57 protein-coding genes (2 of these 57 running past the window's edge) are annotated in these 53,257 nt (G+C 64.2%); 29 read left to right on the forward strand and 28 right to left on the reverse strand.

Annotation, left to right across the window (positions count from 1 at the left end; all coding sequences use genetic code 11):
- On the reverse strand, nucleotides 1–372 hold the start of the coding sequence (locus JWV26_RS10640) for a LysR family transcriptional regulator (RefSeq protein WP_206419029.1). 522 nt of this gene lie to the left of the window's left edge; the window shows 372 of its 894 coding nt (coding positions 1–372); it begins with the start codon at nucleotides 370–372; its stop codon lies off the left edge, out of view.
- Between the two features lie 207 nt (nucleotides 373–579).
- Between JWV26_RS10640 and dkgB the strand changes: the two genes are divergently transcribed.
- Nucleotides 580–1,383 (forward strand): 2,5-didehydrogluconate reductase DkgB, encoded by an 804-nt coding sequence (gene dkgB / locus JWV26_RS10645; protein WP_072425104.1) that lies wholly within the window; start codon nucleotides 580–582, stop codon nucleotides 1,381–1,383.
- Nucleotides 1,384–1,444: 61 nt separating this feature from the next.
- On the opposite strand, the gene JWV26_RS10650 is transcribed toward dkgB, so the two are convergent.
- The gene (locus tag JWV26_RS10650; protein WP_206419030.1) at nucleotides 1,445–2,188 is read right to left on the reverse strand and encodes an SDR family oxidoreductase; all 744 of its coding nucleotides are present in this window, start codon (nucleotides 2,186–2,188) and stop codon (nucleotides 1,445–1,447) included.
- A gap of 196 nt (nucleotides 2,189–2,384) precedes the next feature.
- On the opposite strand from JWV26_RS10650, the gene JWV26_RS10655 reads away from it, so the two are divergent.
- On the forward strand, nucleotides 2,385–3,821 hold the full coding sequence (locus tag JWV26_RS10655; protein ID WP_206419031.1) for a SulP family inorganic anion transporter: 1,437 nt from the start codon (nucleotides 2,385–2,387) through the stop codon (nucleotides 3,819–3,821).
- Nucleotides 3,822–3,894: 73 nt separating this feature from the next.
- Here JWV26_RS10655 and trpA read toward each other — a convergent pair whose 3' ends face one another.
- Both trpA and trpB read right to left on the reverse strand, forming a co-directional pair.
- Nucleotides 3,895–4,704, reverse strand: a complete 810-nt coding sequence (gene trpA / locus JWV26_RS10660) for a tryptophan synthase subunit alpha (RefSeq protein ID WP_072425101.1) — start codon at nucleotides 4,702–4,704, stop codon at nucleotides 3,895–3,897.
- A complete protein-coding gene (gene trpB, locus JWV26_RS10665; protein WP_072425100.1) occupies nucleotides 4,701–5,915 on the reverse strand; it encodes a tryptophan synthase subunit beta in 1,215 nt (404 codons plus the stop codon). The genes trpA and trpB overlap by 4 nt, the downstream gene beginning before the upstream one ends.
- Before the next feature lie 131 nt (nucleotides 5,916–6,046).
- Here trpB and JWV26_RS10670 point away from each other — a divergent pair, with 131 nt between their 5' ends.
- Both JWV26_RS10670 and JWV26_RS10675 read left to right on the forward strand, forming a co-directional pair.
- A complete protein-coding gene (locus tag JWV26_RS10670) occupies nucleotides 6,047–6,934 on the forward strand; it encodes a LysR family transcriptional regulator (RefSeq protein ID WP_072425099.1) in 888 nt (295 codons plus the stop codon).
- 65 nt (nucleotides 6,935–6,999) lie between these two features.
- Nucleotides 7,000–7,215, forward strand: coding sequence for a dodecin (locus tag JWV26_RS10675; protein ID WP_017676334.1), 216 nt, complete (start codon nucleotides 7,000–7,002; stop codon nucleotides 7,213–7,215).
- Here the strand turns inward: JWV26_RS10675 and JWV26_RS10680 are convergent.
- On the reverse strand, nucleotides 7,184–8,161 hold the full coding sequence (locus tag JWV26_RS10680; RefSeq protein ID WP_206419032.1) for an SDR family oxidoreductase: 978 nt from the start codon (nucleotides 8,159–8,161) through the stop codon (nucleotides 7,184–7,186). The two genes, JWV26_RS10675 and JWV26_RS10680, sit on opposite strands and share 32 nt — an antisense overlap.
- Before the next feature lie 288 nt (nucleotides 8,162–8,449).
- Between JWV26_RS10680 and JWV26_RS10685 the strand changes: the two genes are divergently transcribed.
- On the forward strand, nucleotides 8,450–9,034 hold the full coding sequence (locus JWV26_RS10685; RefSeq protein ID WP_072425097.1) for a hypothetical protein: 585 nt from the start codon (nucleotides 8,450–8,452) through the stop codon (nucleotides 9,032–9,034).
- 21 nt (nucleotides 9,035–9,055) lie between these two features.
- Here JWV26_RS10685 and JWV26_RS10690 read toward each other — a convergent pair whose 3' ends face one another.
- The 4 genes from JWV26_RS10690 to JWV26_RS10705 all read right to left on the reverse strand — a co-directional run bounded on the left by JWV26_RS10690 (nucleotide 9,056) and on the right by JWV26_RS10705 (nucleotide 11,297).
- Entirely contained in the window at nucleotides 9,056–10,285 is a 1,230-nt protein-coding gene (locus JWV26_RS10690; RefSeq protein WP_072425096.1) for a nucleoside recognition domain-containing protein, read from the reverse strand.
- Between the two features lie 158 nt (nucleotides 10,286–10,443).
- Nucleotides 10,444–10,905 carry an inhibitor of vertebrate lysozyme family protein gene (locus tag JWV26_RS10695; RefSeq protein ID WP_072425095.1) on the reverse strand — a complete coding sequence of 154 codons (462 nt, stop codon included), beginning with the start codon at nucleotides 10,903–10,905 and terminating at the stop codon, nucleotides 10,444–10,446.
- 10 nt (nucleotides 10,906–10,915) lie between these two features.
- Nucleotides 10,916–11,080: a DUF1328 domain-containing protein gene (locus tag JWV26_RS10700; RefSeq protein WP_017676339.1), complete on the reverse strand. Its 165-nt coding sequence runs from the start codon at nucleotides 11,078–11,080 to the stop codon at nucleotides 10,916–10,918.
- A gap of 19 nt (nucleotides 11,081–11,099) precedes the next feature.
- Complete coding sequence (locus JWV26_RS10705) at nucleotides 11,100–11,297, reverse strand: hypothetical protein (protein ID WP_072425094.1); 198 nt, start codon at nucleotides 11,295–11,297, stop codon at nucleotides 11,100–11,102.
- Between the two features lie 373 nt (nucleotides 11,298–11,670).
- Here JWV26_RS10705 and JWV26_RS10710 point away from each other — a divergent pair, with 373 nt between their 5' ends.
- Nucleotides 11,671–12,072 carry an acyl-CoA thioesterase gene (locus JWV26_RS10710; RefSeq protein WP_064493685.1) on the forward strand — a complete coding sequence of 134 codons (402 nt, stop codon included), beginning with the start codon at nucleotides 11,671–11,673 and terminating at the stop codon, nucleotides 12,070–12,072.
- Between the two features lie 125 nt (nucleotides 12,073–12,197).
- Here the strand turns inward: JWV26_RS10710 and JWV26_RS10715 are convergent, their stop codons facing one another.
- From JWV26_RS10715 to JWV26_RS10725, 3 genes are all read right to left on the reverse strand, one after another.
- A complete protein-coding gene (locus JWV26_RS10715) occupies nucleotides 12,198–12,827 on the reverse strand; it encodes a response regulator (RefSeq protein WP_072425093.1) in 630 nt (209 codons plus the stop codon).
- 42 nt (nucleotides 12,828–12,869) lie between these two features.
- The gene (locus JWV26_RS10720) at nucleotides 12,870–14,219 is read right to left on the reverse strand and encodes a cache domain-containing protein (RefSeq protein WP_206419033.1); all 1,350 of its coding nucleotides are present in this window, start codon (nucleotides 14,217–14,219) and stop codon (nucleotides 12,870–12,872) included.
- Between the two features lie 571 nt (nucleotides 14,220–14,790).
- Nucleotides 14,791–15,891, reverse strand: a complete 1,101-nt coding sequence (locus JWV26_RS10725) for a TRAP transporter substrate-binding protein (protein ID WP_072425091.1) — start codon at nucleotides 15,889–15,891, stop codon at nucleotides 14,791–14,793.
- 187 nt (nucleotides 15,892–16,078) lie between these two features.
- On the opposite strand from JWV26_RS10725, the gene JWV26_RS10730 reads away from it, so the two are divergent.
- The 3 genes from JWV26_RS10730 to JWV26_RS10740 all read left to right on the forward strand — a co-directional run bounded on the left by JWV26_RS10730 (nucleotide 16,079) and on the right by JWV26_RS10740 (nucleotide 18,990).
- Nucleotides 16,079–16,621, forward strand: coding sequence for a TRAP transporter small permease subunit (locus JWV26_RS10730; protein ID WP_072425090.1), 543 nt, complete (start codon nucleotides 16,079–16,081; stop codon nucleotides 16,619–16,621).
- Nucleotides 16,614–17,990 carry a TRAP transporter large permease gene (locus JWV26_RS10735; protein ID WP_072425089.1) on the forward strand — a complete coding sequence of 459 codons (1,377 nt, stop codon included), beginning with the start codon at nucleotides 16,614–16,616 and terminating at the stop codon, nucleotides 17,988–17,990. Before JWV26_RS10730 ends, JWV26_RS10735 begins: the two co-directional genes overlap by 8 nt.
- A 100-nt stretch (nucleotides 17,991–18,090) precedes the next feature.
- On the forward strand, nucleotides 18,091–18,990 hold the full coding sequence (locus tag JWV26_RS10740) for a D-hexose-6-phosphate mutarotase (protein ID WP_206419034.1): 900 nt from the start codon (nucleotides 18,091–18,093) through the stop codon (nucleotides 18,988–18,990).
- A 101-nt stretch (nucleotides 18,991–19,091) separates the two neighbouring features.
- On the opposite strand, the gene JWV26_RS10745 is transcribed toward JWV26_RS10740, so the two are convergent.
- From JWV26_RS10745 to purE, 7 genes are all read right to left on the reverse strand, one after another.
- A complete protein-coding gene (locus tag JWV26_RS10745) occupies nucleotides 19,092–19,571 on the reverse strand; it encodes an FAD/FMN-containing dehydrogenase (RefSeq protein WP_206419035.1) in 480 nt (159 codons plus the stop codon).
- Between the two features lie 18 nt (nucleotides 19,572–19,589).
- Nucleotides 19,590–20,126, reverse strand: a complete 537-nt coding sequence (locus tag JWV26_RS10750; RefSeq protein ID WP_206419205.1) for a DUF3299 domain-containing protein — start codon at nucleotides 20,124–20,126, stop codon at nucleotides 19,590–19,592.
- Between the two features lie 64 nt (nucleotides 20,127–20,190).
- Complete coding sequence (locus tag JWV26_RS10755; protein WP_017676370.1) at nucleotides 20,191–20,436, reverse strand: GlsB/YeaQ/YmgE family stress response membrane protein; 246 nt, start codon at nucleotides 20,434–20,436, stop codon at nucleotides 20,191–20,193.
- 63 nt (nucleotides 20,437–20,499) lie between these two features.
- A complete protein-coding gene (locus JWV26_RS24595) occupies nucleotides 20,500–20,826 on the reverse strand; it encodes a hypothetical protein (protein WP_338138742.1) in 327 nt (108 codons plus the stop codon).
- 1 nt (nucleotide 20,827) lies between these two features.
- Nucleotides 20,828–21,274 (reverse strand): transporter substrate-binding domain-containing protein, encoded by a 447-nt coding sequence (locus JWV26_RS24600; protein WP_338138743.1) that lies wholly within the window; start codon nucleotides 21,272–21,274, stop codon nucleotides 20,828–20,830.
- A 54-nt stretch (nucleotides 21,275–21,328) separates the two neighbouring features.
- Nucleotides 21,329–22,414, reverse strand: coding sequence for a 5-(carboxyamino)imidazole ribonucleotide synthase (locus JWV26_RS10765; protein WP_072423714.1), 1,086 nt, complete (start codon nucleotides 22,412–22,414; stop codon nucleotides 21,329–21,331).
- Nucleotides 22,414–22,905, reverse strand: coding sequence for a 5-(carboxyamino)imidazole ribonucleotide mutase (purE, locus tag JWV26_RS10770; protein ID WP_072423713.1), 492 nt, complete (start codon nucleotides 22,903–22,905; stop codon nucleotides 22,414–22,416). The genes JWV26_RS10765 and purE overlap by 1 nt, the downstream gene beginning before the upstream one ends.
- Before the next feature lie 276 nt (nucleotides 22,906–23,181).
- Here purE and adhP point away from each other — a divergent pair, with 276 nt between their 5' ends.
- The 3 genes from adhP to JWV26_RS10785 all read left to right on the forward strand — a co-directional run bounded on the left by adhP (nucleotide 23,182) and on the right by JWV26_RS10785 (nucleotide 26,191).
- A complete protein-coding gene (gene adhP, locus JWV26_RS10775; protein WP_206419036.1) occupies nucleotides 23,182–24,204 on the forward strand; it encodes an alcohol dehydrogenase AdhP in 1,023 nt (340 codons plus the stop codon).
- Nucleotides 24,205–24,322: 118 nt separating this feature from the next.
- Nucleotides 24,323–25,117 (forward strand): hypothetical protein, encoded by a 795-nt coding sequence (locus JWV26_RS10780; protein ID WP_072423711.1) that lies wholly within the window; start codon nucleotides 24,323–24,325, stop codon nucleotides 25,115–25,117.
- An 81-nt stretch (nucleotides 25,118–25,198) separates the two neighbouring features.
- A complete protein-coding gene (locus JWV26_RS10785; protein WP_017676377.1) occupies nucleotides 25,199–26,191 on the forward strand; it encodes an AraC family transcriptional regulator in 993 nt (330 codons plus the stop codon).
- Nucleotides 26,192–26,241: 50 nt separating this feature from the next.
- Here the strand turns inward: JWV26_RS10785 and JWV26_RS10790 are convergent, their stop codons facing one another.
- Genes JWV26_RS10790 through JWV26_RS10805 form a run of 4 tightly spaced genes read right to left on the reverse strand, consistent with a single transcriptional unit; the run spans nucleotide 26,242 to nucleotide 30,460 of the window.
- Nucleotides 26,242–28,278 carry an LTA synthase family protein gene (locus JWV26_RS10790; protein WP_206419037.1) on the reverse strand — a complete coding sequence of 679 codons (2,037 nt, stop codon included), beginning with the start codon at nucleotides 28,276–28,278 and terminating at the stop codon, nucleotides 26,242–26,244.
- Nucleotides 28,275–28,865 carry a hypothetical protein gene (locus JWV26_RS10795; protein WP_206419038.1) on the reverse strand — a complete coding sequence of 197 codons (591 nt, stop codon included), beginning with the start codon at nucleotides 28,863–28,865 and terminating at the stop codon, nucleotides 28,275–28,277. Before JWV26_RS10795 ends, JWV26_RS10790 begins: the two co-directional genes overlap by 4 nt.
- A complete protein-coding gene (locus JWV26_RS10800) occupies nucleotides 28,858–30,135 on the reverse strand; it encodes a sialidase family protein (protein ID WP_206419039.1) in 1,278 nt (425 codons plus the stop codon). Before JWV26_RS10800 ends, JWV26_RS10795 begins: the two co-directional genes overlap by 8 nt.
- Before the next feature lie 10 nt (nucleotides 30,136–30,145).
- The gene (locus tag JWV26_RS10805; protein WP_074915464.1) at nucleotides 30,146–30,460 is read right to left on the reverse strand and encodes a PepSY domain-containing protein; all 315 of its coding nucleotides are present in this window, start codon (nucleotides 30,458–30,460) and stop codon (nucleotides 30,146–30,148) included.
- A 308-nt stretch (nucleotides 30,461–30,768) separates the two neighbouring features.
- On the opposite strand from JWV26_RS10805, the gene JWV26_RS10810 reads away from it, so the two are divergent.
- Together JWV26_RS10810 and JWV26_RS10815 are read left to right on the forward strand one after the other, a co-directional pair.
- Nucleotides 30,769–31,797, forward strand: coding sequence for a histone deacetylase family protein (locus tag JWV26_RS10810; RefSeq protein ID WP_072423705.1), 1,029 nt, complete (start codon nucleotides 30,769–30,771; stop codon nucleotides 31,795–31,797).
- A 49-nt stretch (nucleotides 31,798–31,846) separates the two neighbouring features.
- On the forward strand, nucleotides 31,847–32,941 hold the full coding sequence (locus JWV26_RS10815; RefSeq protein ID WP_072423704.1) for a polyamine ABC transporter substrate-binding protein: 1,095 nt from the start codon (nucleotides 31,847–31,849) through the stop codon (nucleotides 32,939–32,941).
- A 31-nt stretch (nucleotides 32,942–32,972) separates the two neighbouring features.
- Here the strand turns inward: JWV26_RS10815 and JWV26_RS10820 are convergent, their stop codons facing one another.
- Nucleotides 32,973–33,950, reverse strand: a complete 978-nt coding sequence (locus JWV26_RS10820) for a GlxA family transcriptional regulator (RefSeq protein WP_072423703.1) — start codon at nucleotides 33,948–33,950, stop codon at nucleotides 32,973–32,975.
- Between the two features lie 190 nt (nucleotides 33,951–34,140).
- Here JWV26_RS10820 and JWV26_RS10825 point away from each other — a divergent pair, with 190 nt between their 5' ends.
- Nucleotides 34,141–34,932, forward strand: a complete 792-nt coding sequence (locus tag JWV26_RS10825) for an alpha/beta hydrolase family protein (protein ID WP_239692298.1) — start codon at nucleotides 34,141–34,143, stop codon at nucleotides 34,930–34,932.
- A 141-nt stretch (nucleotides 34,933–35,073) separates the two neighbouring features.
- On the opposite strand, the gene JWV26_RS10830 is transcribed toward JWV26_RS10825, so the two are convergent.
- Nucleotides 35,074–35,976 (reverse strand): LysR substrate-binding domain-containing protein, encoded by a 903-nt coding sequence (locus JWV26_RS10830; protein WP_072423701.1) that lies wholly within the window; start codon nucleotides 35,974–35,976, stop codon nucleotides 35,074–35,076.
- A 334-nt stretch (nucleotides 35,977–36,310) separates the two neighbouring features.
- Between JWV26_RS10830 and aspA the strand changes: the two genes are divergently transcribed.
- Nucleotides 36,311–37,735 carry an aspartate ammonia-lyase gene (gene aspA / locus JWV26_RS10835; protein ID WP_206419040.1) on the forward strand — a complete coding sequence of 475 codons (1,425 nt, stop codon included), beginning with the start codon at nucleotides 36,311–36,313 and terminating at the stop codon, nucleotides 37,733–37,735.
- A gap of 130 nt (nucleotides 37,736–37,865) precedes the next feature.
- Nucleotides 37,866–39,119, forward strand: a complete 1,254-nt coding sequence (locus tag JWV26_RS10840; protein WP_079785354.1) for a dicarboxylate/amino acid:cation symporter — start codon at nucleotides 37,866–37,868, stop codon at nucleotides 39,117–39,119.
- Between the two features lie 194 nt (nucleotides 39,120–39,313).
- Here JWV26_RS10840 and pdxR read toward each other — a convergent pair whose 3' ends face one another.
- A complete protein-coding gene (gene pdxR / locus JWV26_RS10845; RefSeq protein WP_206419041.1) occupies nucleotides 39,314–40,780 on the reverse strand; it encodes a MocR-like pyridoxine biosynthesis transcription factor PdxR in 1,467 nt (488 codons plus the stop codon).
- Between the two features lie 97 nt (nucleotides 40,781–40,877).
- On the opposite strand from pdxR, the gene JWV26_RS10850 reads away from it, so the two are divergent.
- From JWV26_RS10850 to JWV26_RS10860, 3 genes are read left to right on the forward strand one after another with little or no spacing between them, the layout of a single operon-like run.
- Nucleotides 40,878–41,510: an FMN-binding negative transcriptional regulator gene (locus tag JWV26_RS10850; RefSeq protein ID WP_074915449.1), complete on the forward strand. Its 633-nt coding sequence runs from the start codon at nucleotides 40,878–40,880 to the stop codon at nucleotides 41,508–41,510.
- A 19-nt stretch (nucleotides 41,511–41,529) separates the two neighbouring features.
- Complete coding sequence (locus tag JWV26_RS10855; protein ID WP_206419042.1) at nucleotides 41,530–41,970, forward strand: GNAT family N-acetyltransferase; 441 nt, start codon at nucleotides 41,530–41,532, stop codon at nucleotides 41,968–41,970.
- On the forward strand, nucleotides 41,970–42,641 hold the full coding sequence (locus JWV26_RS10860) for a GNAT family N-acetyltransferase (RefSeq protein WP_206419043.1): 672 nt from the start codon (nucleotides 41,970–41,972) through the stop codon (nucleotides 42,639–42,641). Before JWV26_RS10855 ends, JWV26_RS10860 begins: the two co-directional genes overlap by 1 nt.
- 4 nt (nucleotides 42,642–42,645) lie before the next feature.
- On the opposite strand, the gene JWV26_RS10865 is transcribed toward JWV26_RS10860, so the two are convergent.
- Nucleotides 42,646–43,464 (reverse strand): helix-turn-helix domain-containing protein, encoded by an 819-nt coding sequence (locus JWV26_RS10865; RefSeq protein ID WP_072423695.1) that lies wholly within the window; start codon nucleotides 43,462–43,464, stop codon nucleotides 42,646–42,648.
- Nucleotides 43,465–43,623: 159 nt separating this feature from the next.
- Between JWV26_RS10865 and JWV26_RS10870 the strand changes: the two genes are divergently transcribed.
- The 9 genes from JWV26_RS10870 to JWV26_RS10910 all read left to right on the forward strand — a co-directional run bounded on the left by JWV26_RS10870 (nucleotide 43,624) and on the right by JWV26_RS10910 (nucleotide 52,956).
- Entirely contained in the window at nucleotides 43,624–45,063 is a 1,440-nt protein-coding gene (locus JWV26_RS10870) for an alanine/glycine:cation symporter family protein (protein ID WP_072423694.1), read from the forward strand.
- Between the two features lie 128 nt (nucleotides 45,064–45,191).
- Nucleotides 45,192–46,181, forward strand: a complete 990-nt coding sequence (locus JWV26_RS10875; protein ID WP_206419044.1) for an asparaginase — start codon at nucleotides 45,192–45,194, stop codon at nucleotides 46,179–46,181.
- A 27-nt stretch (nucleotides 46,182–46,208) separates the two neighbouring features.
- Nucleotides 46,209–46,652 (forward strand): GNAT family N-acetyltransferase, encoded by a 444-nt coding sequence (locus JWV26_RS10880; protein ID WP_074915440.1) that lies wholly within the window; start codon nucleotides 46,209–46,211, stop codon nucleotides 46,650–46,652.
- A gap of 71 nt (nucleotides 46,653–46,723) precedes the next feature.
- Nucleotides 46,724–47,170, forward strand: a complete 447-nt coding sequence (locus tag JWV26_RS10885) for an Lrp/AsnC family transcriptional regulator (RefSeq protein ID WP_017676395.1) — start codon at nucleotides 46,724–46,726, stop codon at nucleotides 47,168–47,170.
- A gap of 392 nt (nucleotides 47,171–47,562) precedes the next feature.
- Complete coding sequence (locus JWV26_RS10890; RefSeq protein WP_206419045.1) at nucleotides 47,563–48,657, forward strand: TRAP transporter substrate-binding protein; 1,095 nt, start codon at nucleotides 47,563–47,565, stop codon at nucleotides 48,655–48,657.
- Nucleotides 48,658–48,661: 4 nt separating this feature from the next.
- Nucleotides 48,662–49,183, forward strand: a complete 522-nt coding sequence (locus JWV26_RS10895) for a TRAP transporter small permease subunit (protein ID WP_072423690.1) — start codon at nucleotides 48,662–48,664, stop codon at nucleotides 49,181–49,183.
- Nucleotides 49,180–50,505 carry a TRAP transporter large permease gene (locus JWV26_RS10900; RefSeq protein WP_072423689.1) on the forward strand — a complete coding sequence of 442 codons (1,326 nt, stop codon included), beginning with the start codon at nucleotides 49,180–49,182 and terminating at the stop codon, nucleotides 50,503–50,505. The genes JWV26_RS10895 and JWV26_RS10900 overlap by 4 nt, the downstream gene beginning before the upstream one ends.
- A 21-nt stretch (nucleotides 50,506–50,526) precedes the next feature.
- Entirely contained in the window at nucleotides 50,527–51,363 is an 837-nt protein-coding gene (locus tag JWV26_RS10905) for a sulfite exporter TauE/SafE family protein (protein ID WP_206419046.1), read from the forward strand.
- 9 nt (nucleotides 51,364–51,372) lie between these two features.
- Nucleotides 51,373–52,956, forward strand: coding sequence for a gamma-glutamyltransferase family protein (locus JWV26_RS10910; RefSeq protein ID WP_206419047.1), 1,584 nt, complete (start codon nucleotides 51,373–51,375; stop codon nucleotides 52,954–52,956).
- A 2-nt stretch (nucleotides 52,957–52,958) separates the two neighbouring features.
- Here the strand turns inward: JWV26_RS10910 and JWV26_RS10915 are convergent, their stop codons facing one another.
- Nucleotides 52,959–53,257, reverse strand: the 3' portion of a protein-coding gene (locus JWV26_RS10915; protein ID WP_072423686.1) for a RidA family protein. The gene runs 97 nt beyond the window's last position; 299 of the gene's 396 nt are visible here — the last part of the coding sequence; its start codon lies beyond the right edge, outside the window; its stop codon occupies nucleotides 52,959–52,961.

Here is a 53,257-nt window from a genome sequence, read left to right on the forward strand (position 1 = left end):
CAGCTCGATCTGCGGGTAAAGCGCGCGAAACTCGCCGATCAGCGGCACGATCACATGCAGCATGAAGGGCGAGGCGGTGTTGATGCGCAAACGCCCGGCCGGTGCTTGGCGGCGCAGGGTCATCTGCTCCTCGGCGTCCTCGACGCTGGCGAGGATGCGCCGCGCCTGGGCCAGGAACACCTCGCCCTCCTCGGTCAATTCCAGACGCCGCGTGGTGCGGCGTAGCAAGGTAACGGCGAGTTTTTCCTCTAGCCGGCTGAGGGCACGGCTGACGCCGGACGCGGTTTGCTCCAGCTGCTCGGCGGCGGCGCTGATCGAGCCGCAGTCGACCACGCTGACGAAGGCGAGCATTTCTTCCAGGCTGGTTTTCATTGTTGATCTTCAGTCAAAGGTGTTTGCTGGCTTGTCAGGTTTTTTCGCATGAGTCTGGCGCGGATACTGCTCCCCAGCAAGCCTGCCTGCGGCCCGCCCTTTGCCTTCGGCCTGCAACTTTTATCCGCTGAGTCAGGCCGAACCATTCAGTTCCAGCGTCGGTCTGCTGATCGGCCATCCATTCACGACCTGATGAGGACATCCGTCATGAAATTCATTCCCCCCTTCGGTCTCGGCACCTTCCGCCTCAAGGATCAGGTCGCCATCGACTCGGTGCGTACCGGTCTGGAGCTGGGTTACCGGCATATCGACACGGCGCAGATCTACGGCAACGAGGCCGCGGTCGGCCAGGCCATCGCCGCCAGCAACGTGGCGCGCGACGAGTTGTTCGTCACCACCAAGATCTGGACCGAGAACCTCGGCAGCGGCCGGGTGATCGCCAGCTTGCAGGAAAGCCTGCAGCGTCTGGGCCTGGAGCGGGTCGATCTGACGCTGATCCACTGGCCGTCGCCGAACGATGAGATTCCCGTGGCGCAGTATCTGGGCGAGTTGCTGGAAGCCAAGCGTCAGGGTCTGACCGCAGCCATCGGTGTGTCCAACTTCACCATCGCTCATTTGCGTCAGGCCATCGAAGCCGTGGGAGTGGACGAAATCGCCACCAATCAGGTGGAAATCCATCCGCTGTTGCAGAATCGCAAATTGGTGGAATTCGCCCGTCAGCAGGGCATCCATCTGACTGCGTACATGCCGCTGGCCTACGGCAAGGTGCTGGCCGAGCCAGTGATCCAGCGCATCGCCGCTGCCCATGGCGTCAGCCCGGCGCAGGTGGCCCTGGCCTGGTCGCTACAGCAGGGTTACGCGGTGATTCCGTCCTCGACCAAGCGCGACAATCTGGCCGCCAACCTGGTCGCCGCCGAGCTGCGTTTGAGCACCGAAGACATGGCTGCAATCGAGGCTCTGGAGCGTGGCGAGCGCGTCGCCAACCCGGGCTTTGCGCCGCGCTGGGATTGAGCACCCGGAAATTCGTCTGGATTGCTGGCGGTGCGCATAGCGCACCGGGCTCGGTATCGCCTCAACGCCCGCCGGCGATATCGATCAGCGCGCCAGTGGTGTAGCTGGCCTTGTCATCGAGCAGCCAGACGATGGCCTCGGCGACTTCCTCGGCACGCCCGGCGCGGCCTAATGGTGTCGCCTTGCCCAGGCGCTCGGCACGGTCCGGCTGGCCACCACTGGCGTGAATCTCGGTGTCGATCAGGCCCGGGCGCACGGCGTTGACCCTTACCCCTTCGCCGCCCAGCTCCTTGGCCAGGCCGCGAGTCAGCACGTCCATCGCACCTTTGGCGCCGGCGTAGTCGACGTACTCGAACGGCGCGCCGAGACTGGCGGCGACCGACGACACCAGCACCATCGAACCACCCTCGCCGCCGCGGCTGCGGGCCATGCGCCGGGCGCCTTCGCGAGCAGTCAGGTAGCTGCCCAGCACATTGACGTCGAACATTCGTTGCAAGCGCTCGCCGCTCATCTCCAGCAGCGGCATGGGCGAGGCGACGATACCGGCATTGACCACCAGACCGTGCAGCGGGCCGAACTTGTCCATGGCCGCGAACAGGCGTTGCACATCCTCCTCATTGGCGACATCGCCAGGCAGGGCGATGGCCTGGCCCCCCATGGCCTCGATCTGCGCCACCACCTCGTCGGCGGCAGCGCGGTCGCTGCGGTAGTTAACTCCGACCGTCCAGCCGCCGGCGGCGGCCAGCAGAGCGGTAGCGCGACCGATGCCGCGGCTGGCACCAGTGATCAGCAGGTTCTTGTTCATGACTGGGTTCCTTTTCTGGGGGCTGGTTGCCGAATTTATCCCACAGCCGCCATGAGTGTGCCCTATAGAAGATGCTGGTGTTTTCAACTGCGGCGAATCTGACCTCAGGCATGACGAACAGGTGCTCAGGCGCTACCATGCGCGCCCCTTTTCGTTCCGCTGCCATCGCCCGGCCCCGCCGGCTTGCCGAGACGCCATGAAACCCGCACGCCTTCGCGCCGACCTGCTGGCCGGCCTGACCTCATCCTTCGCCCTGGTGCCCGAGTGCATCGCCTTCGCCCTGGTGGCTCAGGTCAATCCACTGATGGGCCTGTATGGCGCCTTCATCATCTGTACCCTCACCGCGCTGTTCGGCGGCCGACCGGGGATGATCTCCGGCGCAGCCGGCTCGATGGCGGTGGTGATCGTCGCCCTGGTGGTGCAGCACGGTGTGCAGTACCTGCTGGCCACGGTGCTGCTCGGCGGCCTGATCATGCTGGCGTTCGGCCTGTTGCGCCTGGGCAAGCTGATCCGCATGGTGCCGCATCCGGTGATGCTGGGCTTCGTCAACGGCCTGGCGATCATCATCGCCCTGGCTCAGCTCGAGCACTTTCAGCACGACGGCCACTGGCTGCAGGGCAAGGCGCTGTACCTGATGCTCGGCTTGGTAGCGCTGACCATGGTCATCGTCTACCTGCTGCCGCGCCTGACCCGCGCGGTGCCGCCTGCCCTGGTGGCGATTCTCGGTATTGGCGCGCTGGTCTACCTGCTGGAGCTGCCGACCCACACCCTCGGCGACATGGCGCATATCGCCGGCGGCCTGCCGAGCCTGGAGCTGCCGGACATCCCCTGGAACCTGGAAACCCTCGCCATCATCGCCCCCTACGCCGTGCTGATGGCCCTGGTCGGCCTGCTCGAAACCCTGCTGACACTGAACCTGACCGACGAGATCACCGCCACCCGCGGCCACCCGGATCGTGAGTGTGTAGCCCTTGGCGTGGCCAACATGACCTCCGGCCTGTTCGGCGGCATGGGCGGTTGCGCGATGATCGGCCAGACCGTGATCAACCTCGGCTCCGGCGGGCGCGGGCGACTGTCCGGGGTGGTCGCCGGGGTGATGATCCTGCTCTTCGTGCTGTTCCTCTCGCCACTGATCGAACGTATCCCGCTGGCGGCACTGGTGGGTGTGATGTTCGTGGTGGCGCAGCAGACCTTCGCCTGGGGTTCGCTGCGCGTCGCCGGCAAGGTGCCGGCCAACGATGTGCTGGTGATCATCGCGGTGACCGCCATCACCGTCGCCACCGACCTGGCCACGGCGGTGCTCTGCGGCATCGTCATCGCCGCGCTCAACTTCGCCTGGCAGCACGCCCGCGAACTCTATGCCGACAGCGATATGCAGGCCGACGGCAGCAAGCTGTACCGCGCGCACGGCACCCTGTTCTTTGCCTCCTGCACCACCTTCCTCGCGCAATTCGAGCCGGCCGACGACCCGCAGCAGGTGACCCTGGACTGCCGCCACCTGAGCTTCGTCGACTACTCGGCCATTGCCGCGCTGAAGACCCTGCGCGAACGCTACGAACGCGCCGGCAAGCACCTGCGCGTGGTACACCTATCCGAGCGTTGCAAGCAGTTGCTCAAGCGCGCGGGCGAGTAGACGGCTGGCGCCGTAACGAAAAAACCGCTGCCCTGTCGCCAGGTGCAGCGGTTTTTCTTTGCATCGAGGACGATCAGCGCCGCGCGCCACGCACTCCTTCGGCCAGTTCGCGGCACAGGCCGAGTACGCCGTCGATGGCCTGCTGCGGGCTTTGCGCTGCGGCGATCTTGTCGATCAGCGCCGAGCCAACCACCGCGCCCTCGGCGCGCTTGGCCACTTCGGCGGCGTGCTCCGGGGTGCGGATGCCGAAGCCGATGCATACGGGCAGGTCGGTGTGGCGACGCAGGCGCGCCACTGCCTCTTCGACGTGATCCATGGTCGCCGCTCCGGCGCCGGTGACACCCGCCACCGACACGTAGTAGACGAAGCCGGAGCTGCCAGCCAGCACCGTGGGCAGGCGGTCGTCGTCGGTGGTCGGGGTGGTCAGGCGGATGAAGTCCATGCCTGCGCTCTGCGCCGGTTCGCACAGCTCGTCGTTATGCTCCGGCGGCAGGTCGACCACGATCAGCCCGTCGACTCCAGCGGCCTTGGCGTCAGCGATGAAACGCTCCACGCCGTAGACGAAGATCGGGTTGTAGTAGCCCATCAGCACCAGCGGCGTGCTCTGGTTGCCTTCACGGAATTCACGAACCATCTGCAGCGTCTGCTGCATGCCCTGCTTGCCGGCCAGCGCGCGAATGTTGGCGAGCTGGATAGCCGGGCCATCGGCCATCGGGTCGGTGAAGGGCATGCCCAGCTCGATGACGTCGGCGCCGGCGTCCGGCAGGCCCTTGAGGATACTCAGCGAGGTGGCGTAGTCGGGGTCACCGGCGGTGATGAAGGTCACCAGCGCGGCGCGGTTTTCCGCTTTCAGTTCGGCAAAACGGCTTTGCAGGCGGCTCATGCGTGCTTCTCCTGGTTGTCCTGCATGTGGTGCATCACGGTCTGCATGTCCTTGTCGCCACGACCGGACAGGTTGATCACCATCAGGTGATCCTTGGGCAGTTTGGGTGCACGTTTGAAGGCTTCGGCCAGCGCGTGGGCGCTTTCCAGGGCCGGGATGATGCCTTCCAGGCGGCAGCACTGGTGGAAGGCTGCGAGGGCTTCGTCATCGCTGATCGGCACGTATTCGACGCGCTTGATCTCGTGCAACCAGGCGTGTTCCGGGCCGACACCGGGGTAGTCGAGGCCGGCGGAAATCGAGTGGGCATCGGTGATCTGGCCGTCGTCATCCTGCAGCAGGAAGGTGCGATTGCCGTGCAGCACGCCCGGCGCGCCGCCAGCCATGCTCGCCGCATGCTTGCCGGTGTCGATGCCGTGGCCGGCGGCCTCGACGCCGACGATCTGCACGCCTTGGTCATCGAGGAAGGGGTGGAACAGGCCGATGGCGTTGGAGCCGCCGCCGATGCAGGCCACCAGCGAATCGGGCAGGCGCCCTTCCTTCTCGAGGATCTGCTCGCGCACTTCGTTGCCGATCACCGACTGGAAGTCGCGCACCATGGCCGGGTACGGATGCGGGCCGGCGGCAGTGCCGATCAGGTAGAAGGTGTTGTGGACGTTGGTCACCCAGTCGCGCAGGGCCTCGTTCATGGCGTCCTTGAGGGTGCCGGTGCCGGCGGTTACCGGGATCACCTCGGCGCCGAGCAGCTTCATGCGGAAGACGTTGGCCTGCTGGCGGTCGATGTCGGTGGTGCCCATGTACACCACGCACTGCATGCCGAAGCGCGCGGCCACGGTGGCGGTAGCCACGCCGTGCATGCCGGCGCCGGTCTCGGCGATGATGCGCTGCTTGCCCATGCGCTTGGCCAGGAGGATCTGGCCGATGCAGTTGTTGATCTTGTGCGCGCCGGTGTGATTGAGGTCTTCGCGCTTGAGGTAGATCTTCGCCCCGCCGAAGTGCTGGCTCAGGCGCTCGGCGTAGTACAGCGGGCTGGCGCGGCCGATGTAGTCGCGCTGGAAGTAGGCCAGTTCGTCGAGGAAGGCCGGATCGTTCTTGGCCTTCTCGTATTCGGCGGCCAGCGAGTTGATCAGCGGCATCAGGGTTTCGGCGACGAATTGACCGCCGAAGCGGCCGAACAGGCCGCGAGCGTCGGGGCCGGTGCGAAATGAGGTCATGATCGAGCTCCTGTCTGGGCTCCTCTGTCCACAAGCGGACAGGAGGATTGGCAATGGCGCCATTCTACCCCTGGCGGACAGGCTGAAAAGCGATTAGATTGCCCTGACATGTTAGTAAAAGTCACAAGTCAATGAGCCGAGAACTGCCCCCGCTGAACGCCCTGCGCGCTTTTGAAGCCGCCGCACGCCTCCAGAGTGTCAGCCGTGCGGGCGAGGAGCTGCATGTTACCCACGGCGCGATCAGTCGGCAGATTCGTGCGTTGGAGGAACAGCTTGGGGTCAGCCTGTTCGACAAGGATGGTCGCGGCGTGAAACTCACCGATGCCGGCATGCGCCTGCGTGATGCGGCAAGCGATGCCTTCGAGCGCCTGCGCGGCGTCTGTGCCGAGCTGCGCCAGCGCCAGGACGATGCACCCTTCGTCCTCGGTTGCCCCGGCAGCCTGCTGGCACGCTGGTTTATCCCACGTCTGGATCGACTCAATCGCGAGTTACCGGAACTGCGCCTGCAGTTATCCGCCAGCGAGGGCGAACTGGACCCGCGTCGCCCTGGAGTGGATGCCACCCTGTGCTTCGCCAGCCCGCCCTGGCCGGTGGACATGCAGGTATACGAGCTGGGTGTAGAGCGCATCGGCCCGGTGCTGAGCCCACGCTACGCCAGTTATGAGCAGCTCGGTTCGGCGCCCGCGGCCGCTTTGCTGGATGAGCCGCTGCTGCATACCGCGTCGCGCCCCCAGGCCTGGCCGCAATGGGCCCTTGCGCAAGGGCTCGACTCGCACAAGCTGCAGCATGGGCAGGGCTTCGAACATCTCTACTATCTGCTGGAGGCCGCCGCGGCGGGCCTCGGTGTGGCTATCGCCCCGCAGATGCTGGTAGCCGACGACCTGGCCGCTGGTCGCCTGGTCGCGCCTTGGGGCTTCGTCGAAACTCCGGCGCGCCTGGCGTTGTGGGTGCCTGGTCGCGCGCGGGACGGCCGCGCTCAGCAACTGGCGCGCTGGCTGGAGCGCGAGCTACGGGGTTAGGTCATTTCGGCGCGTGCTCTGGCTGCTGGTCTAGGCTGGTAGTAAAGCCACCGTGGAGCAATGACATGTCCAACCACCACACCTACAAGAAGATCGAGATCGTCGGCTCGTCCCGCACCAGCATCGAGGAGGCCATCGAGAACGCCTTGGCCGAATGCGCCAAGAGCGTGCGCAACATGGACTGGTTCGAGGTCGTCGACACCCGTGGCCATATCGAGAATGGCAAGGTGGGTCACTACCAGGTCACGCTCAAGATTGGCTTTCGCTTGAGTGGTAGCTGATGCCTTGTGCGGCGAGGAAGGCGTAGAAGGCTTCGCGGCTTGAATAGCGCGGTTGGTAGCCGAACTCCTCCTTCAGCCGCTGATTGGCCAGCACCGGTCGGTAGCGCAGAAAATCCAGTTGCTCCGGGCCGTACTGGCTCAGCCCCAGTGGCTTGAGTAGGCGCAGCGCGCCACTGAGCAGCGGCGCCGGTAGCGGCCGGTAGGGTTTGCCGAGGATCTCGGCGATTTCCTTGAGGCTCAACGCGCCATCGCCGGCCAGGTTGTAGATGCCTTCGCGGTTCTCTTCCAGGCCCTGGCGGATGATGCCGACCACGTCCTGCTCCCAGATGAACACGAAACGGCTGCTGTGGCCGAGCACGCCCAGAACCGTGCGTTTCTTGAACAAGTCGCTGATCGGGTTATTCAGGCGTTTGCCAAGGATGGTGCCGGGGCGCAGCACCAGTTGACGCAGTTGCGGGTGCTGCTCGCGGCAGCGCGCCAACAGTTGTTCGATTTCCAGTTTGTGCTTGGCGTAGGCGAAATGCGGGTGGCCACGTAGCGGCTGGTCTTCGTCGATCCATTCGGCATTGTCCGCGGCATAGCCATAGGCTGCGCCGGAGCTGGTGAGCACCAGTTGGCGCACACCGTTGGCGAGTGCGCTATCGACCAGGCATTGGGTACCACCGACCTCTATGGCGTGCAGGTGGGCTTCGGTCATATCGCGTGGTGGGCGGATCACCGTGGCCAGATGGACGATGGCATCCGGTTTCCAGCCACTGACGCAGGCACGCACCTGCGCCGGGCGGCCCATGTCCAGTAGCACCGGCTCGACGTTGGCTTTCAGCCCTTGGCTGGCGAGGGGGCGGATGTCTGCGGCGATCAGTGTCCATTCGGGGTGCTGGATGGCCAGTTCGTCGAGCAGCTGATGGCCGATGAAGCCGGCAGCACCGGTGATCAGAACGCGCATGATTGCCTCCCGGCGGATACTGATATCCGCCCTGGTCCGTTCAAATACCGGAAGAGCGCCGGTACGACGGACGTGGCCCTTTGAGAAGCGGGCCTTGTGATTATGGTTTTTACCGACGCCAGGCTAGGCAGACGACCGCCAGCTGACAATGGCAGAAGTCGCCAGCGGCCGTGGCGATTTACGCCAGGCGCACGGAGGCTGTGGTACTGCGCACAGCCACGAGGGTTGCGGCTGGCCACAGAGGCGAGGATCAGGCAAGCTGGCCGCGCTTATTCAGGGAGGATAGTCATGTTCAGGATGCTGCTGGTGTTGTTCGTCGCGCTGTCGCTCGGCGGCTGCATCGACAACGAACCGCCACTTGCCGAGGAACGCCGCCTGCTGCTCAGCGGTGAGGATTTCGCCGTTTACGAGGCGCCGGACGAAGGGCACTACGAGAAGCTGGTGACCTACGCTGCGCGCAGCATCGACCTCAGTTTCGAGAGCGAGGGCAGCGACTGGTTCTATCTCTACAGCGGTGTCTCTCTCTATCCGCGCGCCGCTGATGCGCTGATGACCAGTTACGCCGAGACGTTCGGCGCCTCGTTCGGCCTGCGTGACAGCGGGCTGGTGCAGCAGGATCTACCGCTGGAAACCAAGCTGGCCAGTCGCGCCAGCCTCAAGCTGCTGACCCAGGACGGTGAGCCGGTAGGCAACCTGTTCTATGCCACGGTCGGCAACAAGTCGATGTTCACCATCTTCACCGGGGTGTATTTCGAGCAGCCCGAGGACTTCGAAGCGTTCATCGCGCCCAAGCTGCTGGCGTTGCGTGAATACCAGCACACCGATCCGTTGCTGAGCTGGGCGGGTGACAAGCTGGGGTTGGGCGCCGATTGAGCCGCCCCAGCGCGAAGACGATCAGCCGAAGAACCAGTAGCACACACCGATGGCGGCGATGATTCCGGCCGCATCGGCGATCAGGGCGCAGCCCACGGCATGGCGGGCGCGCTGCAGGCCGACCGCGCCAAAGTACACCGCCAGCACGTAGAAGGTAGTCTCGGTACTGCCCTGCACCGTGGCCGCAACCAGCGCCGGAAAGCTGTCGACGCCGAAGTTCTCCATGGTTTCGATCAGCATGGCGCGTGCGGCACCACCGGAGAAAGGTTTCATCAGCGCAGTGGGCAGGGCGTCGACGAAACGGGTATCCCAGCCCAGCGCTTCGATCAGCCAGCGAATGCCGTCGAGGCCGAAATCCAGCGCGCCGGATGCGCGCAGCACGCCGATGGCGCAGAGCATGGCGACCAGATAGGGCAGCAGACTCTTGGCCACATCGAACCCTTCCTTGGCGCCTTCGATGAAGCTCTCGTACACCGCCACCTTGCGCAGTGCGCCGACCACCAGGAACAGCAGGATCAGGCCGAACAGGGTGAGGTTACCGAGCAGCGATGACAGCGCCGCCAGGGCCGTGGCGCTCATGCCGGCGAGCAAGGCCATGAAGCCGCCCAGCAGCAGCGCGGATGGAATCAGGTAGGCCAGCACTACCGGGTCCCACAGGCGCAGGCGCTGCATCACTGACACTGCCAGCAGGCCGGCCAGGGTCGAGGCGCTGGTCGCGAGGAGGATGGGCAGAAACACCAGGGTGGGATCTTCGGCGCCTTGCTGCACGCGGTACATGAAGATCGATACCGGCAGCAGGGTCAGCGATGAGGTGTTGAGTACCAGGAAGAGGATCTGCGCGTTGCTCGCCGTGGTGGCGCTGGGGTTGAGATCCTGCAGGGCGCGCATGGCCTTGAGGCCGATGGGTGTGGCGGCATTGTCCAGGCCCAGGCCATTGGCGGCGAAGTTCATGCTGATCAGTCCGAGCGCCGGATGGCCCCGTGGCACTTCCGGCATCAGGCGGGCGAACAAGGGGCCCAGAAGGCGTGCGAGCAGATCGACCAGTCCAGCCTTCTCGGCGATGCGCAGCAACCCCAACCACAGCGTCAGAGTGCCGAACAGCACCACCATCAGCTCCACCGAGAGCTTGGCCATGGCGAACAGGCTTTCGACCATGGCGCCGAACACCGTGGCGTCGCCGCCGATCAGCCAGCGTGCCAGAGCTGCAGCGGCTCCCAGCAGAAAAAAGCTCAGCCACAGGCCATTGAGCATTGCAATCCCCCTAGATTGGCCGGCGACGCCTTTCCTTGGTGTCCTTCTCCCTGCGGGAAAGGTGGCGCGAAGCGCCGGATGAAGGAGGGCATGCCGTTATGGCGGGGGATGATAACGTGCCGGCAGTATCTATGGGACAGCCGGTAAACTGTCGTCACTCAATACCAGTTTGGATCGCTGCGCAGCTGTTCCATCAGCATCTGCTGGACCTCCTCGTCCGGGTCGCCCAACCAGCGCAGGCTGGCGTGTTCACTGGGCGCGCGATCCTCGGGCAGACCATCGGGCACCTGCACGTACAGGGCATAGGCTTCGTCGTCTTCCCATTCGAAGGCGACATAGGCGCGCTGTCCGAAACATCTGTGCGCTTCGCAGATCTGGCCGACCAGATAGCGATCACTGTCGGCTTCCACTGCCTGCATGGGGGTAGAAAGGCCGCTGAGATTGATCAGCCAGTCCGGCAGGCGCTCTTCATCCTTTACCAGGTCCTGCCAGGCTTGGCGGTACTCGTCGTTGCTGGTCAGCAACTCGCCTGGATGGAAACTGGTGTCGCGGTCGGCGGCCTGAGCCGCCAGGGCGCCGCCCATCAGCAGGGCGGCAGCAATGGCGTGAATCGACTGCATCTATCTCTCCCTAAAGACGCGGGCGGCGGCCCATGACGAACGAGACGATGAACAGCACCAGGAACACCACGAATAGGATCTTGGCGATACCTGCAGCAGTGCCGGCGATACCACCGAAGCCCAATACTGCAGCGATGATGGCGATGATCAGGAAAGTGACTGCCCAACTAAGCATGATGTTTCTCCTCGATGGATCAGTGGGTAATGGCCCAGGCAGGCCAGGGGTCTTGCGCGTTGCTCGGGTCCTGAGGCTGGGGCGCAGCGCCCGTGGGCAGCTCCAGCTCGGCGGTATTGCGGCTCGCGCACAGGGTCTGGCCAATCAGTACAACGCTGGCGAGCGTCAGGCTGAGCAGAAGCAGCAAGGTGGCGAGCACCAGAGCAACTATCCACATGGCGATTCTCCTGTTGCGTTGGAGGCGAATAGCTCGGGTTCGTGGCATATCCGTCTCTTCCTTGTTCTGCATTGCAACCGGTGCATGACCGGTCACCCACTGGGAACGTTGCAGCACCCGTGCCAGACTTTTTGTTTTTATAAAAACCTTGTAAATCATTGATTTACGTTTTTTTTAAGGCCTTGGGAGGCAGGCATACTGCCCGAACGAGGTTTGCCCGGTCGTGCGTTTTGCCCGACCCGGCATGGGCTGTGACGTTTTACGCCTCGCCAGAGTGGTCGCTCGTCGACTGCACAGTCGGTATACTCGCTGCGCCCGTGTGCCATGCGGGTTCCGCGCCCAGAACAACAACCGCGCCGCGAGTCTCGAACCGATGAACGACTACGAACAGGAAGACCCGATTCCCCAGGGTGACCTCGCCCTGCAGATCACTGCGTTGCCGCGCGAGACCAATGGTTTCGGTGATATCTACGGTGGCTGGCTGGTATCGCAGATGGATCTCGCCGGCACCGCGATGGCGAGCAAGGTTGCAGGTGGCCGCGTGGCGACCGTCGCCATCGATCGCATGGCCTTTCTGGTACCGGTATCGGTAGGTGCTCAGCTCTCGTTCTACACCCAGGCACTGGAGATCGGCCGCAGTTCGATTCAGATGATGGTCGAGGTGTGGAGCGACGATCCGCTGTCCAACGAATGGCGCAAGGTCACCGAAGCGGTATTCGTGTTCGTCGCCATCGATGGTAGTGGCCGCACTCGTCCGGTCCCGCCGCGACGCTGAGACCGCAACGAATGCCTTGGCCTGAGCTGACAAGGGCATGAGCCACCCGCCGTCAATTGCTGCTTCTCAGCGATCAGACGCTCCAGGGCTGTATCCACGCTATTTCCCGGGGTTGTGACGGCCCGCTAGTCGTAGGGCACCCAACCATGGGCCAGGGCGTGCTTGAGCAGGTCCACCGGCTTGTCGATAGCCAGTTTGCGCCTGATGCTCAGGCGATGGGTTTCGACGGTGCGTACGCTGATATGCAGGGTGCGGGCCATGACCTTGTTGTTAAGGCCTTGGGCGAGCATCAGCAGCACCTCGCGTTCGCGCGGCGTCAGCTCCTCTTCGCTCGGAGCCGGCTTGACCAGCTTGCGTGCGATATCGCCGCTGTAGAAGCTGCCACCGGCGGCAATGGCTTCGATAGCCGCGACGATTTCGCGGGAAGGCGCTTCCTTCAGAACGTAGCCACTGGCGCCAACCGCCAGCGAGCTGCTCACATACTCCTGATTGTCATACATGCTCAGCATTAGCACCTTTATGGCCGGGTAACGCTCGCGCAACTGTCGGGTCAGCTCCAGCCCATTGATATCGCGCAAGCCAACATCCATTAGCAGGATGTCGACTTGGGTGCTCTGTATCAGGTCGAATGCCTCGGCACCGCTGCCCGCCTCCCCGACGACCTCGAAATGAGGCACCACCTCGAGCAGTGCTCGAATACCTTCGCGCACCAGGGCATGGTCATCTATCAGGGCAATTCGTATGGCAGCGGTCATTCGTGCGTGCTCTTGTTGTTTTGGTTGCTTCGGTCGAGAGGGCTAGGTTGTTGACAACGGCAGCGTCACTATCAGCTCCGTGTGGCCGGGTTGTGATGTAAGGGCGAAGCGCCCGCCAAAATGTTCGACACGCTGGCGGATGTTGCGTAGGCCGATACCTCCAGTGAGGGTGTCGAAATGCCGGGAGCTGAAACCGACGCCGTCGTCACGAACCCGCAAGCGTACCCGTCGTGCCCTGCCGTCGAGGCTAATGGCAACGGTGTTCGCCTGCGCATGGCGCTCGATGTTGGTCAGCGCTTCTTGCAGAATCCTGAACAGCGCAACCGCCATCCCATCGGTGAGTAATATATCGCCCAGGTCATTCCTGTAGTCGATCAGCAGGCCGCTGCGTTGCTCGAACTCGGCAACCAGCTGACCAATCGCTGCGGGCAGGCCAAGGGTGTCGAGCAGCGAGGGGTGCAGGTCGTGAGAAATCCGCCGTACTTCGCCAATAGCACCTGCTAGCCGCTCGGTGCCTTTGTATAGCGTTTCCAGGCCCTGATCATTGCCTGATGCAAGTTCAAGGCTGGCCAATTCGAACTGGAACTTGATCGAGGCAAGCAGCTGGCTGATGCCATCGTGGAGTTCACGCGAAACCCGCGAGCGTTCCTCTTCCTGCAGGTTGACGATGCGTTGGGTGAGCAACTGCAGCTTGCGATCAGCCAGGCGATGCTCGCTGAGGTTCAGCGCCAGGCCGCCGACGAATACCAGTAACACCGCGACCAGGGCCAGACCGGCAATCGCCAGCATGGTGGCGTGGATGCCATTGGAGGCCTCGTCATGCACCTGGGCAATCGCCTGGTCGACGTCCTCCAGGTAAATCCCTGTGCCAAGCATCCAGCCCCAGCGCTCGAGCATAACCACATAGGCCAGCTTGTCGGTCACCTCGCCGGTCGATGGTTTCTGCCAGGCGTAAAGCTGGAAGCCGTCGCCGTTGTGCGCGCTTTGCATCAGGGCTTGAATGACCAGTAGGCCGCGAGGGTCGGTCATGTTCCATAGATCCTGACCGACCAGCTCACCCTGACGCGGGTGCATCAGGTTGCGCCCGTTGCTTTCATAAACGAAGAAGTAACCATCGCTGCCGAAGCTGATTCTGGCCAGCACCCCCAGCACCTGTTGTTTGATCTCGGCATCGTCGCGGCCGCTTTCGTACAACGGCGAAATGATGCTCAGGGCCATCTCGACATAGTGTTTGAGCTCGACGCGCTTGCTCGTCAGGATGCTGTCTTCGATCAGGCGCGCCTGTTGTTCGCCCAGGCGCTGGTTCTGGAAGAACACCAGAACGCAGACCACCGCCACGGCCAGCAGCAACGGCAGCACGCTGAGTGCGACTATCTTGTGTTTGAGCTGCATGGGTCAGGTCATTCCAGAAAGAACACAGCCAACTGAATGCGAAATTGGCGTAGCAGAGTACCTGGGTCATCGTCGAGTCTGGCGGGTCCGAGAGGCGTTGGCCTGACTCGCCTGCCCAGTGGCATGAAACGGCGCATCGCATCCATGTGTCTTCGGGGCGTGTCTGCAGGCAGTCGATCATACCCGGATTTTCAGCGTGCTTTGTGGCGTGCGGCTGGCCGAGACGCGCACTTCGTCGGCGATCAGGGCAGATCCGCGACGGCTCTCACTTGACGCGTTGAGTGCTGGAGACATCCATGAGCTGGTGAAGGCGAGGTGTCATCTGACTGAATGGGCGCAATCGCTTCTACTGCGTAGTCTGTTGGCCAAGTGGGACTGGCCGCGCATGAAGCGGCTGGGTTGGCATACAGCGAATCGAGTTGAGAACCGCTCGATTTGCTGCGAGCGGTACGGACACCGGTCACCTGCCTTGGGTCAAACCGAAGACCCGGTGATTTCACCGGGTCTTCGATATTCACCAGGCTAGGCGAACGGCTCGCAGTGCGATGCCGACATTTTCGTGGCTCGGGAATCAGCCACGGATGTTGTAGATGTCCTTCTCGTTGCTTTCCGCGTATTCGTACAGGCGCTTGAGGTAGGCCTTCTGGTGTTCCCACACCTTGGTTGCTGCCGGGTCGGCCGCTGCGCTGGCATCGACCACCTCGGCCGCCACTTCCTTCAGGCGCGCCAGGACTTCATCCGGCAAGCGGCGAACTTCCACGCCGTCGGCCTTGAGTTGCTCCATGGCTTCCATGTTCTTGGCGTTGTAGTCGTCGAGCATGTCGCCGTTGACGTCACGGGCGGCTGCGCGAACGATGGCCTGCAGGTCTGGCGGCAGGGTTTCCCAGGCCTTGATGTTGACGTCCAGTTCGAACAGCACGCTCGGCTCCTGCCAGCCCGGGGTGTAGTAGTACTTGGCTGCTTTGTGCAGGCCGAGGGCCAGGTCATTGTATGGGCCGATCCACTCGGTGGCGTCGATGGCGCCAGTCTGCATTGCAGTGAAGATTTCACCGGCCGGCATGTTGACCACGGTGCCGCCCATCTTGGTCAGCACTTCGCCGCCCAGGCCTGGGGTGCGCATCTTCAGACCTTTGAAGTCGTCGACCGAGTTCATTTCCTTGTTGAACCAGCCGGCGGTCTGCACGCCGGTGTTGCCACAAGCCATCGGCAGCACGCCGAATGGTTTGTAGACCTCTTCCCACAGCTGCTGACCACCACCGCGGTGCAGCCAGGCGTTCATTTCCTGGGCGTTGGGGCCGAATGGCGAGGCGCAGAAGAACTGCGCAGCCGGGACTTTGCCTTTCCAGTAATACGGTGCGCCGTGACCCATCTCGGCGGTACCGCGGGAGACCGCATCGAACACTTCCAGTGCCGGTACCAGTTCACCTGCTGCGTACACCTTGACCTTCAGGCGGCCGTTACTCATTTCGTCGACCAGCTTGGCGAAGCGCTCGGCCCCGACGCCGACGCCCGGGAAGTTCTTTGGCCAGGAGGTGACCATTTTCCAGTTGAAGGTCTGAGCACTCGAACCCTCTTGGGGTGCTGCGGCGCTCTTGGAATCTTCTTTACAGCCAGCCAGTGCGGTTGCTGCAAGGCCTACGCCCGCTGCGGCGAGTATGTCGCGACGTTTCATGCAATGCTCCTTGTTGTTGTACTAATTACCCGAACACCAGGATCGCCAGTATTCGGAGCGTTCTGACTATCATAGGCAGTAGCATCACTCAAGCGCAGCGACTACGTACGTAGTATTGCGGGTTGCGACGCTCTTGAGCGGCCCCCTAGAATCCCGAGCCCCTTGGCTATAAAAATAAGGTCCTGCCATGCCCAATCTCCCCCCTTTACTCGGGTTGGCACGCTTCATCGATGCGTGCAACGCCCTATTCGGCAAGGCCTGCGCCTGGCTGACGGTATTTTTGGTGATCGGTACCGCCATCGTCGTGGTACTGCGTTACGGTTTCGGTATCGGTGCGACAGCCCTGCAGGAAGCGGTGCTTTACGCTCACGCACTGGTGTTCATGGGCGCAGCGGCCTGGGTGCTGCAACGCAACGGACACGTGCGCGTGGATATCTTCTACCAGAAGTTCAGCGGCCGCCGTCAGGCGCTGGTGGAGATTTTCGGTAACCTGCTGTTCCTGCTGCCGGTCGCGCTGTTCCTCGGCTGGGCCAGCTGGGACTACGTCAGCAATGCCTGGTCAACGCTCGAAGCCTCCAGCGAGTCCGGCGGCCTCAAGTTCGTCTATCTGCAGAAAAGCATCATCCTGGTGCTGGTCATCAGCCTGGTACTGCAAGGTATTTCCAATCTGATCAAGGCGCTCTACGTCTTCAGCGGTCGCCTGCCGGCTCCGGAGGTGAAACATGGCTGAGTTGATGGCGATTCTGCTGTTCGTCAGTATTTGCGTGGCCTTGATGGCCGGCTTCCCGGTGGCGTTCACCCTGGCCGGCGTTTCCCTGCTGTTCGCCGCTATCGGTGTTGTCACGGGCACCTTCGACCCCGGTTACCTCAGCGCCCTGCCGAACCGCCTGTTCGGCATCATGAACAACCAGACCATGCTTGCCGTGCCGTTGTTCGTGTTCATGGGCGTGATGCTGGAACGTTCACGGGTGGCCGAGGACTTGCTCGAGTCCATGTCGCGCCTGTTCGGCACCCTGCGTGGCGGCCTGGCGATTTCCGTGTGCGTGGTCGGCGCTCTGCTGGCTGCTTCTACCGGTATCGTCGGTGCCACCGTGGTGACCATGGGCCTGCTGGCGCTGCCGACCATGCTGCGTCGCGGTTACGATCCGGCCATTTCCACCGGGACTCTGGCTGCTACCGGCACCCTGGGGCAGATCATTCCACCTTCGATCGTGCTGGTGTTGCTGGGTGATGTGATGTCCAGCGCCTATCAGCAGGCGCAGTTGAAGATGGGCATCTTCTCGCCGAAGACCGTATCGGTCGGCGACCTGTTCGTCGGTGCGCTGATTCCCGGGCTGCTGCTGGTTGGCCTGTACATCGTCTACATCATCGCCGTTGCCATCTTCCAGCCGAAGAAACTGCCGGCGTTGCCGCAGGAGGAACTGGGTCCGATCGAGTGGGGCAAACTGGGCAAGGCGCTGATTCCGCCGCTGATCCTGATTGGCGCGGTGCTGGGCTCGATCCTCGCCGGTTATGCCACGCCTACCGAGGCTGCTGCATTGGGTGCCGTGGGCGCCATGTTGCTGGCCTTCAGCAAGGGCAAGCTGAACTTCGGCCAGCTCAAGGAAGTGGCCTACGGCACCACCGAAATCAGTGCCATGGTCTTCATGATCCTGATCGGTGCTTCGCTGTTCTCCCTGGTGTTCCGCGGCTTCGGTGGCGAGGCATTGATCGAGGACGTGTTCGCCCAGCTGCCAGGCGGCGTGCTGGGTGCGTTCTTCCTGGTGATGGTGGTGATCTTCCTGCTCGGCTTCATTCTCGACTTCATCGAGATCACCTTCGTGGTGGTACCGATCGTCGGGCCGGTGCTGCTGGCCATGGGCCTCGATCCGATCTGGCTCGGCGTGATGATCGCACTGAACCTGCAGACGTCCTTCCTCACTCCGCCATTCGGCTTCGCCCTGTTCTACCTGCGTGGCGTGACGCCGGCGAGCATTCCCACCAGCACCATCTACAAGGGTGTCGTGCCGTTCATCCTGATCCAGATTCTGCTGCTGGTAATCGCCTACATGTTCCCCGGGCTGATTACCTGGCTGCCGGAGCAGGTCTACGGCAAGTAAGCATCGCTGGCCTGGTTTGGCAAAACGCCCGTCCTTGTGATGGGCGTTTTGCTTTTTGCGTTGTCACACTATCTGTCATCTATCTCAGCGAGAGGTCGTCATGAGCACCGCCCAAGTCGAACGCGTGGAACTGGATCAATTGGTCTGCTGGCGCATCCGTGCCGCTGACAGCGAATTGCTGGTGGCCCAGCAGGGTGCGCAGGTTCTCAGTTACCAGCAGGGCGAGCAGCCGCCGCTGATCTGGCTAAGCCCGGATGCGGCCTACCAGCGCGGTCAAAGTGTGCGTGGTGGTGTGCCGGTCTGCTGGCCCTGGTTCGGTGACCTGCGGCGCAATCCGCAGGCCGTACAGGCGCACTATCATCAGGAGCAGGCGCCGGCCCACGGCCTGGTGCGAGCGCTGGACTGGGAGCTGCTGGGCATCGACGAGGAGGACGATACCGTCACTCTGCGCTTTGTCTATGACACGCGTACTCAGCCGCTGGAGGGCTGGCCCAGGGACGTCGGCCTGACTTTCGTCGTGCGTCTGGCGCAGGATCTCAGCATGAGCCTGGAAACCCACAATCGCGGTGACACGCCCCTGACCCTGAGCCAGGCGCTGCACAGCTACTTCGCCGTCAGCGACGTGCGCCAGGTCAGCGTCGAGGGGCTGCAGGCCTGTCGCTACATCGACACCCTGATGGACTGGCAGGAGCTTCGTCAGCAGGACGAACTGGGATTCAGCGCCGAGACGGATCGCATCTACCTCGATACCCCCGCGCGGCTAAGTATCGTCGACCCCGGCTGGGGCCGGCGCATTCATCTGGATGCCCGTGGTTCACGTTCGGCCGTGCTGTGGAATCCGTGGGTCGACAAGGCCAAGCGCCTCTCGCAATTTCCCGACGACGCCTGGCAGAACATGCTCTGCATCGAGACGGCCAATGTGCTGGAGGATGTCGTGCAGCTGAAAGCCGACGAGCGGCATCGTCTGGAGCTGCGCCTTTCGAGCGAGTTGATCGGCTAACAGTCAGTACCGATACAGTGAACCTGTAGGAGCGGCGCACCTGAGAAGCTTCGCCCCGTAGCGGGGCTCCTACGAAAGGCAGTTAGCGGCCTGCCAGTTCTTCATGAACCGTCAGTGATTGCCTGCGCCTCCAAGGCTTGTCGCAGATCGTCAGTATGAGTGAAAACCTGCTGCGAGACGATCTGCAGACCATCGAGCTGTAGCCACAGCACCTCACCCTCGCCAGCCGGATAACGCGGGGCGATGCGTGCATCGCGGTCGAGGAGGATGCGGTAGTTGTAGTCGCGCATCTTCGGCAGGGCAAACAGGGTAGCGATGATGCGGGGCATGCGGCTGATATCGGCGAGGAAGACCGCTTGGCGCTCGTCCAGGTAGCCCTTGGGTTTGCCTTCCAGTGCAGCGTTGACCAGCTTGGCGCCGTCCATGTCGCGGGCGACCAGCAGGATGCGGGTCTCGTCATTCAGGGTGTAGGGCACGTCATGCTGATCCAGCAGCGTCCAGGGTGCCAGGCGTTCGCCGGGCTCCAGAGCCAGTACGGCGCTAGACAGCAGGCACAGCAACAACAGGGCGGCAGCTTTCATGCACAGACTCCAGAGCGATCAGTAGAGGTCTTCGTCGGTCACCAGGCGCACTTCGCCCGCTTCCATGGCATAGGCGGCGTCGGCCAGATCGTTGCTAACCCGCTCCACCTTCAGCTCGCCACTGACCCACAGTGGGGCGTAGATGTCCTCGAGCGGGATGCCCTTGGGATAACGCACCAGCACCAGCTGATTGGGCGGCGGTGGTGGGACGTGAATGCAGGCGCCCGGATAGGGCACCAGGAAGAACAGGGTGCTGTTGCCTTTTTCGTCGTTTTCCAGCGGTACCGGGTAGCCGCCCAGGCGAATGGCCTTGCCGTCGAGTTCGGGCACGGTCTTGGTGGAGTACATCACTGCCGGCAGATCCTGATCCTGCTGGCGCAGGCCGCCCTCGCTGTAGAAGGTGCTGTCGCCTTCAGGACTGTCGTGGCTGATCTCGGGCATTTCCTCGAGGGCCTTGCGGTCTTCGGGTGGCATCAGGTCGAGCCAGTCGGTTTCCGGCAGTTCGGCGTGGGCCAGGCCGGTACAAAAGAGCAGGGCGAGCAGCAGGTGGCGCATGGGGTATGGCATCTCGTGGCGGCGTTGACGAGGAGCCGACAAGTCGGCTCCTGAGCGGGGCTTGTCAGCCCTTCTTGATCGCGCCGTAGATTACCAGCAGAACGATGGCGCCGATCACTGCGCCGATAAAACCAGCGGCCTGTCCGGCCTGGTAGATGCCTAGCGCCTGGCCGCCATAGGTAGCGGCGATGGAGCCGCCGATGCCGAGCAGGATGGTCATGATCCAGCCCATGCTGTCATCGCCGGGTTTGAGAAAACGTGCGATCAACCCGACGATCAGGCCGATGAAGATGGTGCCGATAATGCCCATTGGCGTGTCTCCTTGATGAGTGCCGCTCGTGCGGCAGGCCCGTCATGGGACAAGTCAATGGGGCTATCGGTTCGCCTCGTCTGGCGGCAGAACGCCATAGCGGTGGTAGATCAGGGCAACTTCGCCCTCTTCACGCATGCGTTGCAGCTCAGCGCCAAGGCGGTCGTAGAGTTCGCGTCGGTCGCTCTGGTAGCGCTTCAGCGATGCGCCGAAGTGGTTGCCCAGTACCTGCTGGTGGGCGTAGTGCGCGTAGCTGTAGGCGCGAAAGTTCATGGCCTGAAATTGCGCCTCCATCGGTACGGCGTCGAGCACTGCGATGGTGTCCAGGCGCCCAGCCCGGAACATCGCGGCCAGTTGCGCATCGTCGCTGGCATAGGCGCGACCGAGCATGTCATCGCTGTCGAAAGGTTCGAAATAGGCCGTACCGCGTTTGACACCCAGAGACAGGTCGTACAGATCCTCGTAGCGGCTCAGTCTGGCCTCTTCCCCCGGGCGCACGACGAAGCGAACGTTCAGTTGCTGATTGCTGATTGCCGATGCTGGGCAGGAAATGGATGTACTCGCGGCGCTGTTGAGTGAGTAGCACGCGCGGCACCAGGTCGACTCGTCCGGAGCGCAGGTCGTCAAGACTGCGCAGGAAGGGCGCTTCACGCCACTGCAGCTCTACCCCGACACGGTGTGCGGCCGTTTCCAGTACGCTGATCAGTGGGCCGCTGGGCAGGCCGTCGACAGCACGCATCTCCGGTGGCCGTTCGCGAAAGTCGACGCGCAGCACCTCTTGCGCGCCAACGCAGGTCAGCGTGAACAGTAGAGGCAGTAAGGAAAGAAGACGCTTCATGGGGGGCTCTTGAACGACCACCGTCGTTCAAGAGTCTAGCTGCGAATCGATCTGTCAGTCTGCGGCGATCAACGCCTGAACGTCGGCGATACGCGCATCCAGGCTGGCGCGGTCGGCGCAACGCAGGGTGGCATGACCGACCTTGCGTCCGGCCTTGAAGGCCTTGCCGTAGTGGTGCAGATGGCAGTCGGCAACGCTGATCACCTTGTCCACCGGCGGCACCGAGCCGATGAAGTTGAGCATGGCGCTCTCACCCAACTTGGCGGTGGAACCCAACGGCAGGCCTGCGACGGCGCGCAGATGGTTCTCGAACTGGCTGCACTCGGCGCCTTCGATGGTCCAGTGCCCGGAGTTGTGCACGCGCGGGGCGATCTCGTTGGCCTTGAGGCCGCCGTCCACCTCGAAGAACTCGAAGGCCAGCACGCCGACGTAGTCGAGCTTGTCCAGCACGCGGCCGACGTAGTCCTCGGCCAGCGCCTGCAGAGGATGATCGGTGCTGGCAACGGACAGGGCGAGGATGCCGCTGTCGTGGGTGTTGTGCACCAGCGGGTAGAAGCGCGTTTCACCGTCACGGGCGCGCACGGCGATCAGCGACACCTCGCCGGTGAAGGGCACGAAGCCTTCGAGGATGCACGGCACGCTGCCCAGTTCGGCGAAGGCGCCAGTGACGTCTTCGGGCTTGCGCAGGACTTTCTGGCCCTTGCCGTCATAACCCAGGGTGCGGGTCTTCATCACCGCCGGCAGGCCGATGCTGGCCACCGCGGCGTCCAGATCAGCCTGCGACTGGATGTCGGCGAACTCGGGGGTGGGGATGCCCAGCTCGCGGAACATGGACTTCTCGAACCAGCGATCGCGGGCGATGCGCAGTGCCTCTGCACCCGGATAGACCGGCACGAACTGCGAGAGGAAGGCGACGGTTTCGGCCGGCACGCTCTCGAATTCGAAGGTGACCAGGTCGACCTCATCGGCCAGCTGGCGCAGGTGATCCTGATCGCCATAGTCGGCGCGGATATGCTCGCCGAGCGCCTGGGCGCAGGCGTCCGGCGCCGGGTCGAGGAAGGCGAAGTTCATGCCCAGCGGCGTACCTGCCAGGGCCATCATGCGGCCCAGCTGGCCGCCACCGATCACGCCGATCTTCATTACTGCGCCCTCGGGTCCGGATTTTCCAGCACGGTGTTGGTCTGCTCCTCGCGGAACTGCTTCAGCGCCGCATGGAACTGCGGGTGCTGGTGACCGAGGATGCTGGCGGCTAGCAGGGCGGCGTTGACCGCACCGGCCTTGCCGATGGCCAGAGTGGCGACCGGAATGCCGGCCGGCATCTGCACGATCGACAGCAGCGAGTCGACGCCCGAGAGCATCGACGACTGCACCGGTACGCCGAGCACCGGCAGGTGGGTCTTGGCCGCGCACATGCCCGGCAGGTGAGCGGCGCCACCGGCACCGGCGATGATCACCTGAATGCCGCGTGCTTCAGCCTCTTCGGCGTACTGGAACAGCAGGTCCGGGGTGCGGTGGGCGGAGACCACCTTGACCTCGTGGGGGATGCCCAGCTTGTCCAGCATCTCGGCGGTGTGGCTAAGGGTGGACCAATCGGACTTGGAGCCCATGATCACGCCAACCAGTGCGCTCATCGTCGTGCCTCTTCTCTCGGGCGCCTCGCGGCGCATCAAAAACCAACAAGCCACGCGGGCGGGCCAGCGTGGCTTGTCATGATTCGTTGGCCGGGTGCTGCCGGCCGAAGGCCGCGCAGTATAACGCAAAGCCACTGCTGGCGGGCAGTGGCGATGACCGTTTGTCATGCAAGCTGTGGCAGAGGGTGAAAACCGCCTAAACCTTGCTCTGGAGCAATGCCGGCGCGGGCTGCGCGCGCACACTGGACAGACACTCGCATGCAAGAGGAACCGCGCATGAACCGGACCATGAAAGCCGCAGTCGTCCACGCCTTCGGGCAGCCGCTGCGTATCGAGGAGGTGAAAACCCCGCTGCCTGGCCCCGGGCAGATTCTGGTGAAGATCGAGGCCTCGGGCGTTTGCCATACCGACCTGCACGCCGCCGAAGGCGACTGGCCGGTGAAGCCGAGCCTGCCATTCATTCCCGGCCATGAAGGGGTCGGCTACGTGGCGGCGGTCGGCAGCGGCGTCACGCGCGTCAAGGAGGGCGACCGCGTCGGCGTGCCTTGGCTGTACACCGCCTGCGGCTGCTGCGAGCACTGTCTGACCGGCTGGGAAACCCTGTGCGAGAGCCAGCAGAACACCGGCTACTCAATCAACGGTGGCTACGCCGAATACGTGCTGGCTGACCCGAACTACGTCGGCATTCTGCCGAAGAACGTCGACTTCCTCGAGATCGCGCCGATCCTCTGCGCCGGCGTGACGGTATACAAGGGTCTCAAGGAAACCAGGGCGCGCCCCGGTCAGTGGGTGGCGATCTCCGGTATTGGCGGCCTCGGCCACGTTGCGGTGCAGTATGCCCGCGCCATGGGCCTGCACGTGATTGCAGTGGACGTCGACGACGCCAAGCTGGAACTGGCGCGCAAGCTCGGCGCCAGCCTGACCATCAACGCGCGCAAGGAAAACCCTGTCGAGGTGGTGCAGCGCGATATCGGCGGCGCTCACGGCGTGCTGGTCACCGCGGTGTCCAACGCCGCCTTCGGCCAGGCCATCGGTATGGCACGCCGGCACGGTACGGTGGCCCTGGTCGGCCTGCCGCCGGGTGATTTCCCTACGCCGATCTTCGATGTGGTGCTCAAGGCCATCACCATCACCGGCTCGATCGTCGGCACTCGCGCCGATCTGCAGGAAGCGCTGGATTTCGCTGGCGAGGGGCTGGTCAAGGCCACGGTGCACAGCGACAGCCTGGACAACATCAATGGCATCTTCGATCAAATGCGCGGTGGGCAGATCGAGGGGCGGGTGGTGCTGCAGTTCTGATTCGAGCAAGGCCACGGATTGGCAACTTTCCTACAGAACGGACGCGGACGGGCGCACAGATCGCCGCCAGGCAGCGGGCTATACTGTGCGCTATTCATCCGAACAAGGACGTGTCGTCATGAAACAGTACGTTTCGCTCGTTGCCCTCTCCCTGCTTTCCCTTCAAGCCGCTGCGCTGGATCTGGCCAAGCACCCGCAAGTCTTCGATGCCGGCCAGGGCGTGAGCCTGGCGCTGGCCCCTTCTGCTGACGGCAAGCAGGCGCTGGTGCAGGTGCGCGGTATCAATCACCCGCTCGACGAAGTGGTGTTTCTTACCGACGTTCGCGAGCTGGGCAACGAGCAGCGCGACTATGGCATCCGCCTCGATGGCCGCGACTACAACCTGCTGAACAAGCGCCGCGCCTGGAGTGGCGAGAGCTACCAGCTCAACCTGCCGAACACCCAGGGCTTCGAGCTCAGTTACAACGAGGACAAGACCAAGGCACTGAAGCCGAAGGATCTCCTGGCGATTTACCAGAAGCAGGAGAAGGATGGCCTGCAGGCGCGCCTCGCCGCCTTCGACCGCAAGCAGCGTGTGGCCGATTACAGCGCGCGCCTGCAGGAGATCGACGGCGAAGCCTCCAAGGCCTGCGCCACCCCGCTGAGCACCAAGGTGGACTGGAGCGCGATGTCCGATGAGCAACTGATCGGCCTCAGCGTGCCGAGTTTCTGCGGTGAAGTGGTCAACCAGATGGCCTACCTGTGTGGCAAGGACGACCGCTACAAGGCTGAGGCCAAGACCCTCAAGGGTGTCGACTGCCGTTTCGGCGAAAGCATGAAGTTGCGCGAGCAGGACGGCCAACTGCAGTTCACCACCCTCAAGGATGAACCGAATCAGGGCGACTTCATCAACGCCATTCTGCGTAATCGCTGATCCTCTCGGGCGGGCTATGGCCCGCCGCCTCGCGGCATATTTCTTGCGTTCCTTTGCGTTATCACGCTGACGGAACGCATCATGCTGCACGCCCCGCTGACCACCCTGCATGTGGTTTCCCTGATCCTCCAGCGCTTCGCCGAGCAGCCCGAACTACGCCCGCAATTGCTGGCTGGGAGCGGCATCGGTGCGGCTGATCTGGACAATGCCGACGCGCGCATCACCCGGGTGCAGGAGCTGCAGGTGTGCGCCAATGCCCTGGCCCTGCGTGCTGATCTGGGGCTCGACCTGGGGCGCAGCCTGCATGTTTCCTCCTATGGGCTGCTGGGTTACGCCGCGCTGTCGGCTGCCACCTTTGGTGACGCCTGGCGTCTGTTGCTGCAGTACCCGGCGCTACTCGGTACCTATTTTCGCCTCGACATGCAGGTGGAAGGCGAGCTGGCCTGGATCTGCGCCAGCGGCTACCGTGATGCCGAGGCGCTGGAAGTCTTCAACGTGGAGATGTGCCTGGCCTCGCTGAAGCTGATCGGTGACGAACTGCTACGCCAGCCGCTGTCATTGGAAGGCGCCGAGTTCACCTACGCTCGGCCAGACTACGTCTCGCGCTATGCGCAGAGCTTTCCCTGTCCGCTGCGTTTCTCGGCTCAGCGCAATGCCTTCGCCTTTCCCGCCGCGTTGCTGGAGCGCCGGCTACCGCTGGCCGACAGCGTGACCCACGGCGACATGGTGGAGCGCTGCCGCCGTCTGAACGCCGAGTTCAGCAGCCGCCAGGCCTGGCTGGAGCGGGTGCGCCAGTTGCTCGCCGCGCAGTTGGCCGAGCCGCCAGGGCTGGAGAACCTGGCGCAGCAGATGCACTGCTCGCCGCGTACCCTGCGCCGTCACCTGCAGGAGTTGGGTACCAGCTACCAGGGCTTGCTCGACGAGCTGCGCTTCGAACGCGCCAAGGCGCTGCTCAGCGAGGAGCAATGGCCGGTGTACCGTATCGCCGAAGTGCTCGGTTTCAGCGAAACCGCCAGTTTCCGCCACGCCTTCCAGCGCTGGAGCGGCGTGCCGCCGAGCCGCTTTCGCGCGTAGCTCGGATGTAATTCGGGCTACCGGGCTGGTGCGCACGGCACACCGACTCCTTACTCCTCCGCCTGCACGTTGCGGTACATCTGCAGCCGCGCTGCTTCATGCAAGCCACGGCTTAGCGCCAGCAGGCGCTGGAATTCCTCGGGGTAGTGTTCGGCAACGTTATCTCGCGGGGTCGGCGAGCGCAGGTCGTGCAGGGTTGGCGAGCTGCCGTCGTGTTGCATCTGCACGAGAAAATCTCGGGTTACCGCGCCGATCACCGGGAAGGTGCCTTCCTGCAGCACCAGCGGCACCACGCGTTCGCCTTCCGGCGCTGGCAGTTGCAGGTCGCGACCGAGGCCACCGTTGTTGAAGGGCACGCCGACCAGCCCAGCCACCGTCGGCAGCAGGTCGGCTAGACCCACGGCTTCGTCGAACTCGCGCGGCGCCAACCATTTCGGTGCATGAATCAGCAGCGGCACGTTGTTGCTCTCCAGCCCAAGTTGCTCGAAGGCCGGCGCCATGTGCGGGATCTGGCTGATGCGGGTGTTGTGGTCGCCGAAGAAGACGAAAATGGTGTCGTCGTAAAAACCCTGCTCCTTGGCCAGCTCCATCAGGCGCCCGATATTGAAATCCAGCAGGCGCACCGCGTTGTATTGCTCGACGCTGCGCGAGCCGGCCTGCTGCACCTGTTCCAGCGGCAGGTCGAGCGGCTCGAAGCCGTCGTTGTCCTTGGGGATGGTGAAAGGGCGGTGGTTGCCGGAGGTTTGCAGGTAGGCGAAGAACGGCTTGTCCTTGGGCAGGGCGCCGAGAATTTGCGAACTCTCCTTGAAGAAATCCAAGTCGGAGATACCCCACACGTCCACCTGCGGCGACTGCCAGTGGCGTTCCTCATAGAGTTGCACGCCGTCGATGCTCTGGCGGATCAGCGCGTTGATGTTGGCCCAGCCGGCGTTGCCGCCGATCATGTAGAACTTCTCGTAGCCTGGCAGGGCGTTGATCAGCGTGCGTTGACGGGCGATCAGCGGGTTGCGCGTCGCCGTCTCCTGGCGCGACACATCGGGGATGCCGGTGATACTCGCCCACACCGTCTTGGCAGTGCCGGTCACCGGCACGTAGAAGTGGCGGAAGAACCAGCTCTCCTTGGCCAGACGATCCAGATTCGGCGTCGGGTTCAGCGGGTTGCCGTAGGCACCAACGGCGCTGGTACCGAGGGATTCGAGCATGACGAAGACCACGTTGGGCGGGCGCTCGGCCTGGATGCGGTGCGCCTGCAGCGGCTGGTTGCGGAAGAAGTTCAGCGCCTGCGCATCGCGCTCGCTGACCCCCAGGTAATCGGCCACCACCTCGTAATGCTCGCGCGTGGCGGTCTCGTCGAAGGCGGCGGGTTCGAGCTTGAGGGTGTCGAAGAGAAACAGCGCCGGATTGATCCCGAGCGCGCCGATCTGGCTGTTGCCGCTGTAGAAGGCGTCGCTCCAGCGCAGCGGCACCGGGTTCTCCAGGTTCAGCGCGCTGGCGCGGCCGAGCAGGCCGAAGAACACCAGCACGCCCACCACCGCCACACCACCGATTGCCGGCAACACGCCGACTCGTCGTGCTTGCGGTCGATCCAGGGTGACGCGCTCCAGGCGCAGCAGCGCCCAGGCCCACAGCGCCACACCGGCCAGCCAGGCCAGGGTTATCCACAGCACTGGGTAGGTCTGCCAGAGCATGCCGGCGGAGATCTGCGCATCACCAGCAAAGCGCAGCACCGTGGCGTTGAGGCGTACACCCAGGTAGGCGTAGTGGCCGAAGTCGATGATGTACAGCAGGCCCAGCGCGGCCACGGTCAGCAGCAGATAGCCGCGTAGCAGCCAGCGCACAGCGCGAAAACGCGCCAGGTGCAGCCTGGGCAGTGCCAGCAGGAGGCCCACCGGCAACATCAACAGCAGGGCCAGGCGCAGGTCGAAGCGCAGGCCGATACCGAGAGTAGGCAGCACATCCGGTTCGCTGATGCTTTCGACAGCGGAGAAACCCAGCAGAAACACCCCGCGCAGGGCCGCGAAGAGTACGAACAGCAGCGCCGTCAGGCCTGCCAGGTAATGCAGGCGGCGTGATTTCAGCCAGCTCATGCGAGTTTCCTTGTCGGTCGGGCCAGCAGCCAGCGCACAGCGGCGCTCAGCAGCGCGCCCAGGCTGTAGAGGGCCAGGTAGGGGTCGATCAGGTAATCCCAGTAGTTTTCCGAGGCACCCAGGCGCAGGGCGAAGGCCAGGGTCGCCAACACCAGCGCCAGTGCGCCGAGCCAGCTGCGCTGGAGGATCAGCACCGCGCACAACAGGCCCAGTACCAGCAGCATCGGTTGGGGTTCGAAGCCGAGCTGGTAAGGGTCGGCATAGCTCAGACCCAACGCCGCCGGGTAGAGCAGCACGGCCAGGCCGGCGAACAATGCCAGGCTGGCCAGGCGATCACGGGCGCCGGCGTGCGACAGGCCAAAACGACATAGCGTCGCCCAGCCAAGCAGCACCAGGCTGGCCACCGACAGGTCGCCGATGTAGGTGCGCAACTGCAGCGCCAGGCTGATGCCTTGGACCGGCACCAGGCTGAGCAGCAGGCAACCCGCCAGCAGGATGCCGCGCTGCGTCGCAGTGCGCGTCAGGCGCGCGAAGATCAGGAACGCGAGCAGGGTGAAGGCCAGATGCGGCAGCCAGAAATCAGTCATGTGGGCGGCGCTCCGAGAGCCAGGCCTCGTTGAAGCTCAGGTGCTTGATGAACATGTCGTTCCACGAATACACCAGGTGGTAGGAGCCTTTGCGGTCACGGGTGAAGTAGGGGTATTCGTAGTCGAAGGTGCAGCCCTTGGCGCTGCACATGCGCGCGCTCACTCGTTCGAGGAACTGCGCCTGCTGCTCCGGCTTGCCGCCGCTGGCGCGGAATTTTTCACTGACCACGGCCGGGAATTCATCTTGCGCAATCGGTTCGCCCCAGGGGTTAGGGCTTTCGTCGAGTTCGCCGAGAGTGCGCCAGTTGGCCAGGTTGGCGTCGGTGGCATAAAGGGTCAGGCGAAAGCGCCCGTCTTCGAGGTCGTTCATCGCCACCAGCAAGCTGCCGTCTGGGCGACCGACCGCCGCCAGGGACGAGTTGGGGTTGCTCGGCTCGACCGGCTGCGGATGGCTCCAGCTGCGCCCGGCGTCTTCGCTGTAGCTGGCCAGCACGCGGTGATGCTCCTCGCCGGCATAGCGCAAAAGGGCCACGGCGCGGCGTTCGCCCAGCGCCACCACGGTCGGTTGCAGGGAGTCTCGCCCCTTGCCGATGCGGTACTTGCCCAGTACTTCGCCAGCGGCGCTGAGGTGCAGGTATTCGGGAAACTTGCCGAGAAACTCGTGATACACCGGCAGGCCGATGCTGCCATCGGCGTGGAACACCGGCGCGGCACGCACCAGCGTGCTGATGTTGAGAAAGGGGCTGGTGACCAGTTGCCGGGGCGCCGACCAGGTTTCGCCAAGGTCGTCGGAAACCATGGCATTGACCGCGCTACCGGCCCAACCGCCGAGCGAAACCGAGACGTAGAACAACCACAGGCGGTTGTCCGGCGCCAGGCTGATGACCGGATTGCCCAGTTTGCGGATGTGCTTGCCGACCGCGCGCTGAGTCGACTCGCGACTGGCCAGCACACGCTCGGCGCTCCACTGGCCGCTGGCGGCATCGAAGCGCGCGGCGCGAATCTGTACGTCGGCGGCGCCTTCGCGAGTACCGGCGAACCAGGCTGCCATCAGATCGCCGCCGGGCAGGCCGGAGATGGAGGCGGAATGGACGAAATCCTCCAGATCGGAGGAGGCGAAGTGTGCGGCCATGGCCGGTGGCGCATAGGCTGGCGCTGGTTGCTGGCTGACGAAGGGCGCCAGTGCGTGCGGGGCAGCGCCGAACCAGGCGCAGGCGAACACCGTGGCAGCGCCCAGCAGCAGGGCGCAGGTCTTGAGGCTCGAGGTCATGTTCGGTGGTTCAGGGATGGCTGGGCGAAGCCAGGTGCGAGCTGGCGACTTCTTCTACCGGGTGGGCATCGACCGGGTCGTAGTAGATCTCCAGCTTGCGGCCGTCACGGTCGAAGCCATAGATCTCGTAGCAATTGCCAGGGGTGATGCGGAACTTGGTGATTTGCACGCCCTGGCGCTTCATCTGCTCGCGGAACTGCGACTCGGGCATCCAGGCGCTGCGGTCTTGCCGAGCGCAGTCGGTATCAGCGAGTGCGGCGCTGGATAGTGCAAGCAGTGCGAGCATCGTCAGGGCGCGAACTGGGCGGCGGGCCGGTGTCGACATGCTCGGCATCCTTTGGCGTGGCTGATGGTACGGGGCTTGGCCCCAGGCAGGTTGCCACCATCGGCCGTCAGGCTTAAGAAAAGCTTAAGCATCACGGGTTGTTACATTTGTCTGCCGTGGTGGTGGGGAGATTCATGGCCAGTCCTCCCTGGCGGCGACCTGGCAGGCAGCGTCGCTGCGCGCTGTTAAAAAATCGCTCTCGGCCATTTTTTGGCCATTTCGATCCCCTTTTGGCCGTTGCCAGCGTTCTCGATTCGCTGCCAGCGGGCGAACAATGCAGGCACAACAACGAGCCTGGAGCGCTTTGCATGCTCACCTACTACAGCGATGACCACCACCTGCACCATGGCAAATGCGAGTTGATCGACGGGCAACTGATGCCCTGCTTCGAGAAGCCGCAGCGCGCCGACCATATCCTTGCGCGCGTCAAGGCTCGCCAGCTCGGCGAAGTCCGCGCGCCCAAGGATTTCGGCCTGGCGCCCATCGAGCGGATCCACAGCAAGGCCTACCTGGAATTCTTCAAGGGCGCCTGGGCTCGCTGGCAGGAGCAGGGCGGCAAGGGTGACCTGCTGCCGTTCACCTGGCCGGCACGTACCCTGCGGCGGATGATCCCCAACGACCTGCACGGCCAGCTTGGCTACTACAGTTTCGATGGTGGCGCGCCGATCACTGCCGGCACCTGGCAGGCCGCCTACAGCGCTGCCCAAGTCGCGCTAAGCGCCCAGCAGGAGATTGCCAACGGTGCCCACAGCGCCTTCGCCCTGTGCCGTCCGCCAGGCCACCACGCCGCCGGCGACCTGATGGGTGGCTACTGCTACCTGAACAATGCCGCCATCGCTGCCCAGGCCTTCCTCGACCAGGGCCGCAAGAAAGTCGCCATCCTCGATGTCGACTACCACCACGGCAACGGCACCCAGGACATCTTCTACCAGCGCAGCGACGTGCTGTTCGCCTCGATCCACGGCGACCCGGCCGAGGAATTCCCGTTCTTTCTCGGTTATGCCGACGAACTGGGCGAAGGGGCTGGCGAGGGCTGCAACTTCAACTACCCATTGCCGATGGGCAGCTCCTGGGAGGCCTGGAGCGCGGCGCTGGAGCAGGCCTGCCAGCGCATCGCCGACTACGGCGCGGAAGTCGTGGTGGTGTCGCTGGGCGTGGACACCTACATGGAAGACCCGATCTCGCAGTTCAAGCTCGACAGCCCGGATTACCTGGCCATGGGCCGGCGTATCGCCGCGCTGGGCCTGCCGACGCTGTTCATCATGGAAGGCGGCTACGCCGTGGAGGCCATCGGCGTCAACGCGGTCAACGTGCTGGAAGGCTTCGAGGGCGCCTGATCGGCGATCAATCTGCCAAACAAGAGCAACATTTCAGGGGTGAGAAACGATGAAAGCCATCAAACAGATGCTCGGCGCCGCCCTGTGCGGCGCCACCCTACTCAGCGGCGCGGTGCAGGCCAAGGAGTTGCGCGTATACAACTGGGCCGACTACATCCTCCCGGAGGTGCCCAAGGACTTTCAGAAGGAGTCCGGCATCCAGATCACCTGGGACACCTTCGAGACCAACGAGGCGCTGGAGGCCAAGCTGCTGACCGGCAACTCCGGCTATGACCTGGTGATCCCGTCCAACCAGTTCCTCGAAACCCAGATCAAGGCAGGCGTATTCGCCCCGCTGGACAAGTCCAAGCTGCCCAACTGGAAGAACCTCGACCCGGTGCTGCTCGGCCTGCTGGAGAAGAACGACCCGGGCAATCAGTACGGCGTGCCCTACATGTACGGCACCGTGCTGATCGGCTACAACCCGGACAAGGTCAAGGCCGCGCTCGGTGACGATGCGCCGGTGAACAGCTGGGACCTGGTGTTCAAGCCCGAGTACATGGAGAAGCTGAAATCCTGCGGCGTGGCCATGCTCGACTCGCCCACCGAGATCATCCCCATCGCCCTGCACTACCTGGGCCTGGACCCCAACAGCGCCAACCCGGCCGACTACGACAAGGTCACCGAACTGCTGCTCAAGGTGCGCCCGTACGTGGCCTACTTCCATTCGGCCAAGTACATGACCGACATCGCCAACGGCGACATCTGCGTGGCCATCGGCTATTCCGGCAGCTTCTACCAGTTCGCCAACCGCGCCAAGGAAGCCGGCAACGGCGTGGTGATCAACTGGCGCCTGCCCAAGGAAGGCGCACCGATCTGGTTCGATACCTGGGCCATCCCCAAGAGCGCCAAGAATTCGGACGAAGCCCACGCCTTCATCAACCACCTGCTCGAACCCAAGGTGATCGCGCCGATCAGCGACTTCCTCGGCTACCCCAACCCTAACGTGCCGGGCATGGAACTGGTGGGCGCGGAAATCGCCGACGACCACGACCTGACCCCGACCCCGGAGCTGCAGAAGTCGCTGTATGTGGTGCAGCCGTTGCCGCAGAAGATCGAGCGAGTGCGTACGCGGGCCTGGACGTCGATCAAGTCGGGCAAGTGAACGGTGGTCGGGCGCCCCACTGGCGGGGCGTTCAGGTCGGCCGATTGAAGCGCCGCCGGTAGGCGCCCGGCGACAGGCCGACGCGTTCCTTGAACAAGCGGCGGAAGGAACTGCCGTCCTCGTAGCCGACTTGTTGGGTGATGCGCTCGAAGTTCTCCTGGCTGGCCTCCAGCAGGTGCTTGGCCCGCTCCAGGCGCAGGTTCTGCAGGTACTGCACCGGCGTCTGCCCGGTGGCGTCCTTGAAGCGGCGGATCAGATTGCGCGGGCTCAGGGCGAAGCGCGTGGCGACCTCGTCGAGGCCGATGCGCTCGGCGCTGTGCTTCTCCAGCCAGATCTGCACCTTGAGCACCTCGGCGTCCTGATGCGCCTTGTTGAACGAGGCACTCATGTAGGGCGTCTGCAGGCGCTCGGCGCTGTCGACCAGGAGCTTCTTTGAGCACTCGATGGCCAGCTGCGGCGAGGCGAAGCGGCGGATGATGTGCAGCAGCAGGTCGCTGCCGGTGGTGGAGCCGGCCGAGCACAGCAGTTGGCCGTCGTCGGTGACGCTGCGTTCGGCCTGCAGCAGTACCCGAGGAAAGCGCCGGGCGAACTGCTCGCTGAAGATCCAGTGGGTGGTGGCGCGGCGACCGTCGAGCAAGCCGGCCTGGGCGGTGACGAAGGTGCCGGTGCACATGCTGGCGATGTAGCTGCCCTGCGCATGGCGCTCGCGCAGCCAGGCGCTCAGCGGCTCCAGGGCCGGCAGCACGCCGAGGATGTTGAACATGAAGCCGGGCACTATCACCAGATCGCTGTGCGGCACCTCGCTCAGCGCCCGCTGCGGGGTCAGGCGCAGGCCGCCGGTGCACTCGACGGGGGCGCCGTCGAGGGAGGCGCTGTGCACCTCGAACGGCGTCGCCGCCGGGTCGCCGGTGAGAAAGCGCTGCAGCACGTTGGCGCATTCGAGAAACTCCAGCGCCGCCGAGACGCTGGTGGCCGAACAGCGCTCGGCCATCACCACCGTGACCTTCATCCTTCCCGCCCCGCTGGCGGAATTATCCGCCTGTTATTGGTCGTTTTTGCCCATGGTGGGGCACCGCTGCGCTTCCTAGCATGGCCTCACCCGGGCGCCACTGGCGGCCCGCGACCCATCAGGCAGGAGAACAGCGGCGATGAAACATACAGCCTACCGGCTCTTCAAAAAACCTTTTTTCGGGCGCTTCATGAAGCCCTGGCGCTGGCCCGAGCAGGTCGATGCGGCACGCTGGCAGCGCCTGTCGCTGACCAGCGAATCGGGGGCCAGCCTGGCCGCGCTGCTGGGTGAGGCGCGCGCGGGGCAGGTGCGCGGTGCGGTGCTGCTGTGCCACCCGATGGGCACCGCGGCCAAGGGCTTCTGGCTCAAGCACGGACATGCCGAGCTGCTGCGCGCGGCCGGTTATCACGTGATGCTGTTCGACCTCAACGGCTTCGGCGAGAGCAGCTCCACCACCATGGACTACCCGCTCGACGTGCTCGCCGCCGGGCAGACGCTGCAGGCGCGCTACCCGGATCTACCGGTGGCGCTGCTAGGCGCCTCAATGGGCGCGGCCATGGGCCTGTGCGCCCTGGCGCTGGCGCAGCACCCGTTCAAGGCGGCGGTACTGGAGTCGGCCTTCCCCACCCTGCTGCACTTCTGGCGGCCCTATCCGCTGCCGCGCCTGGGCATCCAGCTCAGCCGCCTGGTCTATCCGGCCGGCGAACGTCGCCTGCGTCCTCTGCATGCCGCGCAGCGCCTGGTCGGTCGCCCGCCGCTGCTGCTGATCTACGGCGAGGAGGATCGCCACACCCCACTCGAGGACGGCCAGCAACTGCACGCGGCGCTCACCGCTGCCACCCACTGCGAGCTCTGGCAGGTGCCGGGCGCCGACCATACCCTGGCTTATATCGCCCAGCCGGAGGCTTATGCGCGGCGGGTGCTGGAGTTTCTGGATGGCCAGTTGGGCGCTGCGGCAGGTTCCGCCTGCACGGCGGCGTAGTCTGGGGCGAGCATCCCTGTCGCCTGCGGTGCGCATGGCCTAGGCGGCCCCGCGACACCCTACGAGAGCGTGATGCCGCGACCTAGGCGCCATGCCGTAGGGTGCGCCGCGCGCACCAGCTATCCGGCTCCCGCCGCTCATCTACATGGCCAGGCCACCCTCCAGCTTGCGCCACAGCAAACGCACCGCCGCCTTGCGCACCAGGGCGCAGCGGTACAGGCGGATTTCCAGCGGGATCTGCCAGTGTTCGCCGCCGCAGATCGCCAGCTCGCCACGGCCCAGCTCCGCCGTCACCGACAGCCGTGGCACCCAGGCCACGCCCATGCCTTGCAGGGCCATGCTTTTGAGGCTGTCGGCCATGGCGGTTTCGTACACCGTGGTCGAGCGCAGCGCGCGCTGGCGTAGCAGCAGGTTGACCGAGCGACCGAGGAAGGCACCGGCGCTGTAGGCCAGCAAGGGCACGCTTTGCCCGCCGTCGAGGTCGTACAGCGGCGCGCCGGACTCGTTGACCGCGCATACCGGCAACATCGAGGTCGCGCCCAGGTGCAGCGAGGGGAAGATCGCCGGGTCCATCTGCAGCGCCGCGTCGGGATCGTAGTAGGCGAGGATCAGGTCGCAGGCACCTTCACGCAGTGAATGCACCGCTTCGCCGACGTTGGTCGCCACCAGCCGCGTGGTCAGTGGCAGGCCCTCGCGGCGCAGGCGGGCGATCCACTCGGGGAAGAAGCCCAGGGTCAGCGAGTGCGCGGCAGCAATCGACAGCACTTCGCCCTGCTGGCCTTCCAGATTGTGCAGGTGGCGCACCACTTCGCCGAGCTGCTCGACCAGGCTGCGTGCGGTGACCAGAAACAGCCGGCCGGCCTCGGTCAGTTCGACGGGGGTGCAGGAGCGGTCGACCAGGGTCAGACCGAGCATGGCTTCCAGGCTGCGGATTCGTCTGCTGAACGCCGGCTGGGTGACGAAGCGCTTTTCCGCCGCCTGGGAAAAGCTGCGGGTGCCGGCCAGGGCGACGAAATCTTCCAGCCATTTTGTTTCCAGGTTCATCGCAGGCTCCCGAGGCTTGCACGAGGCGTAGGGTGGGTTAGCGACGCTGAACACGGTTCGGCAGAAGCAGCTGCCATGGTGCGTCGCGTAACCCACCAGGCGATGGATCATCGTTGCGCCGATGGTGGGTTACGCCGCGTCTCGGACGACGTGATGTTCGGCAATGGCAGCATGCGGCTAACCCACCCTACGTTTGCCGCTATCCCGCAGTCACATCCACATTATGCCGATTGTGCATAGGGCAGCAAGTAACGGCATTGGTAGCGAGACGGTCGGAGCTCCTATTCTATGGGCATCGCGGCACTCGCCGTATTTCCCAAGAGTCATCTCTATCATGTCCTCTGCTGCATCTGTTCGCGTCGAAAAAGACCTGCTCGGCACCCTCGAAGTCCCTGCTGATGCCTATTACGGCATCCAGACCCTGCGCGCCGTGCAGAACTTCCGCCTGTCCGGCGTGCCGCTGTCGCACTACCCGAAGCTGGTGATCGGCCTGGCCATGGTCAAGCAGGCCTCGGCGGACGCCAACCGTGAGCTGGGCCACCTGTCCGCCACCAAGCACACGGCGATCAGCACCGCCTGTGCACGCATCATCCAGGGCGAGTTCCACGAGCAGTTCGTGGTCGACATGATTCAGGGCGGCGCCGGCACCTCGACCAACATGAATGCCAACGAGGTGATCGCCAACATCGCCCTCGAGGCCATGGGTCATGAGAAGGGCCAGTACCAGCACCTGCACCCGAACAACGACGTGAACATGGCGCAGTCCACCAACGACGCCTACCCGACCGCCATCCGCCTCGGCCTGCTGCTCGGCCACGACAGCCTGCTCGGTGCGCTGGACAAGCTGATCCAGTCGTTCGCCGCCAAGGGCCTGGAGTTCGGCCACGTGCTGAAGATGGGCCGCACCCAGCTGCAGGACGCCGTGCCGATGACCCTCGGCCAGGAATTCCGCGCCTTCGCCACCACCCTCGGCGAAGACCTACAGCACCTGAAATTGCTGGCGCCGACCCTGCTCACCGAAGTCAACCTGGGCGGTACCGCGATCGGTACCGGCATCAACGCCGACCCGAAATACCAGGCCCTGGCGGTCAAGCGCCTGGCCATCATCAGCGGTCACCCGCTGACCCCGGCTGCCGACCTGATCGAGGCCACCAGCGACATGGGCGCCTTCGTGCTGTTCTCCGGCATGCTCAAGCGCACCGCAGTCAAGCTGTCGAAGATCTGCAACGACCTGCGTCTGCTCTCCAGCGGCCCGCGTACCGGCATCAACGAGATCAACCTGCCGGCGCGTCAGCCGGGCAGCTCGATCATGCCGGGCAAGGTCAACCCGGTGATTCCCGAAGCAGTCAATCAGGTGGCCTTCGAAGTGATCGGTAACGACCTGGCCCTGACCATGGCGGCCGAAGGTGGCCAGCTGCAGCTGAACGTGATGGAGCCGCTGATCGCCTACAAGATCTTCGACTCGATCCGCCTGCTCACCCGCGCCATGGACATGCTGCGCGAGCTGTGCATCGACGGCATCACCGCCAACGAGGCGCGCTGCCGTGAACTGATGGAAAACTCCATTGGTCTGATCACCGCGCTGAACCCCTACATCGGCTACGAGAACGCCACCCGCATCGCCAAGGTCGCCCTGGAAAGCGGGCGCGGCGTGCTGGAGCTGGTGCGCGAGGAGCAGCTGCTGGACGAGGCCACCCTGGCCGACATCCTGCGCCCCGAGAACATGATCGCCCCGCGCCTGGTTCCGCTGCAGGGCTGATTGATCGAATGACACGCGCCGCCCCTCTGGGCGGCGTGCTCATTTCCGCCCTCGAGCCTGTTCATGGGGCGGCACCGCTGAAGGCCGCGCAGACGGCCCCACAACAACGACAATCCGGGTGTACAACCACATGAGTCAGAGCAACACCGCTTCCTCTTCCTTCCTTGCGCGCGTGCCTTTGTGGCAGCAGATTCTCGTCGGCCTGGTGCTCGGCGTGGTCGTCGGCATGCTGTTCAAGAGTCTCGCCCTGGCACTGGCGCCGGTCGGCGCGTTGTTTCTCAATGCAATCAAGATGCTCATCGTGCCGCTGGTATTCGTGTCCCTGGTGGCGGGCATCACCGCCATGAGCGACAGCGCCAAGCTCGGTCGCATCAGCGTCAAGACCATCGCCATCTACCTGATCACCACTGCCTTCGCGGTGAGCATCGGCCTGGCATTCGGCACCCTGTTCAGCCCCGGCGAAGGCATGAACATGGTCGCCAGCGGCAGCGAAGAGGCCAAGCAGGCGCCCTCGCTGGTGCAGATTCTGGTGGGCCTGGTGCCGACCAACCCGGTGATGGCCTTCGCCGAAGGCAACATCCTGCAGATCATCGTCTTCGCCATCGCCCTGGGCGTGAGCATGAACCTGGTCGGCGAAAAAGCTGCGCCGGTGGTACGTCTCTTCGACAGCCTGGCCGAGGTGTTCTACAAGCTCACCGACCTGGTGATGCGCTTCGCCCCCATCGGCGTGTTCGCGCTGATCGCCGGTGTGGTCGCTTCCCACGGCATCGAGGTATTGCTGCCACTGGCCGGGGTGATCGGGGTGATCTACCTGGCCAGCATCGCCCATATGCTGCTGGTCTACGGAGGCCTGATCGGCGGCCTGGCGCGCCTCAGCCCGCTGCGTTTCTTCCGCGGCATCGCCCCGGCGCTGGCGGTGGCCTTCAGTACCTCGAGCAGCTCCGGCACCCTGCCGGTGTCCATCGAGTGCGCGCGCAAGAACCTCGGTGTGTCGCAGGGCGTGGCCGGCTTCGTGCTGCCGGTGGGCGCCACCATCAACATGGACGGCACCGCGATCTACCAGGGCGTGCTGGCACTGTTCATCGCCCAGGCCTTCGGCATCGACCTGAATGCCGGCCAGTACCTGATGATCATCCTCACCGCCACCTTGGCTTCGGTCGGCACCGCTGGCGTACCGGGTGCCGGCCTGATCATGCTCGGCCTGGTGCTGACCTCGGTCGGCCTGCCGCTGGAAGGCGTGGCGCTGATCGCCGGTATCGACCGCATCCTCGACATGGCGCGCACCACGGTGAACGTCGCCGGCGACCTGATGACCACCACCCTGGTGGGCAGCAGCGAGAAGGAGCTGGATCGCGAGATCTACAACAGCGACAACGCTGCCTGAGCAACCGTTTTCATAGGAGGCCTTCACCAGCCTCAACCTTCAGGGATGGCTTCGGCCATCCCTTTTTTTGTGGCCTGCCATCCCTGGCGGCCACCCTTCGGGCCGTCGCAAGCGACGTCAAAAACTGCTCCCGGCAGTTTTTTGCCTGCCATTCAAGGGTGGCTGCCGTAGGGTGCGCCGCCGGTTGGCCTGTGTTACAGCCTCCACGCTCGGCGTAGCGTCTGCACCGCCTCGACGATCTGCGCCTCGGGCACCGCGGCAAAACCCAGCACCAGCCCGGCGCGGGCGTCATCAGCCGTTTCGCTGCCGGGCAGCCAGTAGTCGCTCAAGGGGTTCATTTCGATGCCGGCTGCGCGTGCGGCGCCGATCAGCTCACGTTCACGGGTCAGGCTCTCGACCCTGATGGCCAGGTGCAGACCGGCCTCAACCGTCGGCAGCGGCGAGCATCCGGGAATCGCCTGCGGCCACGCCGCGAGCAAGGCGTCGCGGCGGCTGCGCGCCGCCTGACGCATGCGCCGGATATGGCGCTGAAAATGCCCGGCAGCGATGAATTCGGCCATCACCGCCTGGGTGCCGACCTCCGAATGGCGTATCTCCAGCGCCTGGCGCCTCGCGAAGGGCTCGGCCAGCGCTGGCGGCAGCACCAGATAGCCCAGGCGCAGCGCAGGGAAGGCGAGCTTGCCGAAGGTGCCGATGTAGATCACCCGTTGCTGCTCGTCCAACGCTGCCAGCGGCGCGAGTGGGGTGCCGCTGTAGCGGTACTCGCCGTCGTAGTCGTCCTCGATGATCCAGCCGTTGACGCGCTTGGCCCACTCCAGCAAGGCCAGGCGCCTGGGCAGCGACAGGGTGACGCCGGAGGGGTACTGGTGCGCGGGCGTGACATAGGCCAGCCGGCAATCGTTCACACGCTGCAGGGCGGTGACGTCCAGGCCTTCGCCATCCACTGTGATGCCGCACAGTTGCGCACCGGCCACGGCGAAGGCATGGCCGGCCGCGCGGTAGCCGGGGTTTTCGATGGCCACGCGGTCGTCCGGTTGAATCAGCAGTTGAGCGCAGAGACTGATGGCCTGCTGCGAGCCGCAGGTGATCAATATCTGCTGCGCCTCGCAGGTCAGGCCGCGGCTGGTGCGCAGGTAGGCGGCTATCAATTCGCGCAGCTGCATGTCACCGGCAGGGTCGCCATAGCCCAGCCGTGCCAGCGAAGGTTTGCGCCAGAAGCGCGCTTGCAGGCGTGCCCAGGTCTTGAAGGGGAACAGGTCGAAAGCCGGCACGCCGATGCGAAAGGCGCGCGGTGCGCCCTCGGTGGGCATCGCCAGATGGTGGCTCTGCAACAGCTGCAGTGCCGGGCTGGCCGCTGCTGGGGCTACGGCTGCCACTGGAGCAGGCCGATTGCGCGCCAGCTCGGCGACATAGGTGCCATCGCCAACCCGCCCGGCCACATAGCCCTCGGCATACAGCTGGTCCAGGGCGCGGGTCACGGTATTGCGCGAGATGCCGAGCAGGGTGGCCAGCTCACGGCTGGCCGGCAGGCGCGTGCCACTGGCCAGGCGGCCATCGAGGATGCGTTCGCGCAAGGCCTGGTAGAGCTGGCGCGCCAGCCCCTGGCCGGGCTGCAGATGAATGCCGGAAAGATCGAATGGCAGGGCAGGCGAGCGTTTCATGATGGGTAAATTGGCTCTATCGAAGTCGTCGACAATGGATCTTACGTCAGGCCAATATCTTGCCTAGCATGGCTCCATCACGCCAGGAGAAACCGCCATGTACTGCCCCGCTGCCTTTCGCCAGAACGATCTGCCCAGCCTGCACGCGCAGATACAGGCCAGTGGACTGGCCATCGTGACCAGCACTGGCGCACAGGGCCTTCAAGCCAGCCATCTGCCGCTGCTGCTCGAGCCTGGCGAGGGCGAGTTCGGCACCCTTTACGGCCACTTCGCCCGGGCCAATCCGCACTGGCGCGATCTGGCCGACGGGGCCGAGGCGCTGGTGGTGTTCAATGGGCCGGACGCCTACGTGCACCCTGGTTGGTATCCAGCCAAGGCCGAGCACGGCAAGGTGGTGCCGACCTGGAACTACATCGCCGTGCACGCCTGGGGTCAGGCCGAGGTGTTCGACGAACCCGAGCGCCTGCTCGAGCTGGTCAGCCGCCTCAGCGAGCGCCACGAACGGGGCCGCGCGCAGCCATGGGCGGTCAGCGATGCGCCACGCGATTACATCGACAGCATGTTGCGCGCCATTGTCGGTTTTGCTTTGCCGATACGCCGAATTGAGGGCAAGTGGAAGCTCAGCCAGAACCGCTCAGCCAGCGACCAGGCCGGCGTGCGTACCGGCTTGGCAACGTCCAACAACCCGCGCGACCAAGAACTGGCGGCGCGAATGAATCACACCGACTGATCACCAAAGGAAGGCCATCATGCTCGACATCCGCCCCGTCACCGCGGCTGATCACGCCGCCTGGCTGCCGCTCTGGCAGGCTTACCAGCGCTTCTACCAGGCCGAGATCCCGGCAGAGACCAGCGCCCTCACCTGGCAGCGCTTTCTCGATCCGGCCGAGCCGATGCACGCCGCCCTGGCCTGGCAGGACGGCGAGGCGGTAGGCCTGGTGCACTTCATCTATCACCGCAGTTGCTGGACGAATGGTGACTACTGCTACCTGCAGGATCTGTTCGTCGCCGAGCACATTCGCGGTGGCGGCATCGGCCGCGCGCTGATCGAGCATGTTTACGCCGAGGCACGCGCTGCTGGCGCCAGCCGCGTGCATTGGCTGACCCAGGAAAGCAACTACCAGGGGCGTATGCTCTACGACCGCATCGGCGACCGCTCCGGTTTCATCCAATACAGGAAGCTCTTCTGATGACGCGTGATCTCGCTCACTGGCAACCCCGTCCAACACCGGACCAGCGTGTGCTGCAAGGCCGTTTCGTGCGCCTCGAAGCACTCGATGTCACGCGCCATGGCGATGATCTGTGGCGCGCGCTGCAGGGGCCGGATCCGGCGCTGTGGGATTATCTGCCCTACGGCCCCTTCACCGAGCGAGGCGTCTTCGATGCCTGGCTGGCCGGCAATGCACAGAGCCGCGACCCGCTGTTCTATGCGGTGGTCGACCTGGCCAGCGACCGCGCCCTGGGGCTGTTCAGCTACCTGCGTATCACCGCGCAGGACGGCAGCATCGAAATTGGCCATGTGGCCTTCGGCGCGCCGATGCAGCGCACCCCAGGCGCGACCGAGGCGGTCTATCTGCTGGCGCGCCACGCCTTCGACGATCTCGGTTATCGCCGCCTGGAATGGAAGTGCGATGCGGCCAATGCCCGCTCGCTGCGCGCCGCCGAGCGCTTCGGTTTCATTCAGGAAGGGCTGTTCCGTCAGCATATGGTGCGCAAGGGTCGCAACCGTGACACTGCCTGGTTCTCCATTATCGACGGGGAATGGCCGGCATGCCGCGAGGCCTTCGAGCGCTGGCTGGCTGTGTATAACTTCGACGAGGCGGGGCAGCAGAAGCAGCGCCTGGAGGCGCTGCGGGGGTAACGCCCTACTCCATCTCGAACAACCCATCACGCAGCTGCGCACCGCCCAGGCGCTGACGAATGTCATCGTCGATGCGCGGGTCGTCGGGGGCGTAGAGCATCAACTGGCGATAGGCGTTGACCCGGTTGATCTCGTTGCCCAGGTATTGCCAGACCACGCGGGTGCAGGCCGGCGTGCGGCGGTCGCCGCTGGAGACGCCGGTCTTGATGCCGTTGAGGCGGATGATGCGGCTCTTGAAGCTGGGAATCAGGATGGTCTGGCTCATCTCGTTGCCGGTGAGCGACTCGTAGTCCACCAGAAACAGGCGGTCCTGCAGGAAGAACGCCGTGCCCAGGTAGCGACAGCGCACCCAGTCCTCACTGCCGCCACGCGTGGGTTCCTGGCGCTCCTGGCGTTCCTGGCGCTCGAACAGGTAGTTGCCGCGCTCCTCGCGCAGGTGCACCAGTGACAGCAGTACGTGTCCCGGTACCGACATGCAGTTGGAGTATTCGAAGTAGTAGCCGCAGTAGCGCTCCATCGGGCTGGCCTGACGGCGCAGTGGGGCGAACAGGTCCAGCAGTGGGTCATTGCCGCTGTGCTGCTGCGCATCGCCGCTGCGGGCGCCGATCAAGCGGGTGAACTGCTCGGCCGGCATGGCCAGCTCGAAGGGCTCTACGCCGAAGAAATCGCAGATGCGCTTGAGGTTGTGCGTGGTCGGTCGGCTCTGCCCGGCCAGGTAGCGGTTGAACTGCGCGCGGTTGATCGACAGCTTGCGACATACCTCGGCAATCGAGCGGTAATGGCTGCAAAGCAATTTCAGATTGCTGCCGAGGGAATCGGACATATGGCCGCTCCAGCTGATGCGAATGACGCGATTCTAGCATCAACTCGCATCAGATCGCCGCGACCTGCGAAATTGTCCCGCACGGCGCCTTCACCAAAGATTGCGCCACCCGCCCGGCGCGGCGCATTCCCATTCAGAACAACAAGAGAGAAAGCCTCCATGCTCGATCTTCTCAATGACCTCATCTGGAGCAAGCTGCTGATCGTGATGCTGATCGGCCTTGGTCTGTTCTTCACCATCGCCTCACGCTTCGTCCAGTTCCGCTACTTCGGCAGCATGTTCCGTATCTTCAGCGAGGCATTCCAGCGTCAGCCGGGCCAGCTCAGCTCGTTCCAGGCGCTGATGCTGTCGGTGGCTGGCCGCGTGGGCGCCGGCAATATCGCCGGTGTATCGGTGGCGATCATGCTTGGTGGCCCGGGCGCCATCTTCTGGATGTGGATCGTGGCCCTGGTCGGTATGGCCACCAGCTACTTCGAGTGCTCGTTGGCGCAGCTGTACAAGCGTCGCGAGGCTGATGGCGGCTACCGTGGCGGCCCGGCCTTCTACATTCAGCACGGCCTCGGCCAGCGCTGGCTGGGTATCGTCGTATCGATCCTGCTGCTGGTGACCTTCGGTTTCGGCTTCAACGCCGTGCAGTCGTTCACCGTCGCCAGCTCGCTGCACGACACCTTCGGCATCCCGACCCTGGCCAGCGGCATTGCCCTGACCGTGGTGATCGGTCTGATCATCTTCGGTGGTATCAAGCGCATCGCCAAGTTCGCCGACGTGCTGGTGCCGGTGATGGCCTTCTCCTACCTGGCCATGGCGCTGCTGGTGATCGGTCTGAACATCGCCGAAGTTCCAGCCACCTTCGCCCTGATCTTCAAGAGCGCCTTCGGCCTCGAGCCGGCCTTCGCTGGTGGTATCGGCGCGGCCATCATCATGGGCGTCAAGCGCGGCCTGTTCTCCAACGAAGCCGGCCTGGGCAGTGCGCCGAACGTAGCCGCGGTCGCCGAGGTCAAGCACCCGGCTGCGCAGGGCATCGTGCAGTCGCTCAGCGTGTTCATCGACACCCTGATCCTGTGCAGCTGCACCGCGCTGATCATCCTGCTGTCCGGCGTGTATCAGCCGGGCATGGAGCAGGCCGGTGTGGTGCTGACCCAGAGCGCCGTTGCGGCCGTGGTCGGCGAGTGGGGCCGGGTGTTCGTCAGCCTGGCGCTGCTGCTGTTCGTCTTCACCACCCTGATCTACAACTACTACCTGGGTGAGAACGCCCTGGGCTTCTTCAGCCAGAAGCGCGGCCCGGTGATGATCTACCGTGTGCTGGTGGTTGGCCTGGTGCTGTGGGGTTCGGTGCAGGATCTGGGCACCGTGTTCGCCTTCGCCGACGTGACCATGGGTCTGCTGGCCATCGCCAACCTGATTGCCCTGGCGTTGCTGTTCAAGGTGGGCCTGCGTCTGATGCGCGACTACGATAGCCAGATCAAGGCGGGTGTTGAGTCGCCGGTGCTGGACGCCAAGCAGTTCGCTGATCTGGACCTCGACCCTGCCGTCTGGGGTAGTCAGCCGGGTAAAACCGCCGATCAGGCGGAAATCGGTGATCGCGTCTACCAGCGTTGATCTGACTCAGATGGAAGAAGGGGGCGAGGCCCCCTTTTTCTTGCCTGCCAGCTTTGGCAGCCATTGTTCGGGCAGTCGTAAGCGACGTTGTGAATGTCGCGCAGGCCCGTGATTTGTGAGGAGAGCCCATGGCGACCCCGGAAAGACTACTGGTGCTGTACACAGGCGGCACCATCGGCATGCAGATGAGCGCAGACGGTCTGGCGCCGGCCTCGGGTTTCGAGGCGCGCATGCGCACCCAACAAGCCAGCGAGAACGCCAGCGAGCTGCCGCAGTGGAGCTTTCGCGAGCTGCTGCCGCTGATCGACAGCGCCAACATGAACACCGGCCACTGGCTGGCGCTGCGTGACGAGATCGTCACCGCCGTGCAGGCCGACGGTCACGACGCCGTGCTGGTACTGCATGGCACCGATACCCTGGCCTACAGCGCCGCCGCGCTGAGCTTCCTGCTGCTCGGCCTCGACGTACCGGTGGTGCTGACCGGCGCCATGCAGCCGGCTGGTGTGGTCGGTGGCGATGCCTGGCCCAATCTGTTCGGCGCCATGCGCGCGCTGTATCGCGGTGTCGCACCTGGCGTGCATCTGTACTTCAACGGCCAGCTGCTGCATGGCGCACGTTGCTCGAAATTGCGCAGCGACGCCTTCGACGCCTTCCAGGTGCTGCCGCGTCAGCGTCAGGCCGAACGAGCCATGGTCGATGCGCGGATTGACTTCCGCCAGCCGCGCCAGCCGGTCAATCTTGCCGTGCTGCCGCTGCATCCGGCGGTGCAGGCCGGGCAACTGCAAGCTCTGCTGGCCAGCGGCGTGCAGGGGCTGCTGCTGGAGTGCTACGGCAGTGGCACCGGCCCGGCCGGCGATGCGCAATTGATGAGCGTGCTGCGCGAAGCGCATCAGCGCGGCGTGGTGCTGGCAGCAATCAGCCAGTGCCCGCAAGGCCATGTGCAGTTCGGTGTGTATGCGGCCGGCAGCCGTCTGGCCGAGGTGGGCCTGGTGTCCTGTGGCGGCATGACCCGCGAGGCGGCACTGGGCAAGCTGTTCGCCCTGCTCGGCGCCGGTTTGCCACAAGCCGAGGTTGAGCACTGGCTGGCGCGCGATCTCTGTGGTGAGATGAGCGACTGATCCACCTGCCCGAACAGAGGAAGGACGATGAGCATCGAAATTCGCCCTGTAGTCGCTGCCGATCACCCAGCCTGGTTGCCCTTGTGGCAGGGCTACCAGCGCTTCTATATGACCGAGATTCCAGCCGAGACCAGCGCCGTTACCTGGCAGCGCTTTCTCGACCCCGCCGAGCCCATGGGCGCCGCCCTGGCCTGGCAGGGTGACCAGGCCATTGGCCTGGTGCACTGGGTCATCCACCGCTCGACCTGGACCACCGGCGACTATTGCTACCTGCAGGACCTGTTCGTCGCCAAGGGCCAGCGCAGTGGCGGCGTTGGTCGTCAGCTGATCCAGCATGTCTACGAGCAGGCGCGTGCTGCCGGCTGTTCACGGGTGCACTGGCTGACTCACGAGAGCAACAGCCAGGCCAAGCTGCTGTATGAGCGCATCGGTGAGCGCTCGGGATTCGTGCAGTACCGCAAGCTGTTGTAGGTGGGGGCGAGAGAGGAAGGTTGGCATGCATTGCGCATCGCCAGTGCTCCCTCGTCTTCAAGCTGACAGCCATGAACAAGCTCGACAATGCCCTGCTGAATATCCTGATCAAGGACTCGCGCACCTCTTTTGCCGATATCGCTCGCCAGCTCAATATATCCAGAGCCCACGCACGCACTCGGGTACAGGCTCTGGTCGATACCGGCGTCATCGAGAAATTCACCGCTGTGGTGAATCCGGAAAAGCTCGGCAAGGGTATTTCCACCTTCGTCGATCTTACTGTCGCGCCGCATGCTATCGAAGCCGTCGCCGAGCGACTCTCGGCCACCGTGGAGGTGGTCAGCCTGTACATCATGAGTGACCTGAAAAGCCTGCACATCCACACGTTGACCGACAGCTACGAGACCTTCGATGCCTTCGTGCGCGAGCATATCTTCAACCACCCGGAGATTCTCACGGTTGACTGCAAGGCACTGATGACGCGGGTGAAGCACCGGCGCGGCGGTGCCCGCCTGTAACATCCTGATACATCGAGTTATTTCTCACTGTTCTGAAGGCGTCGGCGCCTTAAAAAAGCGCTCAGTGCGCTCATCTAGTGCATAACTGACATTCGTCAGTTGAAGGCAAGGTCAGCGGACCGATCGTATGCAAATGGTTTGGCACTGCTGACAAATGTATTCATTCCCCGCAGCGTATTGACGATTCGTCGCGAGCGACAGCCCAGAGGTGCTTATTTTTTGTGCAGTCTGGCTAACGGCCATATTCTTCAAAAAATAAATAAATCCTTATAAAACAATAATTTATATATATTTTTCTACTGGCACGCGTGTTGCTCTAGGGCTTCCAGACCACTTTACATCCGATAGGCCATTGCGCCGATTGGAGCCACTGTGTAACTGGAGACCGCCCCATGAGCCTTAACCGTCGTAAATTCCTTGGTGCTGGAGCCGTTGCCGCAGGCGCAGGCCTGACCCTGGGTGCCTCGGGCATCGCCGCTGCCAGCGAGAAAACCTTCAACTGGAAGATGACCAACGCCTACGCGCCCGGCTCGCCGTTCTATGTGCAGGGGCCAGGCAGCCCGACCGATTTCTGCAAGCGCGTCGAGGCCATGTCCAATGGCCGTCTGAAGATCCAGCATTTCGCTGCTGGCGAGCTGATCCCGGCGCTCGAAGGCTTCGATGCGGTGTCCAGCGGCATGGTGGAAATGAACGCCGCCAACGCCTTCTTCTGGGCCGGCAAGATCCCCGCCGCGCAGTTCTTCACCGCCGTGCCCTTCGGCATGAATACCCAGGGTATGAACGCCTGGTTGTACAACGGCGGCGCGCTGCAACTCTGGGAAGAACTCTACGAGCCTCATGGCCTGGTGCCGATGCCCATGGGCAATACCGGCACCCAGATGACCGGCTGGTTCCGTCAGCCACTGGAAAATGTCGACAGTCTCAAGGGCCTGAAAATGCGTGTCCCGGGCCTGGCCGGCAAGGTCTACAGCGAGCTGGGCGTGGCGGTAAGGCTGCTGCCCGGCGGCGAGATTTTCCCGGCGCTGGAGCGCGGAGTGATCGACGCTGCCGAATTCGTCGGGCCCTATCAGGACCGCCGCATGGGCCTGCATAAAGCCGCGAAGAACTACTACACCACCGGCTGGCACGAGCCGACCAACGTCACCGAGCTGATCATCAACAAGAAGGCCTGGGACAGCCTGCCGGCCGACCTGCAAGCCATCGTGCGCATCTGCGCCCAGGCCTGCAATGCCGAGAGCCTGGCCTGGTCCGACGCGGTCAACGCCGATGCCCTGGAAGACTTGGTGACCAATGAAGGTGTGATCGCCAAACCGCTGCCCACCGACATCATCACCCGCCTGCGCGAGGTCACCAACGACACCCTGGCCGGCATGGCTGCCGCCGACCCGGCAACACGCAAGGTGCATGACCACTTCATGGCGTTCCGCAAGAAGTACAGCACCTGGTCGGCCACCGGCGAGAAAGGCTTCATGGACCTGGGGGTGTGAGGCGATGCATGCCGTGATCAACCGCATCGAGCAGTTGGTCGAGACCCTGGGCGCTCTGGCACGCAGCTGCGTGCTGGTGCTGGTCCTGTTGGTATCGGCCAACGTGCTGATCCGTTATGGCTTTTCCGTGAGCCCGGTGGCGTTGCAGGAGCTTGAATGGTTTCTGATTTCGCCCATCGCGCTGCTCGGCATCTCCTACGTGTTGAAACACCGCGCCGATGTGCGGGTGGACTTCATCTACGAGAAATTCCAGCCGCGCACCCAGGCTGCGGTGGATCTGTTCAGTGCCCTGGCGACCTGCCTGATCGGCGCGTTCCTGGCCTGGGTCTGCTGGCATTACATGATGCAGTCCTACGCCATCGGCGAAGGCTCGCCGGACCCCGGCGGCCTGCCCCATCGTTTCCTGGTCAAGGCCTTCCTGCCGCTGGGCTTTGCCCTGTTTGCCCTGCAAGGCATTGCTGACACCCTGCGTGCTCTCAAGGGCCTGCTCGCATCCAACCCGACACCTGAGGAGGCCTTGCCATGAGCCCCAATGAATGGCTGGCAATTCTGATGGTGCTCGCCTTTTTCTCGATGATGATGGTCGGCGTACCGGTGGCCATCTCCCTGGCTGTGTCCGGTTTCGCCGCCGGCCTGATCGGTTTCGGCCCGATGCTGTTCAGCCTGCTACCGGCGCGCATGTTTGGCGTGGTCAGCAACTACACGTTGCTGGCGATTCCGCTGTTTACCTTCATGGGGGTGATGCTGGAGAAATCCAGGGTCGCCGAGGACATGCTGGAGACGGTCGGCCAGGCCATGGGTGGCCTCAACGGCGGCATGGGTCTGGCCATCGTGCTGGTCGGCGTGCTGCTCGGTGCCTCGACCGGTATCGTTGGTGCCACCGTGGTGACCATCGGCCTGCTGACCCTGCCGGTGCTGCTGCGCCGCGGCTACAAACCTAGCGTGGCCTGCGGCACCATCTGCGCCTCCGGCACCCTGGGGCAGATCATTCCGCCGAGCCTGGTGCTGATTCTGCTGGCGGATATTCTTGGTGAGTCGGTGGGTTCGATCTTCGCCGCCGCCTTTATTCCCAGCCTGATGCTGGCCGGCGTCTACATCGCCTACATGCTGCTGCTCGGCTGGCTGCGCCCGCAGTGGGTGCCGGCGATTCCTGCCGAAGAGCGCGCGCTGATCAGCCGCAAACAGCTGTGGCAGAACATCGCCAAATCGGTCTTGCCGCCGCTGCTGCTGGTGGTCTGTGTGCTCGGCTCGATCATCGGCGGCCTGGCCGCACCGACCGAAGCAGCCTCCGTTGGCGCCCTTGGCGCGCTGGTCATCGCCGGCTGCGCCGGACGTCTGAACCGCAACACCCTCAAGCAGACCCTGCACGGCACCCTGAGCATCAGCGCGATGATCTTCCTCATCCTGCTCTGCTCGCAGCCGTTCTCCCTGGCCTTCCGCGGCCTGGGCGGCGAAGCCCTGGTGCATGATCTGTTCAGCCTGCTGCCGGGCGGCGAACTGGGCGCGATCCTGTTTCTCATGGTGCTGCTGTTCGTGCTCGGTTTCTTTCTGGAGTGGATCGAGATCTCCTACATCGCCCTGCCGATGTTCCTGCCGGTATTCATGGGCTATGGCACCGACATGGTCTGGCTGGCGATTCTGGTGGCGCTGAACCTGCAGATGTCGTTTCTCACGCCACCGTTTGGTTGGGCGCTGTTCTTCCTCAAGGGCGTAGCGCCACCAGGCATCAGCACCAAGGACATCTACATCGGTGCACTGCCCTTCGTGGCTCTGCAGATGCTCGCCGTGGCCCTGGTGTTCGCCTTCCCCACGCTCGCCACCTGGTTGCCCAAGGCAATCGGCTGGTAACCCTCTCATAAGAGAACGCCTATGGATTTTTTCTCTGCTTACAGCCCGCTGTGGCTGGCCGGTCTGGTCTGCGCCTTGCTGCTGACCGGCGCGGTGGCCGGCATCCTTGCCGGCCTGCTCGGCGTCGGCGGCGGTATCGTCATCGTGCCGGTGCTGTATCACCTGTTCACCCTGCTCGGTATCGACCCCGAGGTGCGCATGCACGTCGCTGTCGGCACCTCGCTGGCGGCCATCGTGCCGACCTCGATCATCTCCGCCCGGGCGCACTACAAGCGCGGCGGGCTCAAGCCGGAACTGCTCAAGCCGCTGATCCCCGGCACCCTGATTGGCGTGCTGATCGGTGCGTTGCTAAGCGGCTACCTCAGTGGCCAGGTGCTGGCGGCGATCTTCGCCGTGATCGCCCTGCTGGTGGCGCTGAACATGGCGGTCGAGCGCAACCTGAGCCTGCGCGACGGGCTGCCCGGCACAGCCGGTACCGGTGTGCTCGGGGTGTTTATCGGCAGCCTGTCGACCCTGATGGGCATCGGTGGCGGCACCCTCAGCGTGCCGATCCTCAATGCCTGCCGCACGCCCATGCACATTGCCGTCGGCACCGGTGCCGCACTGGGCGTGGTCATCAGCCTGCCCGGCGCCCTGGCCTACCTGATCAACGGCTTGGGTGCGGACAACCTGCCACCGGCCACCCTGGGCTACGTCAACCTGCTCGGTCTGGCCATGATCGTGCCGGTGACCATGCTCACCGCGCCCTGGGGCGCACGCATCGCTCATGCCATCAACGCGCGCCTGTTACGCCGCCTGTTCGCCCTGTTTCTGGCCCTTACAGCAGTACGCATGCTGTTCGGCGCCTTTGCCCTCTGAGGATCGACCATGCTGAAAAGTACCCACGCCACCCGCGGTATTTTCGTCGCCCCCCATCACCTGGCCGCCCAGGCCGGTCGTGACGTGCTCAAGGCCGGCGGTAACGCCGTCGAGGCCATGGTCGCCGCGGCCGCCAGCATCGCCGTGGTCTATCCGCATATGAACGCTATTGGCGGTGACGGCTTCTGGCTGATCCACGAGCCGGGCAAGGCCCCGGTGGCCATCGACGCCTGCGGTAGCAGCGCGGCCCTGGCTGATCGCGCGTTCTACGCTGGTCTCGAGGCGATCCCCAGCCGTGGTCCGACGGCGGCGCTTACCGTCGCCGGGACCATCGGCGGCTGGGCCAAGGCTCTGGAAGTGGCGTCCGGCTGGGGCACTCCGCTGCCGCTGCGCGACTTGCTCGCCGAGGCTATTGGCCAGGCGCGCAACGGTATCGTTGTCAGCCGCAGCCAGGCGCATCTGACGCGGGTCAAGTTCGATGAACTCAAGGACGTGCCGGGTTTCGCCGATGTCTATCTGAACAACGGTCAGGTGCCTGCCGAAGGCAGCCTGATGAAGCAGACGGCTTTGGGCGACACCCTGGCGCACCTGGCAGAAAAAGGCCTGGATGACTTCTACCGAGGTGAGCTGGCCACGCGCATGGCTGCCGAGCTCGAACAACTGGGCAGCCCGCTGCGCCTGGCCGATCTGCAGGCCTACCAGGCCCAGGTGGTTACCCCGCTGCAGGTGCGTCTGGGCGACGCCACCCTGTACAACATGCCACCGCCAACCCAGGGCCTGGCCTCGCTACTGATCCTCGGCGTGTTCGAGCGCCTCAAGGTCGCCGAGGCCGAAGGCTTCGCCCATGTGCATGGCCTGGTCGAATCGACCAAGCAGGCATTCATGATTCGTGATCGTGTGGTCACCGACCCGCGCCGCTTGCCGGCCGACCCGCAAGGCTTCCTCGCCCCGGAAAACCTCGATGCTCTGGCGGCGGCGGTCGACCCTGACAGCGCCCTGGAATGGCCGCGCCCGACCTCCCCCGGCGACACCATCTGGATGGGCTGCATCGACAGCGAAGGCCGCGCGGTGAGCTTTATCCAGAGTGTGTACTGGGAGTTCGGCTCTGGCATGGTGCTGCCGTCCAGCGGCGTGGCCTGGCAGAACCGCGGCATCAGCTTCTCCCTCGACCCAGCCGCGCTGCAGGCCCTGGAACCGGGACGCAAGCCGTTCCACACCCTCAACCCGGCGCTGGCGCTGTTCGACGACGGCCGCGTGCTGAGCTACGGCACCATGGGCGGCGAAGGCCAGCCGCAAACCCAGGCCGCGCTGTTCAGCCGGTATCGCCTGGGCAGCGACCTGCAGGCCGCCATCACCGCGCCACGCTGGTTGCTGGGACGCACCTGGGGCGACGTCAGCACCAGCCTCAAGCTGGAGAATCGCTTCTCCGCCGAGCTGGTCGAGCAGTTGCGCGGCGCCGGCCATGTGATCGAGGTGCTGGACGAAGCCTTCAGCGACACCATGGGCCACGCCGGCGCGTTGCTGCGTCACCCCAGCGGCGTGCTCGAAGGCGCTGCGGACCCGCGTAGCGACGGCAGCGTCTGCGGTTTGTAAACCTATGGTCGGCGCGCAATAAAGTCGATTTCCACCAGCGCATGCCGCGCCAGCCCGGTGGTGCCGATGCAGGTACGCGCCGGGCGTTTGCCTTCAGGGAAATAGCTGGCGTAAACCGCGTTGAAGCGCTCGTAATCGCCATGGAAGTCAGTGAGGAACGCGCGCGCCGAGACCACGTTTTCCAGTCCCAGGCCGAGGCCGCTGAGCACCACCAGCAGGTTGTCGAAGGTCTTGTGGGTTTGCGCCTCGATGCCCTCGGGTAGTGGCGCCGCTTCGTTGCCCGGATCGATGGGTAACTGGC

The sequence above is a fragment of the Ectopseudomonas toyotomiensis genome (assembly GCF_017167985.1).
GTDB lineage: Bacteria > Pseudomonadota > Gammaproteobacteria > Pseudomonadales > Pseudomonadaceae > Aquipseudomonas > Aquipseudomonas toyotomiensis.

What these genes read in the sequence shown, in the direction of transcription:
- dkgB (WP_072425104.1), top strand. Translation starts at nt 580, where the DNA reads ATGAAATTCATTCCCCCCTTCGGTCTCGGCACCTTCCGCCTCAAGGAT.
- JWV26_RS10650 (WP_206419030.1), bottom strand. Translation starts at nt 2,188, where the DNA reads ATGAACAAGAACCTGCTGATCACTGGTGCCAGCCGCGGCATCGGTCGC.
- JWV26_RS10655 (WP_206419031.1), top strand. Translation starts at nt 2,385, where the DNA reads ATGAAACCCGCACGCCTTCGCGCCGACCTGCTGGCCGGCCTGACCTCA.
- trpA (WP_072425101.1), bottom strand. Translation starts at nt 4,704, where the DNA reads ATGAGCCGCCTGCAAAGCCGTTTTGCCGAACTGAAAGCGGAAAACCGC.
- trpB (WP_072425100.1), bottom strand. Translation starts at nt 5,915, where the DNA reads ATGACCTCATTTCGCACCGGCCCCGACGCTCGCGGCCTGTTCGGCCGC.
- JWV26_RS10670 (WP_072425099.1), top strand. Translation starts at nt 6,047, where the DNA reads ATGAGCCGAGAACTGCCCCCGCTGAACGCCCTGCGCGCTTTTGAAGCC.
- JWV26_RS10675 (WP_017676334.1), top strand. Translation starts at nt 7,000, where the DNA reads ATGTCCAACCACCACACCTACAAGAAGATCGAGATCGTCGGCTCGTCC.
- JWV26_RS10680 (WP_206419032.1), bottom strand. Translation starts at nt 8,161, where the DNA reads ATGCGCGTTCTGATCACCGGTGCTGCCGGCTTCATCGGCCATCAGCTG.
- JWV26_RS10685 (WP_072425097.1), top strand. Translation starts at nt 8,450, where the DNA reads ATGTTCAGGATGCTGCTGGTGTTGTTCGTCGCGCTGTCGCTCGGCGGC.
- JWV26_RS10690 (WP_072425096.1), bottom strand. Translation starts at nt 10,285, where the DNA reads ATGCTCAATGGCCTGTGGCTGAGCTTTTTTCTGCTGGGAGCCGCTGCA.
- JWV26_RS10695 (WP_072425095.1), bottom strand. Translation starts at nt 10,905, where the DNA reads ATGCAGTCGATTCACGCCATTGCTGCCGCCCTGCTGATGGGCGGCGCC.
- JWV26_RS10700 (WP_017676339.1), bottom strand. Translation starts at nt 11,080, where the DNA reads ATGCTTAGTTGGGCAGTCACTTTCCTGATCATCGCCATCATCGCTGCA.
- JWV26_RS10705 (WP_072425094.1), bottom strand. Translation starts at nt 11,297, where the DNA reads ATGTGGATAGTTGCTCTGGTGCTCGCCACCTTGCTGCTTCTGCTCAGC.
- JWV26_RS10710 (WP_064493685.1), top strand. Translation starts at nt 11,671, where the DNA reads ATGAACGACTACGAACAGGAAGACCCGATTCCCCAGGGTGACCTCGCC.
- JWV26_RS10715 (WP_072425093.1), bottom strand. Translation starts at nt 12,827, where the DNA reads ATGACCGCTGCCATACGAATTGCCCTGATAGATGACCATGCCCTGGTG.
- JWV26_RS10720 (WP_206419033.1), bottom strand. Translation starts at nt 14,219, where the DNA reads ATGCAGCTCAAACACAAGATAGTCGCACTCAGCGTGCTGCCGTTGCTG.
- JWV26_RS10725 (WP_072425091.1), bottom strand. Translation starts at nt 15,891, where the DNA reads ATGAAACGTCGCGACATACTCGCCGCAGCGGGCGTAGGCCTTGCAGCA.
- JWV26_RS10730 (WP_072425090.1), top strand. Translation starts at nt 16,079, where the DNA reads ATGCCCAATCTCCCCCCTTTACTCGGGTTGGCACGCTTCATCGATGCG.
- JWV26_RS10735 (WP_072425089.1), top strand. Translation starts at nt 16,614, where the DNA reads ATGGCTGAGTTGATGGCGATTCTGCTGTTCGTCAGTATTTGCGTGGCC.
- JWV26_RS10740 (WP_206419034.1), top strand. Translation starts at nt 18,091, where the DNA reads ATGAGCACCGCCCAAGTCGAACGCGTGGAACTGGATCAATTGGTCTGC.
- JWV26_RS10745 (WP_206419035.1), bottom strand. Translation starts at nt 19,571, where the DNA reads ATGAAAGCTGCCGCCCTGTTGTTGCTGTGCCTGCTGTCTAGCGCCGTA.
- JWV26_RS10750 (WP_206419205.1), bottom strand. Translation starts at nt 20,126, where the DNA reads ATGCGCCACCTGCTGCTCGCCCTGCTCTTTTGTACCGGCCTGGCCCAC.
- JWV26_RS10755 (WP_017676370.1), bottom strand. Translation starts at nt 20,436, where the DNA reads ATGGGCATTATCGGCACCATCTTCATCGGCCTGATCGTCGGGTTGATC.
- JWV26_RS24595 (WP_338138742.1), bottom strand. Translation starts at nt 20,826, where the DNA reads ATGCTCGGTCGCGCCTATGCCAGCGACGATGCGCAACTGGCCGCGATG.
- JWV26_RS24600 (WP_338138743.1), bottom strand. Translation starts at nt 21,274, where the DNA reads ATGAAGCGTCTTCTTTCCTTACTGCCTCTACTGTTCACGCTGACCTGC.
- JWV26_RS10765 (WP_072423714.1), bottom strand. Translation starts at nt 22,414, where the DNA reads ATGAAGATCGGCGTGATCGGTGGCGGCCAGCTGGGCCGCATGATGGCC.
- purE (WP_072423713.1), bottom strand. Translation starts at nt 22,905, where the DNA reads ATGAGCGCACTGGTTGGCGTGATCATGGGCTCCAAGTCCGATTGGTCC.
- adhP (WP_206419036.1), top strand. Translation starts at nt 23,182, where the DNA reads ATGAACCGGACCATGAAAGCCGCAGTCGTCCACGCCTTCGGGCAGCCG.
- JWV26_RS10780 (WP_072423711.1), top strand. Translation starts at nt 24,323, where the DNA reads ATGAAACAGTACGTTTCGCTCGTTGCCCTCTCCCTGCTTTCCCTTCAA.
- JWV26_RS10785 (WP_017676377.1), top strand. Translation starts at nt 25,199, where the DNA reads ATGCTGCACGCCCCGCTGACCACCCTGCATGTGGTTTCCCTGATCCTC.
- JWV26_RS10790 (WP_206419037.1), bottom strand. Translation starts at nt 28,278, where the DNA reads ATGAGCTGGCTGAAATCACGCCGCCTGCATTACCTGGCAGGCCTGACG.
- JWV26_RS10795 (WP_206419038.1), bottom strand. Translation starts at nt 28,865, where the DNA reads ATGACTGATTTCTGGCTGCCGCATCTGGCCTTCACCCTGCTCGCGTTC.
- JWV26_RS10800 (WP_206419039.1), bottom strand. Translation starts at nt 30,135, where the DNA reads ATGACCTCGAGCCTCAAGACCTGCGCCCTGCTGCTGGGCGCTGCCACG.
- JWV26_RS10805 (WP_074915464.1), bottom strand. Translation starts at nt 30,460, where the DNA reads ATGTCGACACCGGCCCGCCGCCCAGTTCGCGCCCTGACGATGCTCGCA.
- JWV26_RS10810 (WP_072423705.1), top strand. Translation starts at nt 30,769, where the DNA reads ATGCTCACCTACTACAGCGATGACCACCACCTGCACCATGGCAAATGC.
- JWV26_RS10815 (WP_072423704.1), top strand. Translation starts at nt 31,847, where the DNA reads ATGAAAGCCATCAAACAGATGCTCGGCGCCGCCCTGTGCGGCGCCACC.
- JWV26_RS10820 (WP_072423703.1), bottom strand. Translation starts at nt 33,950, where the DNA reads ATGAAGGTCACGGTGGTGATGGCCGAGCGCTGTTCGGCCACCAGCGTC.
- JWV26_RS10825 (WP_239692298.1), top strand. Translation starts at nt 34,141, where the DNA reads ATGAAGCCCTGGCGCTGGCCCGAGCAGGTCGATGCGGCACGCTGGCAG.
- JWV26_RS10830 (WP_072423701.1), bottom strand. Translation starts at nt 35,976, where the DNA reads ATGAACCTGGAAACAAAATGGCTGGAAGATTTCGTCGCCCTGGCCGGC.
- aspA (WP_206419040.1), top strand. Translation starts at nt 36,311, where the DNA reads ATGTCCTCTGCTGCATCTGTTCGCGTCGAAAAAGACCTGCTCGGCACC.
- JWV26_RS10840 (WP_079785354.1), top strand. Translation starts at nt 37,866, where the DNA reads ATGAGTCAGAGCAACACCGCTTCCTCTTCCTTCCTTGCGCGCGTGCCT.
- pdxR (WP_206419041.1), bottom strand. Translation starts at nt 40,780, where the DNA reads ATGAAACGCTCGCCTGCCCTGCCATTCGATCTTTCCGGCATTCATCTG.
- JWV26_RS10850 (WP_074915449.1), top strand. Translation starts at nt 40,878, where the DNA reads ATGTACTGCCCCGCTGCCTTTCGCCAGAACGATCTGCCCAGCCTGCAC.
- JWV26_RS10855 (WP_206419042.1), top strand. Translation starts at nt 41,530, where the DNA reads ATGCTCGACATCCGCCCCGTCACCGCGGCTGATCACGCCGCCTGGCTG.
- JWV26_RS10860 (WP_206419043.1), top strand. Translation starts at nt 41,970, where the DNA reads ATGACGCGTGATCTCGCTCACTGGCAACCCCGTCCAACACCGGACCAG.
- JWV26_RS10865 (WP_072423695.1), bottom strand. Translation starts at nt 43,464, where the DNA reads ATGTCCGATTCCCTCGGCAGCAATCTGAAATTGCTTTGCAGCCATTAC.
- JWV26_RS10870 (WP_072423694.1), top strand. Translation starts at nt 43,624, where the DNA reads ATGCTCGATCTTCTCAATGACCTCATCTGGAGCAAGCTGCTGATCGTG.
- JWV26_RS10875 (WP_206419044.1), top strand. Translation starts at nt 45,192, where the DNA reads ATGGCGACCCCGGAAAGACTACTGGTGCTGTACACAGGCGGCACCATC.
- JWV26_RS10880 (WP_074915440.1), top strand. Translation starts at nt 46,209, where the DNA reads ATGAGCATCGAAATTCGCCCTGTAGTCGCTGCCGATCACCCAGCCTGG.
- JWV26_RS10885 (WP_017676395.1), top strand. Translation starts at nt 46,724, where the DNA reads ATGAACAAGCTCGACAATGCCCTGCTGAATATCCTGATCAAGGACTCG.
- JWV26_RS10890 (WP_206419045.1), top strand. Translation starts at nt 47,563, where the DNA reads ATGAGCCTTAACCGTCGTAAATTCCTTGGTGCTGGAGCCGTTGCCGCA.
- JWV26_RS10895 (WP_072423690.1), top strand. Translation starts at nt 48,662, where the DNA reads ATGCATGCCGTGATCAACCGCATCGAGCAGTTGGTCGAGACCCTGGGC.
- JWV26_RS10900 (WP_072423689.1), top strand. Translation starts at nt 49,180, where the DNA reads ATGAGCCCCAATGAATGGCTGGCAATTCTGATGGTGCTCGCCTTTTTC.
- JWV26_RS10905 (WP_206419046.1), top strand. Translation starts at nt 50,527, where the DNA reads ATGGATTTTTTCTCTGCTTACAGCCCGCTGTGGCTGGCCGGTCTGGTC.
- JWV26_RS10910 (WP_206419047.1), top strand. Translation starts at nt 51,373, where the DNA reads ATGCTGAAAAGTACCCACGCCACCCGCGGTATTTTCGTCGCCCCCCAT.